Origin of the sequence: Clostridium sp. (assembly GCF_036642255.1) — a bacterium.
Taxonomy (GTDB): domain Bacteria; phylum Bacillota; class Clostridia; order Clostridiales; family Clostridiaceae; genus Clostridium_J.
In genome coordinates this window covers 1-43,587 of record NZ_JAVWDJ010000014.1, presented here as the reverse complement: position 1 = coordinate 43,587, position 43,587 = coordinate 1, and the positions used below count along the sequence as shown (strand labels likewise).

Here is a 43,587-nt window from a genome sequence, read left to right as displayed (position 1 = left end):
CTTTAGTTCCATTAAAGACTGATGAAAATCCTGAGGATGATATGAATATGGATATTCAATATATGAATAATAATAGTCAAAGGCCCAGATGAGCAATAGATCCTAAATATATGCCCTTATTTGTTAAAGTCAATGCATTTAACAATCAAACGTTAATGAATAGAAATATTCTTTCGAGAGCTTTTAGTAAAGGTTTAATTACAGTAACACTATGTTAATATGGCATGCTTAGATATTAGATATAAGAATGTAACTTTTAAAATAACCAATGGGGAACAGTCAGATGTATTTAATACATCTGACTATAACCTGTTGTATGATTTTTTAACTTCTGGAAAATTACCATCGGGAGTTTATGTAGAAGGAGATAATATAGATAGAAACTCTTTATTTGAATATTTATGTAATGAATTAGTAAATAGTAAAGATAATAATGAACTATTTATTGGTTTTATAACAGATAAATCGCAAGATGATTTTATTAATAAACTTGTTGGAAATAATAGTATAGATAATATTATAGATGAGAATTCTAAAAGTTTAGATAATAATGTGCTAGTAGTAAATAGTTGAGGAGATAGTAAAAACTGATATGGATTTACAGATAAGCGGTCTATAATAATCACAGGAGATAAATTCTTTTCTAATAGGTTTGTAACTAGATCATTATCTAGTATATATGCATTAGCTAGAGCTAATCATAGCCGTACAATCAATACTATTGATTACTTATACAAGAAATATAATACACAAAATACTAATATTTATAAAAAGTTAACATGACTTTCTAATCATAGATTATTAGAACTTTTATCAAATACTTATACTCCTAATAATTCTAGATATATTCCACCGAAGGGAAAAACAATTAATAATATATTAAATAATAATATAAGTTTAGTTATTGGAGATTATATAAAGTATGAAGATAATATTTATATAATAGAATCAAATAAAGAGCTTAATTCTATTAATGTAAGAAATATATTAACTAATAATATTGAAAGTATCGATACTAGACGAATTAATATGATATATAAATCTATACATATATACCATGATAATACTATACATTATCTTATAGATAATAATTGATATATAAAAGAAAAGTCAAAATTTAATATCCTAAGTGAAGAACTTTCGGATACTCTCTTTCAGGAGTATTTTGGGATTACAGATAATTTAGAAGAACGAGTTAGTGTATATAATAATAATATTACAGGAAAATCTAAACTTGATGGAGAGCTGCTTATTAATAAATTACAAGAAGGTAGTAAAATTAGAACAGCTTCAGGAATTTATACTAAGACTAATGGTGTATTTATAAATGGTTTTGAAGATTTAGATCCTATAGAAACTATATATGATATATATATTAATAATGATAGTGACTGAGAGATAGTTAATAGATTAAAAGATTTTAATCATCATGATAATATTTTATCGCCTTCTGATCTAAGAATTATTTTATATGATCATTTTAATATTAAAGATTTCTCTAATATCAAATTCTCTTATAAGAATAACTCTCCAGTAGTTTTTGTAACATCTATGACTACTCCGAATGATACTGGACAGTTAGAGTTACAACCACAGTTGATACTAAAATATAATATACCTTCTAATTTAGATAATTATGCTGAGATAACTTTAGCGGTTAATTTTTATAATTATTTAAATACTACCATAGATATTCCATCTGAAGTTGCTGATGTAAAAAAGTTTTGGAAAGTACTACATGATGTAGTAATATTAAATAAAAAAAATCCATATATAGGAACTTCTATAGAAAATATTATTAATACTCTATCTGAAAATACTTCAGTAGATGTTAATTTACTAGATAGTACTTTAGAATCAAATAAACAACAGTTATTAGGACAAGGTCATAATGATTTAGTAGAAGAATTGATTCGGAAAGGATTATATATAATTAGTTGTGAATTATAATGGCGTGTATTATAAAAATTAAAGGTAAGGAACAGTTTAGAGAATTCCAAAGCGAGGAAGATGCTAGAGCGTGATTAGAGGAAAATAGATCTAATATTAATATTGAAGAATTTATAGATCCATATACTAATAAAAAAGAACTCTTTTTAAATTTTAAAAATTCACACGAGGCTTCAGTAGCAATAGTCAAGACTGCTAATAAAATATCGTATGAGGCTACTAAGAATACTTTATCAGTAACAGAACTCGGAGATTTTGATGTTGAAGAATATAGTAAATACTCGGACGCGCTATCACTAGGAAAAGCTCTTTCTAAGGTTAGAGTTAAGTCCAATGATGGAATATATAAAAGACTATTTCCAGAGTTTATAACTTCTAATTGATTAAATATAGTAACTCAGAATAAACTACTACAAACTATTATAGATTTTAGTGGAGAAAGCATCTCTTCTCAACAGTTAAATGATTTACGTTCTAAGGTTTTTGACGAGCTTATTATACCAAAATCGTGAGTTGAGGATGGGAAACTTCATAAAGCTAACGAGTGGTATAATATAATTAAAAAGAATTATAATGAAGTACTAGATCAGAATATTTTAGATTCTATTGATTTAGATGTGAAAAGTATAAATCAAGAGGCTATGGACATAATGTTACGTGGCGAAATAGAGCATAAAATCTTTGAATCGTTAATTAAGCATCCAAAAGAAAATGAGGATAAGATTAAAGAATTAGTTTATACGATATTTGACGATTTTAATAAAAAGTATAATTCTAGTAAATATAAAAAGGTAGAAAATCCAGAAGAAGTTATAGAAAAGGTTAAGAATGACTTTGAACGTACTTTCAAATCTTATTATAAAACTACTTTTACTGCAAAATCCAATATTGAAAAACAATTTAAAAATGCAAATCCAAGAGCCCAGATTAGCTGACTTTCAGAGCAACGTATTACAGCAGATCTGGACGAGCCTTTAGGAGATAAACTAAAGATTAGAGGGAAAATCGATGCTATCCTTATTGTCGATGGAGTTCCTCATATTATTGATTTTAAAGTATCTAGAAAAGTTTACAGTGAATGGGATAGTGCTAAACAGTTAAAAACTGATTATACATTATCTATGTATTATAGATTATTAACAAAATTAGGGCTACCTACAAATAGTTCTACTGTACATATATATAATTTTACTTTAGATTCTAATAATAATATTAGTTCTGAAGAATTAATTTCTAGAAGCGCGAATATTAAAAATAATTTTAAGTTACAAAATAATCTCGACGAGATTTTTAAAAATGTTGTTGAAGTTAAAGATATAAGTCCAAAAATATTTGAAAATGTTAATACATATATTTCTAAACTATTTGGGAATACATCTGTTAAAGGGAGAAGAGACATTTCAGTAGAGTCGATGATTGAGATGCTTAAGGGTAATCTTCAATATGCTAATGGTAAATATAGACTTAGATATACTATATTTGATAGAGAGACTGCTTCTAATAAAATAAAAACTATGAATGCTAATTCTAAAGATGAAGCATATAGTAAAATAGAATTTATTGCTAAAGATATTATTAAACTCAACGAAGAGGCCTTTTCTATTAGATATGATACGTTAATTTCAGATATGACTGATTATTTATCTGTTGGGAAAGAAATAAATGAATTTACGTCAGTACACGAAGATCCAAAGCTTGCTAATTTCTTTGGGGCATTACTTTATAAATATAAATCTTCTAATACTAAAATTATAAATTCTCAATTAGCAAAAGAAAATGGTATTATACTCTTTAAAACAGATACTGGAATAGACATTATATCTGTAAGCGCATATGATCCTTTTGCTGATTTTGATCAGACACATAAAAATCAAGATTTATTTGATACTGGAGCCTCTAAAGGAACGATTAAGCGTACAATAGGTAATGTAAATATCACTAAAACATTATTAATCGCAAATGAATTATTACTAGATTCCACAGATACTATTGATAATATTATTACTATACAACTTGGGCAACCTATAGGCCATAGAGTAAGAACTAAAGATTTAAAATATATTATAGATTCAGTCTGCTCTATATGTAATATATCTAATAACTTAACTTCTAAATTTACCGATCCTCTTACTAATGTTTTAAATAGCTGAGTTAGATATTTTAATTGAAGTAATAACATATCTATTAAGAATGGTAAAAAGTTAAATTATAGTAAGCTTGATAAGCTTTCTTCAATAGATTCGAATAAAATAGATATATTAAAAGATATTTTATTATCTGATAATCAGAGTAAGATTAATGATTTTACAGGATTTGAAAAATTAAAAGTTTCTCAAAATCTAGAAATTTTAAAGACTCTTAGAGAGATTTTAAGAACAGAATTTTATACTATATTTAACAGTGGTACTGAGGTAATAGTTTCTCCTGAGACTGTGTTAATGGTAGAAATAGAGAAAGCTATCCAGACCTATTCAGATAATGAAGTTTCTGATACATTTAGTCTAAAACGCTATTCTTTAGCTAGTGGTACGGTACTTAACTCTATGGATACACTGCCTGATGAGAATGTAGCTATTATAAGAAATGCTATTAATAGAAGTTTTAATACTATTGGTGGAAATTTTAATAAGTTTAATTCTAAACAGAGAGCTTTAGTACAAAGATTAATGGAGAGTAAAGGATATTCTAAATTTAGACAATATACTAGTGGAGATTTAGTTTATATATATGATAATTTATATCGTAAAAAAGATGAAGAATTTCCAGATTTAATATTAAAAAACCCGTGAACTGATCAAAGTTTAAATGGAGTAGAGAAAGAATTTATTATATTTACCTTATTTAATTTAAATAAACGTAAATATAATTGGAAAGTTTTAAGTGATTTAGATTCTAGTAAACTTCAAGATGTTGATTATTATATGCCATTAGTTAGAGCGGATAGTATTCAGAAATTTAGAAATGCTGATAAGAAGGTAGACTTTCTAAAATTCAGATCTCAGTTTGAGGATTTAAAAAACAAGATGGTTTCTGCAGGTGATATTTTTGAAGAACAGATTAAAGAACGACAAAATGCTGCTAATCAGTTTGAAAAATATTATAATCAATTTAGTATACGACGTAATAAAGAGATTAGAAAAGATACTATTGATAGATTAGGAGTTTCTGCATTTTCTACAGATTTAGAAACTGTTATGGATCATTTTATTATTGCCGAGGAATCTCAGCACGAATTTGATAATAATACTATTCCTTTGATTAGATCAGTACTTTATGTATCTCAATTTAATGTACATATTACTGGTAAAGATCAAAGTGTGTTTAATGAGTTTATTACTAAGAATACTAAGAATATTATTTACAATGAGTCTATAATGGATTTTGAGGTTCAAGGATATATGAAGAAATTGGCTCCGTTAAGAGCAGCAGCGTTTTTCATAGGTCTTGGATTTAATACTATGAACGTTCCGCGTGAGTTACTTACTGGATTCTTTACGAATATTCGTTCTGCTGCATTAGCTACATATGGAAAAGAAACATTTTCTGTAACTGATTATTTAAAAGCTTTTGGCATAATGAGTGGTGATATTCCAGGATTTATTAAAAATATCACTAAGATAGAGCTATTAAATGAATTTTATAGAATGTCTAATATGACAATTACTGAAATTCCTGAGCAGGTCACAACTAATAAAGTAGGTGCTTTTGCTCTGTTTAATAGATTTATGTCTTGATCTTTAACTGCTCCTGATTATTTTAATAGAATGTCTCTATTTATTGCACAGATGATACACGATGGTACTTGGGAGGCGCATGAAATAATTACTAACCATGATGGATCTAAAGAGCTTAAATATGATATTTCTAAAGATAAAAGATTTGATATGTTTGTAAAGTATAAAGGAGATATATCTAAAGTACCTAATAGCGAGAAAGAAAAATTTAATTTTCAAGAATCTTTATATAATGTAATTCTTGATGAGATAAATATAGACGCTGAAAATCCATATATATATAAAAATGGGGATATCCCTTATTTGTCAAAGGCTTATACTAATAGACAGCGTACATCTATTAAATCTTTTGCAGATACATCTTTTGGATACTATGATAATGAAACAAAAGCTATATTCTTTAAGACTGCTGTTGGACAAATCTTTAAACAGTTTATGGCATATATGTCTGGGAAAAAAGTTCAATACTACCAAGCTGGAAGTGATCAAATTGCTCGTGGTAATTTTGAACAACTTACTGATATTAGTGGTAATAGACTATGGAGAATTATAGATGCTGAAGGTAACCCCGTTGTTAAAAAGGATACTGATCTAAATAATGACGAGAGGAAAACCGCTAAGCCTATCTTAGGTTGAAAAGGAGCCTATATTGAAGGAGTTTTTCAGTCGTATATGAATCTTATTAAAGAAGTAGGCTTTAATACTTGAGGAAGTTTAACAGGAAGTGACTCTACTACATGGATGAAACTTTTTAAAGATTATAGTACAAAAGGAAATATTAGAGCTAATAATCTTATGCAGCCTTGAATAGATATATTAATTGCAAATATGATTCTTGCTATATTTAGAATTATCTTTTTTAATGATCCAGAAGTAACTGGAATAAGTTATAAGAAGCAACTAGAGCAAGCTAGCAGTCTTAAGCAAAACTTATATAGTATTATAGATAATGCAACTCGTGACTTTGATATATATAATGTTGTGAGACAAGGTTTATTCGTCTGGGAATCCCCATCATTTAGTATTTTACAGAACACTGTAAAAACATTTTGAAAAAATGCTGGAGATGACGACTTGAATTTAGCTCAGGCTACATTAATATCAGGAGTAAATACTATCGGTGCGTTACGCCCAGCACGTCCTTTAGTAAAATGATATGAGGAGTCTATAAAAGAACAATAAAAAAAATACCCCCTACTATAATCATAGTAGGGGGTATTTGCGTAGTTACATAAATATTTAAAAATTAAATTATAACAATGTTATTATTTAGGTATTAGTACCATATTCATTCTTTTTCCTTCAAGTTTAGGCATAGCTTCAACTTTTGCAATATTTTCTAAATCTGTGGCTAATCTTAATAGAATAGTTTCCCCTTGTTCCTTAAATATAATTTCTCTACCATGAAATATAACACAGGCTCGTACTCTAGCTTTAGAAAGAAGGAAGTCTTTTGCATGCTTAAGTTTAAAAGTATAATCATGATTATCTATATGTGGGCCAAAACGTAACTCTTTAGTTATTATTTTTATTTGTCCTGCTTTTAGTTCTTTTTCTCGCTTACGTTGTTGATAAAGAAATTTTTGATAATTTTGAAAAGTACATATAGATATCTGCTCGTTATTAGTATAAACAGATAGTTCAATTAAATCTGTATTATTTTCAATAGCTCTTTTCAATGCGTTGGGTAGAGAAATTAAATCGTTTTCATTCGGAAGTCTTATAAATTTTGAGTTAATTTCTTTATTTATACGATATTCTTTCATTATTATTTTTATTTCTTTGTTTTCTTCCCACTACAACATACAGTGCAAGTGGATGTTCCTGTCTTTTCATTTATATTGAAAACTCTTTTAAATTTTCCATAGGTTATATCCTGGAATTTATGTTCAATGTTATTTACAGAACAGTTTGTACAGTATTTTATTTCTGAATTTGCCATTATATTAAATAATAATAAGTTATACTTTTACATGCATAAAATAAATCCTTTAATGTGCCATTATTTTCTAATAACATATTATATTTCTTAGTATTTAATAATTCTTCTAATTCCTTTTCTGACGCATGGAGACCCGCAGTATGCCCACTTCTTACTATATGTATAATATATGTATTATATCCTGAGTTATATACTGTTTGATTTTCAATTGCAAATCTTTGATCTGAAATTATTAAATTATTATACTTAGTATTTAAAGTAGTATGTATTCAAAGTTCGTTTCCAAAGAATTTTCGTATAATATCCGTTCCAAAGAATTGTAGTATTTGTCTAACAGATAATGTATATTCCGTAGCCACATTAAGATTATTACGTTTTAATTCTCGATTAAAAGATTTATCAGTTAAAGTGTTAGGAACATCTTGTTTATTAGCATCTAATAGTTGATATGTATTAAAGTTAAAATAGTAAAATTCTTTAAAATCTCTATTTTCAAACATACTAACTTCAATATTCATCATAGTAGATAACATTCTTTTTAAACTATCTGCATATTTCACAATTCTTCATTTATGCATTATTGGTTTGAAATTTAGTAATTTAGCAAGCCAGTATATATGCATTCAAAAAGGAGTATTTAACATATAGTTAATATATTTAGCTACTTCATCTTTTCCAGTGGCTTTATACCCTTGTATTGCAATAATATTTTTCACTGATTATTCAATTATTAATTTAAAAGTAAGCTCCAGAGAAGAGAAACTTTTTTCATATCTAGATAAAATTGATGACATTAATTCATTTTTAATTTTAGATATGACCACTTTTTTAACATATTTTCTATCATCATTAGAGATATTTTCATATAGTTTATTAATTATAACTTCAAACGAAAACGTATTTAATTTTTTTATACTTAGACCTAAAGAATTTAAAGTTTGTTGAAATCCAATAGATCTAGAAGTAGGATTAAATTTAATATGATTCCAATTGTTTGCAATGATTATACCAATAGAGCCTTTGAAGTTACTAAGATTATAATTAGATAGAAGTTTTAAACCCATACTAATTATGGAACTGTCAGTAGAAGACAACATCTTATCTAAAGTATCTATATCCTCATTTGTAGGGCTTTGTAAATTATTAGATATAAGTTTATCTAATTCCGTATCATAAGTAAGTAGCATATATTTTGTAGATAAATTATTAATAAATTCCGTATCATCTCTATTAAGAAGAACTACCTTACCATAATATATTTTTTTACTATCATTAGGTAATATTCCAGAATTAATTAATACTTGCCCCCAAGTATTAATATTTAGTATTTGATCTCCTAAATAGTTGTTAAGAAGTATTTTAAACTTTTTAGTCTGATCGAAATTATGTAAATAGTCTATTAAAAAGTCTATAAAATAATAACAATTATTTGTAGCAGAGAATAATACTAGGGCATCTTTAGAAGAATCTGTATAAACTGATGAATACCCTTTATAAGTATTAAATTTATGAGGACTGATAATTATAGAGTCTGCCTTAGATGGATCAGTACATCTTTTAATTTTAGTTAATTCACTTACTTTAAATCTTGGATATTTACAGAATTTATCAAAATACAGTGTTTTAAACGTATTTGGGCTAGCTGGATTTATTTTACTAATAATTTCATTATGTATATCATCGGAGTCACCTAAATAAATTCCTTTAGCCGTTATTGGAGATTCTATATTACGGTATCGATATTCTCATAACTTATACGTATCTTTAAAAGACTCATTATATATAGTAACTCCTAAAGGAGCTAGTCCTATATAGTCTTTAAGATTGGCATTTTCTATAGGTGGATATGCTCTACATACTGAAATATACTTTATATCTACGCTTGTGGTAGTAAGTATCATATTATATTAATTTTTTAACAATTTTTGGATTAAGAAGCAGTTTATTACATCTACCAGGATATTTCTTATTAAGTGTTTTTACTAAACTGAATATAAGATCTTCACTAAGAAGAAGTTTGTCATTATCGATAATATTAATTATACGATTTGTAACTAAGTCAGTCTTAGCTCCTTCTTTTTCAAAATATGCAATACTATAATTTATAAATCGCGTAGTAATAACTGATGCGATATCTGCTCTATATTTATTATTATCATATAGCTGTGTCTCAAGAGTTGTACTAACATATTTCCAATCTTTATGAATAAGGTCTTCTGGAGATAGAAGTTTATCTAACTTATTAGCAATAAATGTAGTAAATAATCCTCCTACGATATCATCATCGTCTAAAAAACATCCAGACGATATTTGAAGAATTCGTACAAGATTTTTAGGATTGGACCAATCTTTAATTCCAGAAATAATATTTGCAAACATAGTATAATTACGAGCATTAACTTTTGCAATCTTTGCTTTAGAACGATCGGTTAGTTCATCTCCATATAAGAGAAGAAAATTTATAGATCTAGAGTCAAGTCCCTGACTCTCAGCATATTTTGCTCAATCATATTTATCAAACTTAACATTAAAAGATATAAATCTACTAGCTTGTGCTTCATCAAGTGAATTTGTATTATATCCTTCATCGGGGTTAGTAGTTAATATTACTGTAGTATTTGTTGGTAATTTCCAAGAGATGTACTCTTGTTCGTATGTTATCTGCATACAGGCTTGCAAGACGGCAGGTGTAGCACGCGTGTAATCATCTAAAACACAGAGAGTTGGCTTATTTGGATCTAAGCCTTTAAGCCATGCTGGGATAGCATATCCCATTCTAGTCTCATCTGTCATTGAATATCCAGCTTTTATATAAGCTTCTATAAGTTCTCCAGTAATTCATGTGCAGTCTCCATCTTTACAGACATAATGTTCTTTTATAGGCCATCCGCATAATTCTGCTGGATCAGAGAGCTGGGCAAGAGAAAGAAATATAAAATTAGCATTCATCTCTTTAGCTAACTGTCGAATAATTGCAGTTTTGCCAACGCCTGCATTTCCACAGATATTAATAGCAATTGGATATTCTCCATTTTTTTGTAACTCTATATTATTAGCAACAATATAGTTTATAATTGGTTTTACTTCTCCTAATGTTAATTCCATATTTTTTACGGTATAAAAATAGTTTGTCCTGGATATTTCTGAGATTTATTCCCATTATTTGTTATAATCCAGATTAAATTTTTACAATAAGGTAATTTAAAAGTAGAGAGCCATCCATCAGTAAATAGTACGCAAGAGCTAAATTCCTTATGTTTATTATAATATTCTAAACCATCGCTCATGTCAGTGCCTCCACGTCCTTTAAATTCTATCTTTTGATTTTTTGAAAATTTAAATATTTGTGTAATCTTAGTATCACATTCTACTATAGTTATATTGACTCCAGTTTTATGAATATGCGTTATTTCTGAGAAAAACTCCTCAAAGTTTTTCATATTTATAGACCCTGATGTATCTATAATAACACAAATATCGGGTTTTCTTTTAAGCTTAATTCCTCTAGATTCGGGAATTCTTTTAGAAGGCCGCAGTCTAGTAAGCTGTATATCAGATGTAATAGTATTCCCAATAACTCTTTTAAAGTAGTTTCTCCAATTAAATATAGGAGGCATATTTTGAATCTTCTTTAAAATTTCAATAAGTTCCATAGGAATTCTTCCTGCCTGCCTAGTAATAGTTTCGGTAGTTTCCTTAAGTTTAGATTTTATTTGATTTTCATATAGTTTACATTCTGCTTCTGATGCGTCTGTAGGTCACATACTATGATCATCAATTTCTGTAAAATTATTCAGCTCTCCATTTTCTTTACATTTATCAGGATTATTTTTTGCAAAGTTTTGAATTTCATTATAGTAATACCAAGATCCAGCACAAGCTTTTAGTGATTTTCCGAGTATATCAGATAAATCAGCAAGAGTTACGCATCCCTTAGGTAATCCTGTGATATTCTGATTAATTTCACAGTCCATGGCTATATTCATATTATGTTTATTATCGCATTTAAAATTATCTGTTAAATGAAAAAAACATATGTGCATAAGCTCATGAATAAGACAAGCAATTTGTTCACTATTATTTAGAGTATCTCAAAAGCTTTTATTTACATATAGTGTAAAATTAATACCATTTGGGCCAACGGCTGCGGTTTTAACTGAATGTTTATCATCTACGATCTCTTTACATAAATTCAGTAGGAAAAAACCATAGAACGGCTCTCGAATAAGTAATTCTTTTGCACTTTTTATAAGTTCCATAAGACATCGTCATTAGTAAGTCACTGTTTAAATGTTAGTTTTACAATTCCTTTTATAGGACTATCTAACATTTTATATTCATCATCACATTCATAAAATATCCTAGGATTGTCGGAGTAATTAGACCAACAAATTCCAGGATATTCATTAGTTAAACAATATTTTCTCATTAGTGTTGTTTACAATAAATTATACCTTGATACTTACTGTCGTAACAAAGCTTACATATACTACAATCCCCTTTACATTTAACAGAGTTATTAGGTAATTGTTCATATTGTACTTTGTCTATACAGAAAAATCAACGGTGTGCTTTGATTTTTGGAGATGAAGAATTAACTATAAAATTAACTTTTTTAAAGTTTAAGTCTTCTCTACAAGTGTAACAGTAGGTTTTAATATTAAAAACTCTATATGACCATAGTGATATTTTTGATCATCTCTCTATAGATTGCTGATTAGGGAAATCACCCGCCTCATTAAGCCTTATATACTTAATTTTAACAGGGGAATTAAGTATATAGTACATTAGCATTTCCTTAATATCTTCATCATTTCAAAGATGCATATAAGACTCTATTAGTAGATTTTTATTTAGATATGCTTTGTAAATACGCTCACACTTTTTGGCATAACATATTTTGGCACATCTACATAATCCTAGTCATTCTGAAGGGCAATTAATAGCGGATGTAATATTTACTATAAGTGTTTCTTTAGGAAGCTTAGTGTTTCCATAAGAAAATATCTGCATATTACCTAAATTTCATTTCTTTTGTATCTTTAAAATATATTTATTCATATTTATCTATTCAATTTCTCGGTTAATATCGAAAAAGAAAATTATCTAATACTTTCATTTTATCTTTAGGTGCTTTAATATTAGTACTTTCAATTATATCTTGTTTTACCTTAGTTATTATATCAAATCTATTATCATTACAAACATCATTCATATATTAATAATTTATAATTCGATTTTATTTTTAAATTCTTTAAAATACTTTCTTTGCCAGGATCGTATCGCTTTCTTATTTAAATATAATTTATTTTTATAAATTCCTTTTGAAGAGATCTTGCTAGTTCTTGGGCGGTAGGATGAGCATCTTTTGCAGTTCTAAGTTTAAAGAATCCTTTCCATTGATTAATTGTTCCAGTCATTACTAATTCTGTTTTAAGAGAGTTAGGAAGTACTGACCTAGCTTGTTGAGGAGTCCATTTATTATGTAGTAGAGTAAGATAATTTTTCTCAGACCAAGCTATTGATTGTAAAAAGTTAGATGTATTTGCATCTTCAGATTTCTGCCACCCATCTATATTAGAATCATAGTTATAGAAAGAATTATTTGAAATAGTATCTATCCAACTAGGAATAATAAAAGTAAGTTCCTTTCCAAACTTATCTTTACTATAGTTACAATATCTTGTACTTTCTTGAGCAAAAGAAAATACTCTCAATTTGTTATGTATAAGCTCTTTATCTTATACTCTCCTCTTTTCAGAGGAGTATCGGACTATATCATCATCCATTTCTGGATGCTCCGCACTCGTGTCTAATTTATATTCTAATATAATTGCTTTTATATCCATAAAACCTAATCCAGTTTTCTTACGAATTGGTTTAAGGTTTTCTAAAGTAAAATCATTAAAAGATACCATTTAATAACTTCATCCTTTTAATATTTATATAATTCTATTCTCATATTAGTTTCATTAGTTAGTCTCTGAACCTTCACACTTTGTTAAAGGTGCGCTTGGCTGCTGATTAGCGTGATTTAATACTTTATTACAAAATTCATATAGTTCATTCATAGACATAATGTGTTTGCTAAGATTAGCTTGTTTATTAACTCATTGCACATTTCCTTCAATATATGGGAGATTAGAGTCTATTCTATCTAAACTTGCTACTTTTATATCTGGAATAGAGTCTCCAGTAATAGCACACGTCCTATTTTGTGATTCATATAAATCTCATAGATATTTTTGAGAAACGTTAAACTTAATATTTCTTCTTGTAGCTATTCTTTTCATTCTTCCAAATTTATCTGCATCTAATTCTTCTACAATACCGTTTTTAATCTTAGAAATTATTCCTCGATTAATCCCTGCACATTTCTGACATTTCTGTGCTTTATTAGGATTATAGAATTCGTTAGCATTCATTAATCTTGTATTACCACAGTCACATTGAACTTCATACATAACTTGTCTATTTTGTATGATAGGATTAGATACGATTGTTCAACTTTTAGACTTAGTACCATTAGGAATGATTATTCTTCTATTAACTGCGATGCAGGATTTACAACTATTGGTTCTCCCACTAACTAGATCTGAGGAAGCTACTGATTGCTCTTTTCCACATTCACATCTACACTTTACATATCTATGATCGTTATTGACAATAACTGTATTATCAATAACTTGCCACCTTCCAAATTTTTGTCCATTTTCTAAGTTAATACCTTTCATATTCTTATATATTTAATATTTACAAATATACGAATATTTCTTAAGAAATGCAACGATTGTATTAAATTTTAGCCTTCCAGCAATTCACGGAGTTTATTTTTCATAATATTACTATTATGCGACACAAAGTATTTTATGTCTTACAAATTCATGGGAAACGCCTCTATCACATATAAACTTTACAGAGATTCTCTTTTCATGAAATTCTGTAGGTTCAGTTAAAAACTCTAAGTCATCTAGTCAACCATTCTCAACAAGAACTCTATAGTTTGTGTTTATATAGGCATTATAGCCATCCTCAGAAGCTACAGAGTGGTGATTATGAACATACTTAAAGTAAATAGACAATCAACAGTTCTCTTTTTCTGATCTTCCTTGCCATTCTGCTGGTACAATAAGATACACGGTACCATGCTCTAACATAGCAGTGTGACCTCTATCTATAATCATCTTTACAAACTTATCTGCAGAATTATCTGTAATAGATTCTTCACTCTTATAACATGTACGAGACGCATATTCAATAGATTTATATATATCTTTAATAGTATAACCCGTTGGATTAAGTATCTGATAAGATGTTTTTATAAGTTTCATTATTAATATTTGATTTATATTTTTCGAAATATTTGATTTCTACTTTTAGTTTTGCTTTTATAGCATCTCCTTTATTAAATAACTATCTAAATTTACTTTTTGATTATTATATTAAATTTTAGTATATCCTTTATTTCAATCTTTTTATATCTTTCTTATAATATCAAATGTATTATTGTTTAGAAGTTAAACATATTTATTTATAATTATTTAATATCTATTATTTAAAATAATTTTAATTGTTTATATTTAAATATAGATATAATTTTTTGAGCGGCTGATATATAAAAAGAATAATTAATATTTGATGGTAATTCTGCTTTATTATCAATAGTATTCATAATAGTAACTCCAGAATCCGTTAATAACTTAATATATTTATAACGTCTTCCTTTACTATCTATTTTACATTTATATAACCATGGGCCGTCTATAGATACATAATATCTATTAATACGTTGTATTAATTTATTATCGTATTCAATAGAATATTCTTTACTAACTTTTTGATATGTTATAAATTTATTAATATCATTACAGTTATAAATTGTATCCGTAACTGGTATATTATCCGCTAAATATTTATTAATAGCTTCTGGTATAATAATAGCATCCATACCTTTACCTAACTTAACTTTATCTATAAACATACCCTTAGTTTTTAGAAAACTAGGGTTTTTAGTTTTAGAATAGCCTTCTTTAATTGCTAAATAATCATTAATAGCAAATTGATACATTGCTTCAAAACGATCTTCTTCTAAAACTAATTTAGTTAAAGATTCCCACTCTTTACATATATTTTTAAACTCAACATCTTTATCTTTAGGTCTTAATACAAATAGACCATCTGTATTAGCTTGTACAATTGTACATCCTAATTTAACAAAGCTTTCGGCTAGCATTAATAATAATAATTGTCCATTAATTCTAATTTGCATTACAGTTAATGGAGAATAACAAAAGTTATACTCATTTTGTAGATTTCCAGATAAACCGTTTAATGCTAATTTTAAAGTTTCGTTTTTAACTTTATTTCCTTTATGTTTAGCTTCAATACGTTCATCTTTAATTTGTCTATATACATCTAAGAATTCTCTTCCTAAATGTGGGGGATAAAATTTATATTCTATAATCATACTAGGATAAAGAGAGGCTACATCAACATCACTAAGTATTTGACTTTCAGTTGGTATTATTTCTTCAGGTTTGTTAACAGAGTGTATCTTTTTGTTATCGTAAAGGCTTTTTATCCTTTACTTCTTATGTTATTGTAGTTCACATAAGTTCGGCGTACCTTTTCAGTATTACTACTGTCGAGAACTCTTGGGAGAATTATATTTATTCATCTCCTACGCTCTACACTACTTTATAGCCTTTCGTAATCTATAAAGTTAGCACGGGGTTATAGTATTTTCTTTTTAGATAATACTTACAATTTAGATTATTCGTAAAATATTCTTCTATAAATCTTTTTCCACCATATAAAGTTAAACTATAGTACTTACAAGTCTTTCCTTGTATTTCTTTTAGTTTATACTTGGTAAAATATTTATAGGTTTTAAAGTTATATAGTATTTGTTTAGCAAAGTATTTAGAATTTAAACATATTTGAATATGACCTTTACCAATATAACCATCTCCATCAATTATTCCTCTTATAAGATGTTTAAATAAGTTATGTTGTACTACATATTTTGGTAATAAAAAGTAATTGTCATAAGTTTTTCTAGGTCTAATATTATATTTATTTAATATATCAAACATATGTTTAGAACTTCATCGTAAACGTACTTGCGGTTTTCTATATTTAACTCCATTTTGGTTATTATAGTATTCTAAAGGCTTATTGGGAGAAATTTCTTTCTGAAATAATTTTATAACATCTTCATCGTCAATAGATACATTAATCATAAATCTATAACTTTCAGAATATTTTTTATTGTTTTTAAATTTCTCTTCTAACTGTAAACATCCGTCTGCAATAAAATATCCTAACAGATAAAATTTAGATTCGGAATCTAAATTATCAAAAAAATTATCATTTATTAAATATTTAAAACGACGTTTAACGTTTAGACAATATTGTTTACATAGTTCTCCTAATCTTCTTTCAGGAATATTAATTATTTTACTAATTTCTTTTAAATTTAATCCGCTAGCATTAAGCTTTATTATTTGTTGTGGATTAAATTTTTCTAAATATTTTTTATTTCGCATAATTTTGTATTTTAGTTATTAAAATACAAATATACTAATAATTTTCTAAATATACAACTCCTTCCCCGTATTTTCTCGATTAGGAGGCATACATTTTACCTCCAACCCCAACAGTATATTCTAAATTATCAAATATAAAATGTTTTTCATATCCTTTACGCCCAGGAGAAACTGTTTGTTTTTTCATGTCTTCTAATACATTTTGTAGTATAGATGAATTAAATTTAACAAATGGAAGAATTATATCTTGTAATGAAATAAAATCGCAAGGAGATCGTAAGTCTTTAATTTGATTTCAAGTTTGTCTGGTTTTTTCAAGATATTTTTGAGTAATAATTTTCATACCAATATTAACACCATCTTTATTAAGTACTTTTGTATTATACTCGTCTTCAATGGCTATTCTTAAATCTATATCTTTTTTACATCTATTTAATAATTCTTCAGTAGAGTCAACATCGTTAATATTATATTTAATCATATTAGGAATCTCTGATGCAGATAAATATGCTTTAAAATCACCTTCGAATTCTTGAACTGTACGAAATTGCATTGTTACTTGCATTTCTTTTAGTCCAACACGAAGTTTTTGTGAATAAAGCATAGTTAATAAATCAAGAGTTTCAAAATATACTTTATACTTTCATTTTGTTCAAGAACTAAAATTAGTATCAGTAGACTGGATTATTTGATTACTTAAATTAAACAAAGATGTACATATATTTAAATATGACATCTTTAACATTTTTTTATGAAAATCAATTATATAATTAATAATAGGATTATCATAATGAATATTATTATATCCGCAAAATATTTTATCGGTTTGAAATTGTAAAGTAGTAGTATAATTTAGCTCTCCGATACCAGATTTATTTTGATGTTTAATAGTTCAAAATAAATCTACAAGTTCTTGAAGATTATTTTTACGTTCAGATATTTCAAAAAACAGACGCTCACCAGTCTCAGAATTTTTTACAGTACAGTGAAATACATTAGGAAAGATTTCAATATCATAAACATATACAATTTTATTTCTAATTAACATTATATTTCATCATATGTAACTTTAAATATATCAGGTTTGCATGAATAATAATCATTCAGTTCATCTCTTATGATATAATCTCCAATAGAAGCTTTTATTATACTATTAAAAGTTGGAATACCTAATGCATTATTATCTTCATAAGTATTAATATAATGCAGTAATGGCTGCCCCACAAAACTTGAAACCTCTTCAAAATTATTACCTATATATTGGATAGCTTCTATTATGATTGACTTTTTTTTATATTTCTTTATCATTATTTATAATATATATTTTATTAAAATTACTCTTATTAATTTAGATTTTATACTAATTTTAATAAAATAAACTACTAATTATTATAATTAAATATAATAAATTCTCTTGTATAACTAGATCGTTAAGCCTACATAAAATATTGTATATCTTTATATAAATTGTATATATTTTTATCATCTATAAGTTGTTTTAGTACAATATTCTTAATAAAATAAAATATTATATTATATTGATCTAATTAATTCTTATTGTTAATTAAGTATATATAATTTTCAAAATCAGTATACTTTATTAATTATTATATATAAGAATGTTTTACTATAAAATATTTAATATTAGATCTCATCTAATTCGCTAGCTAATATATCTGGATAATATTTTCTATAAAGCATTCTAATATTATCCTCACCAACATGTATCGCTCTGTTTTTATCTCTTTTAATAGCCTCTTTATATGGAATAATAAATTCTTTATATTGAAGCTTTATGTTGAGTTTATAAGCTAATGCTTCCCATTTAATTTTAGTTTTATGATTAAGATTAGTAGAGTCTATAATAACATTATAATTATTTACTAAAGCCTTCTCAATCATTAATTCTTCATAAGAATTAATTAACGCTTCTCTTGAGAGTGCCCAGTAATTTCCACACATTAATTTAATATCTTCACGACTAATTCTAATCCATGTACTTTTATCTTTTATAAATTCTTTTGCAAAAGTTGTTTTCCCACTTGCTGGGACTCCAATAAGTACTAATAATATATTATCTCTCATTTAAACTCATTTTATACATAGGCTCTATAGTTGTTAAAAAGGCATTAAGAATTTTTTTATGATCATATACTTTATGAAATACATCTGGTCTATTTACTTTATATTCCTTAATAAATTGCATAGCCCATAGACATTCTTGTATTATTTCAGAAGGGGTATCTATAGATAAAATAAACTTTCTAAATGTTAACAAGTTAGGTATATTATAGATATTTAAGTATTCTTTAATTTTATAAGCTCTAGATAGAGTAGAACAAACATAAGGAAGAAAACTTCCATTATTCATTCTTAGAAACCAATCATCTAAAGAAAACATTCTAATATTATTTTTATCTTGAGTTTGGATATCTCCAATTATTATATATTGAATATTATCTGGATATGCATAAAGAGAGCAAGGAATTTTATATATAAATTTAATATCCTGACTCTTTTTTAATTCTTGTAATTCTTTTTTAGTCATTATAAGTACATATTAAATTTACTAAGTTTACGATAAAGCGTAATCTGTTTCATATGAATCTTTTCGTAAACATTCTTAGCGCTCTCTAATTGTTTTTCTAATTCTAGTATTTTGGCTTTTTCCAATCTTATCTTAAACATAATTTAATACATATTTTCTATTTTAATAAATATATATAATATAAAGTTATTAAGTTCTATACTAAATATCGTACATAAAGTAATATATATATTATTACAAATAGTATAAATATTATAATGTAAGCAGTATAGTAATAAATTATTAATTATATCTAAAATATATTTATTTTTATTTATATATATTAAATAGATTCTATATCTAAAGTTCCTTTATCTAATTCTAAAGTCTCCTTTTGAAGGAATCTAGTAGATTTAAGTTTAAAGACATTAATGTTAGTAGTTTCTTTCCTAATAACTATGCCTTCTTCAGGAACATTATTATTACATAGTATAGAATCTCCTTCTAAATACGTATCTTTTAGTTTACTAATAAAATTTTCATGCCAGTTATTTATAGGGTCTAAATCAAAGAGAGCTTTGGCTTTACCATAATATAACTCTGTTACAGGATGTAAGTTGTTTTCAATACACCAATCATGTACTTGTTTAGCACTATATTCATGTACTTTACCATTTATATTTGTAGTAGTTATTCGATAAATTATAACATCAAATAAATGAGATTGGTACATCTCAGTTGCGGACATTTCAGTATACTTATATCTTTTAGGATCATATATACATTTATAATCCCAACCGCCTTGAATGGCTACTCCAGTTGGCATATATCCTACAATTTCTGCATAGATTGTCATTCCACTAGATAAGAAGTCCTTAACTGTTTCTAATCCTAAACTCCAAATATCATAGTTATAAAAACTTTTAATATCTTTAAGGTTTAATATTGGATCTTTAATAACTCTACGAGATGCACAAAATATAGCATATTCGGAATTAATAATATTAATTCCAAATTTATTTATAAGTTTTTCTTTCCAGTTAAGATTCTTTTTTGTTAATAAATTACAAAAAATAGCAGATGTGCCATATTGTTTAATACTAATTTGGATAAGATCATTTGGATTAATACTATAAATATTATTTTGTAATTTTGGAGTGTCAATATGAAATCTAAATTGGTCATCTAATATTTTATCATTTATAATAGATTTTTTAGATTTTCCATTAAGATTAACTCCTATATTTTTTATAGGAACATTATATTTCCAAACAAATTTAATATCATCAATAGTATCAAATGTAGTATTTACTAAACTTTTAGCTTCTTCGTAAATTTCAAGTATATTAGTAGGATTTGTACTTGGATTAACTGCAAATCTATAAAGCGCGATATAAGACATGATAAAACCTTCTGAGGCAATCCCTCTAAGTTTTACATATCGAACTCGTCCCGACTTTTCAAAAAATCCTTTTTCACTAATATTAGTATTAAGAGTTTGGTCTTTATAGAGATTATTAAATTTTAAAAATTCTGATGCTATAACACACTCAACTGGAAAATATATAAAATAGCCAGGCTGTGTATCAATTCCTGTTGAAATAATATTTCCATATAGATGTACTAATTTTAATTTATCTGCATTTGGATGTGTGCTAAAATTAGATTCTTCTAATTTTATAACTTTTGCTAAATAATTAATATTAGCATCTTTACTTATTGTAAGTTTCATATTTTTAATAAATTATAGTTAACGACTTAAAGGCATTTGCTTTAATATATTTACTACATTTTCTTGACTTATTGGCGTAAAATTATTATTATCAACTCCAACATCATAACTAGGAAGAGGACGCTTATCAATTAAAGTAATATCAGAGCTTGTGTTATTTTTACGAGTATGGCTATGGCCAAAAAGATGATAGAACCCATTCCATTGTCCAGGCCATGATGTCATACAATAATGACATAATGTAAATTTATCATATATTGAATGCTCTTCATCACTTGTTGTTGACCATATATATAACATCATAATATCGCATACTGATTCAAAATATTCATAAGGAATATTTTTCTCTTTATCATGATTTCCAATTATAAGATATTTCTTACCTTTAAGCTGTTTTAATATTTTAACCCATTGAGTTTTTTGATCAAAACAAAAATCACCTAATATAAATACAATATCATTATCATTTACAACAGAATTCCAGTTATTAATTAAAGAGTTATTCATCTCTTGTCTACTTTCAAAAGGTCTATTACAAAGACGACATATATTAAAATGATTATAATGTGGATCTGATGTAAACCAAATAGTTCTATTAATTAGATCTTCTTTATTAAGTGTTAATGTTAACATTTTTTATAGTTACTTTATTAAAATAATTAAACATTTCATCATTTGGAAAAAGTTTTAAAAGCTGTGAAAGAGTTAGTGCAGAGTCAAATTGAACCATATTAGAATATTTATCTGATACAAATCCATATAACTCATTAATAGTTTTAAATTTACTATTACCTGTAATAAATCTTCATATTTCATTAGAATTAGACTCTCCATAATATCCATCTAACATTATAGATAACGCTGGCTCTAAAAGATTAATATAAAATTGAGCTTCTTCACACGGTTTAATTGCTACAAATTTTTTATCAATAGCACATAGATTTCTAATTATACATTTAAATTGATCTAATGTTATTTTCATTATTATTATTTTTATATCCTTTATTTAGATAACTATTAATTAAATTATTAAATTGATAAATAGCTTGGTCTTTAATCGTTTTTTTTATTTTAGTTCTATCAATAATAACTAATGGTCTAGAATTTATTTTATGTTTATAACTTCCAGTTTTTCCAGTAATAGAATAAAATATAAGATTATCAATTGTATTATATTCATTTAAAAATAATTCTATATATTGAGTATTATTATTTACCTTTCTAAATAATTTTATATTATTAATTATCATTTTTTTGATATATAATTAAATCACTTGTAGTACGACTACAAGCAACATATTGTAATTGACGAAGCTCTTCTTTATTAGAACATCTCCATATATTTTCCATATCTATAAGAACTATAGAATACGAACTACTTTGACTTTTATGAGCTGAAATACAATATCCATAATCTAGAGATTTATTCTTTATTACTCTATTATCATATATTAAATCAATAGGAGTTAAGAAAGAATTATTTAAATTAAAGAAAGCTACTCAATCTTTTGATAGTTTAGACTTAACTGCCTTTTGACGTAGTTTCTCTAAAACGCAAGCTAACTCATTTAATATTTCTTGCGAATTATATTTAGAGAGAATAACATAATTTTGTTTATTATTATTAGTATCTTCAAGAGTTAAAGTATATGCGTATAAAGATAGTCCAAAACGAATTATTATACATTTATGAGAGTAAGTTACAACATAATCAGCAGAATTTTTTATCATATAAGAATTATATTCACAAGAGTCGTATCCTGTTAATAGCTCTCCAATATTATATTCATTATTATTAGAATATAAATTCTTTCTAATAAGTTGATTTAAAGCATTTATTCTATTATTAGTATAAGTTATTAATTTTACTAATTTAAAATCTTTAAAATTCTCTCCAACTTTAAATAGATATGAGTACTGTTCAATCATATTTACTATATTATTACAAATAGTAATATTACAAAAATCGTCATGAATCTCTTTAAAATAGTATAGAGGATTTGATCTTAAATAATTTAATACTTTATATAATTTACTCTCAGTTTGCCTATAGATCTTAGTTAATGTAAGCGTCTGAACTTGAAAGGTTTTAGATACTTTATCTTGTTTAATTGGCTTTAATTGACTGCTATCGCCAACGAAAACAATTTTAGATTTATGAAATTTTAAAACTAGTGTATTATAAAGCTCATCGTTAATCATACTACACTCATCAATCAATAACACTTCATGATATGATTCCTTTTGTTTAACTTTAGCAAATTCAAAGCATAGTTGTGAAGCATCAAATTCCATAATATTTAAATTAGGACGGAGGTTTAATAATGAATGTATTGTAGTGCAAATTCTATTAGAATCTCCTTTATCTACTAATACATTTTTAGCTTTATTTGTAGGAGCAACAAATATACAATCAATACCTTCTTCTTTTAGTATATCATATAATATACTTAGAATAAGAGTTTTGCCAGTACCAGCACTAGCTCTTAAGCAAATACACTGAGTATTTCCCTCTATAAAATTAGTTAAGCTTGATAATACTTCTTTTTGAGTATCATCAAGCTTAACTTCATATTTCTTTTCTAATTTAGATATGTTGTAGAACATTAGTTAATCTTTTTCTTTCTACTATTATTAGGTTTAGGCTTATCTGTTGAGCCAAAGCCATTAGTACCACGACTTGTTATTGGAAGTTCTTGCTCCTCTACAAGTTCAATTTCAGGAATTGGGAGTATAACTAATTGACCAATTTTATCTCCTACTTCATACTCTTTAAGTTCTATAGGAACCTTTTTTAATTTTGAAAACCACCAAAAGCTTTTAAATATAGTTTTAAAAGTTTTTGTAGTTCTTTTAAATCTAAAACGTAATGATCCTGTATAATCTTCATCTATAAGTCCCACAGAGTTACATAGTAATAAATCTTTATTAGAATTAGAAGATCTAGGTAATAATAATCCACAGTGTTTCTTAGGAAGTTTTATAGATATTCCTGTATCATATTCAATATAATCTTCTGTAACTTCTTTTGTAATAGCTGTCAAATCAAATCCAGCATCAGTTGGATGAGCCTTTACAGGAGCTACGGACTGTAAAGTTAATTTTTTAAAACTTACTTTAATCATTTAACTATAATTTATAATGTATATACTTTATCCACATGCGGAATATCCGCAACCTTTACATCCTTTGCAGCCTCCTTCATATATTAATTGTTCTCCACAATCAGGACATTTTTCTCCAGATATAGTACCATCTTCAATAAACATCTTAATGGCTCTTATAACTCCGCCTTTCCATGTATTTAGAGTATCTGACTCAAAATGCATACCATCAATAATCTTAACAATCTTATCAAGAGCAATTCCTCCTCTTAATAATGCAGAAATTAATTTAGCATAATTTCAATATTCTTGATTAAATATTCTTGATAATCCACCAAGTCTATTAGTATATCCATAAGTATCTGTATATTCAAAATCATATCTCTTCCCAAAGATATCATTAACTTTAATAATAGCTCCTTCTTTAATACTTGTTGGAATTGGGAACTCATCCATATCTACTTTACCAGTAAATATTTCATAAGGTTTATTATCTACGAGGCCAATAACTGCAATTCATCCTTCAGATCCATTTTTGAATCTGATAACTTTAGCTGGAATATTAATAGGTCTAGACACAACAGGAGTAGATTCTACTTTTGAGTCTTTAGTGACTAAAATTCCAGATCTACTGCCATCTCTGAATCATTTTTGTTATATTACTTTCGTAATAGGGTAGTCATTTCTGCTAACCTCTTATACTTTCGTATAAGATCAGACTATACCATAATCCATATAGGACTCTTCTATTATAGTCGTTGAACATCTCGAATTATTCATTTATATTTATAACATTCTACTGGGTATTCTCCAATATATTTTAGTAATTTTATTAAATTTTTATTATTAAAATAATAACTAAAGGAGACTTTATCGGAATAATATTTAATATTAAATTTAGAAAAAACTGATCTAAAATATAATTATTTTTATATTTACAAGTAATAGCTCCTCTATGATTAAGGTATTTACTTTGTTTAGAAAAACAACCATCATCTATATATCAATTTTTTAATATTATAGGAGTAAGATAAATGTTTGGTAGTATTTTTCATTTAAGTTATACTTAAACTTTATAGATAAACTAGATAACAATTCCATACGTAAATATTTATTTATTAAAATGTTATAATGTTCAGGTTTTATTGTTTTCCCTGAATAAATAATTTGATTTTGCTGCTGATTGTCCATGATAAATAATATTATTATAATTGTTTCGATACAAAGATGATATCTATTATTTAATTATCCAAATAATTTTCAAACATTCACGCTTATTATCTCTAATTACGTTGTAGTTTATTTGGTTTTAGGAGTTTCCAGCAATTTAAGAAGTTTTCACTATAGCATTACTACTATAGGCGACATGCATCTATCGTGAGTCCTTTGAGACCTTGCTGTCATGCATATAAATATAACTGTTCTACTTCCTCTATAGATATATTTTTACATAAATTTATAGTAGAGCTAATAGCTGTATCAATATGCTTCTGCATAACAGCTTGTAATTTAATTCTGTTATGTCAATTTATTTGTTGGGATTCTATGAAATATTCTTGTGTAGTATTGATTCCAAGAGCTTTAGCCTCATTAACTGTATCTACACATATTTCATAAGATTTCTCTTGATCTTTATGTAAAGACTTAGTATTACGAACATAGGATAGTCTAAAATGAGGCTCTACACCACTAGACACCCCGTTAAATAATAAAGCTATTGATCCAGTTGGAGCAATACTTAGTAAAGAGCAATTTCTTAATCCTTTTTTTTTAAGTATTTCAATTTCATCATTTGTAAAATGATTACATATTATACAAGAATCATAAACTTTAGTATTAAATTTAGGAAATGATCCTAATTTTTCTGCTAATAAAGCACTATTTTTAACAGTTTCTCTAAAAAGAGTATTAAAAACAGTATCTACAAATGTTAAAGATTTTGTACTGCCATATGTAATTCCTAATTTTATTAAGCAATCCGCTAACCCCATTACTCCAATACCTATATTTCTATAGTTTAAAACTGCTTCTATCTGGGATTGCAGTGGATGATTATATGCATTTTCGTCAATAATAGCATCCATAGCTTGTACTATATATGGTATATCTTCAATTAATTGTTTGATATTAAATTGAGCTTTTAAAGTATACGGATCAATTACATAGTTAGATAAATTAATTGACGATAAATTACATGAAAAATTTGCTGGCAAAGGTTGTTCTCCGCCGTAATTTGTTAATACTTAATTACTTAAGTATAAGAGATCATTTCTGTCTCTTTCTATATATTACTATATAGTCCAGACTATATCATCACCTTTTGTAAGGGATATTCGTTCAAAACTTTATAAGAAAAAGATGGTAAAATATATGGTTTAATATTTATTAAAAATTTAGGAATATCTTTAGTTCTAAGAGTTAAATAATAGTATTGATTTTGTTTATTTATATTTCACTCAAGATCTAAATTTTCTTTTAGTACTTTTTTTAATAAAAATTGATCTCCATATGAAAGTCGTTTTATATTTAAAGTTATACATTGACTTTTATATTTACCTTTAAAACAATTATTACCATCACTCATAAATAGTATTGCAAGACTTTCCCAATCTAATAATTTAAGAGTATGTGGGTCTAAACCTTTATATTTATCTATATAAATTCGGTCGTGGATAATTGTTAACATAGGATGTACTTTAGATTCTATACGTATTTGAGCTTTTTTATTACTCTCATCGGTATTATAATCTTTTCTATCATATTTTTTTACACTAACTATATTATTTAGAATATCTATACAATAATCAATATAATCTTCATTATCTTTTTTCATATTCATAATGAATTTATAATTTGTAGTATTGTCTCTATATAATCCTCCTTCACCCATAGAAATATATGAAAGTAATTTAGTTAGTTCTTTAATATTATATATTTTTCTCATTTTTTATTTTATAGTCGTTACACACCCAATAACTGGTTAGCACGGTATTGTCCTATTAGGATATTCACCGTTTTTAGAATATTTTTCATAATAAATTACTTTATTATGCCGCCCGATCAACCAACGGATTACTTGTATATATTTGATATTCAGGAATATACTCCATTAGATTATAATTCTGAAATTTGTTCATAAACATAACTCCTGGCTCTGCATTTTCTCAAGCCTGATGTATTACACGTTTATATAAATGTATAGGAACTATTTTATAACCTTTAGAATTACCTCCTTTAAAGGTATTTTCAACTGTATATGATATTTCTTTACCCGTGGTATAGTATTCTTCAACAGCCTTCATAAATTTATCTCCTATTTCAACTGATAAATTAGCATTATTAATCTTATTATGATCAGATTTTATAGTTATAAAATCTTCTGCTTGAGGATGTTCTATATCAATAGACATCATTAGAGCTCCTTTTCGAGAGTTAGATACATAAAATCCCTGACAATTAAATAAATGTTCCTCTTTTAACTCTATATCAAAAGTTTCAGATTTTCCCAAATACTCAATACTTTTAATAGTGTCTAAAATTAAAGCATCAAAATGATTACACTCCTTATAGTATGTGTATAGTCCAATATTACTAGACTTAGAGATCTTATTTAAATGCCCAGTTCTTTTATTAATTTTTAAAGAGTTTATTGTATAGGGAGTAGATTTTCTACTATTTTCACAGAAGTCTTTACAAAATTTATTAATTTTTAAACTTGGGATTTTTAAAGATTTTTTATATATTGAGGTATTTAATGAATATCGCGTATGTCTATTTCCTGTACGCAGCTCAAACGTTTTTGAAGAAAAAAACCCAAGACCATTTAGTAGAATAATTAGTTGATCTATAACTGTTTCTGAGATGGAACAAATTTTGAACGAATTATTATTTACAGATCCATTTGCGTCTATATATCCAGCAATAAGTGATGCCTGTTGATTTTTAGATGCTGTAAATACAAATTCTGGAAGCTTTGTATATAATGTTTTATACTTATAAACATTTTTATCATATAATCATAAAACTATACTTTTAGAAAGATGTACTCTGTAATATGTTGAATGGTCACTTATTCTTACTTTAAATCCCAAACTTTCTAAAAAAGACTTTATAATTGTCTTCCCGCCCAAATCGTTTTTTCCGAATGTAATTGTACCACTATTTTGTCTAGAACTTATATATCCATTTGCGGTTAACGATCCCACTAAATAATAAAAGGGATCTAGACAGGTACTAAGTGTTTCATTAGAATTAGTATGTATATTAATTATATCGCCAACATTTAATGTGTTTAAAGGAACATGATTAAAACCATTAGTGCTAAACTTATGACTAGACGTTGTAGTAATAGAATATCCCAATGAACTTGTAATTTTATATATATCTTGTATTCCTTTATTTCAAATATAAATTATCGGTGAATAACCTATTTTAGTTCTAACGTTTTGTCCTAATTTTAAGTTCTCAATATTAATCCATCCATCGGACGTTAAAACTTTCTGCCCCTTACTAATACATCCTCCTTGAGATATAGATGCTGTAATAGTATTAAAAATTTCCATAAATGGAATTATCCCCTCAGATTCAAAGTTTTCTCCAATCTTTGAACCTTTAGGTCTAATATTTGTTAAAGATAAACCTTGACCTCCTTGCGCTTTAAATGTCATAGCGAGATCTACAGAAGTCTGCATAATATCTTCAAGAGAGTCATTAACTCTACCACTACAATAACAATTTGAGAAACTTCCTTTATTGGTTCCTCTATTCGCAAGAGTACGACCTCCAAATAAAAACTTTTTATCAATAATAAGTTGTTTAATCTTATCGTTGCCCCCAGATACTCTATTAAATCAAGTATCTAAAGATTCATTATTATATCTATATTTATTTTTTCAAATAGTAATAGCCAATTCATTATTATTTAACCACTCTTCTACTATCATTACTATATGTTTGATAATTAAAATTATTCAAATCCTCTATATTTTCTTTTACTTATTCTCACATCACCTTCATCGACTGCAAATATAATATATTGTCCCATTTTAGTATTAATAGGTGGAGTATATTTTAATTCAAAGTCGATATCTGCTGAAGTATATATAGTTTTTCCATATACACTTTCTTTACATTTTTTTAATAGCTTTTTAGCTAAAACTATGGCTTTAGTTTTATTGCTAGCCGTACCTATAAGAGTATCATCTTTTTGAGTTCTAATTTCTAGAATTCTAGTAAGTTTGCAGCGACCTTTACGACGTTTGCTAGTAAGTATAGCTGGTTTCATACGACCTTCAGGAACTCCCTTATTAATCGTAATAACAATACCCGCATCTTTAAAATCAAACATATGTTTATGTTCTAAAAAATCTGCTGCGAAAATACTTATATCTCTTGTAAGTAATGGACATCCTGCTTTTTTTCAATCTTTAGTGACATCTTGAATTATAGTTATTCCTGATTGAAAAGCTATCATTTTAGCCTCGTCCATAGAACGAGCTTGTATTTCTAATTTACGCATTTAAATAAATATATTATCATCAGAATAATCATTCATTTCACAATATGCTACTGTTTTTAGTAATCTACAGAATTCTTTACGACCACGCTCTAGAAAGTTTTTATTAATCTGAAATGCGCAGGCGTTATTATTTGCTGTAGTTTCTACTACAATAACATTACATTTAACCGTCCACTCTTCTGAATTATATCCATATTCTTTTTCACAGTATCTTAAAAGTATTCATAAATACATACCAAATTGTCTAGAGTAATGAAAAGTTTCCATAGATCCTTTAGGAGACATAAAGTTATTAATAAAATGCCCTGTAGTTTTTAAGTCGTTAAGAACTATAATTTTATTAAATAGATCTATAGTCCAGTTATCGGCTTTCATCTTAAGTTTTAATGTACAATACTGCTCATTATATATAGCTTTTATATCTATAAAAAAAGCTTCTTCATTATACGAGGCTATTTTATCTCCAAATAAATCTATAGGGAACACTAAATTCATAATATGATGATTGTTTTTTAGATTTTTAATACAGTTTAATATAGTATTTCTACTACGAGTATCTACTAAAATTACATTCTCATCTAATATACTTTTGCAGCTCTGATAATATTTAAAACCTGCTTTAATAATAGATTTAATTTTAGATATATTTATACTATTTTCATAGTAATGGACTCTTTGACACGCTTCTGTTATAGAGTTATTAATTGTATAACCAAGACATCTAAGCTCTCTAATTATGTCAATAACTAATCCAAGTTTAGCACTTGGCTTTTTTAAATCAGGACCAAGAGTAAAGATATCGTGCTGAAGAAATAATTCATGTATAGCAGAGCCTAATGAAAATGATATACTAGTTTCTCCAGTGAATCCTGCTTTGTACTTACTAGGACTTCCGTTTTGATCTATATTAATTAATTTTAGTCTTGAGTTTGATATATAATCAGAGTATTTATGTGAGAAGTAATCTTGATCAGATAACTTCTTTCTCTGGATACTATCTAAATTAGGAGTTAGTTTAATATTATTTAGATTGATAGTCACTATTTTATAGGAATATTTAAATCATAGATTCTACGATGCCCGACAGAATAATATCGATTATTAGGAGCATCCATAAGATAACAAAAAATACCAGCATTATTAATTTCCTGATAATTTTTATATTTATCATCTATCATAACATTTATACCTTTTTCTTTTAGAACATCTACCTTACTGGCGTTCCACGTAACAGCAATTATAGGAGCACAAGGCAAACTATTTTTTTGTAAACTTTCCTCAATTCATTCTACAGGAATATTTCTAGCGGTAACATAATAATCTACTTCAAAAGATGGTTTATGTAGTACAGGCATATTAATCCAAAAATTCTTATCCTGCTCAAGCTCTTTTAGATGGTCATCCATCTGATAATTAGCTGCTCAATATGGACTCATCTTTACTCCAAATTTAGATTCATAAGCAAGAGTAAAGTTAAAGATTACATTATCTAGGTCACACCCAATAATAGGCTTATTAACAGGAGCAGTTATTCTATCATCTCCTTGAGGATATATATGATAGTATTCTGAGAGTATTAAGGCATTCATGGCAACTTCTCCAATCTGTAAAAGTCCATCTACAGTATAGTCGTTTCCTATCTCAAATTGAGCCAGATGCTTTTTAAGATTAGAAAGTACTTCAGACCATTTAATACCTTTTTTTCATTGATTTTCCTGATACTTAATTAGCTTATTAGTAAGCACTTTATTAACCTCCTCTATACCATATTGGGGAGTCAAGTCATATCTAACTTTTAAGTTTTCTTTTTTGTTTTCCATCTTTTATCGAAGTATTCTCTGATTTATCATATTTAGATAATGCCTCTAGAAGTATTTCACATAATTGTCCAGCTAATCCGAGATTTGTCTTTGGATCTACAATCTTAGGATCAAAAAATGGTTTATATTCTAAAGACCCATTATCTTCTAAATCAAAACAAATAATAATTTTTTGTCCATTTTCATGTGTAAATTCTACTTTACAAGTTTCCATATTTTTTAATTAATTCATAAAAAAATTCTTTAGAGAGCATAACAATCTCTCCTTCAGATCTAAATGTCTTTTTTGTAGGTTTTTGGCAATTTCAAAAGATTACAAAAGGCTTATCCTTTAAAGGGCACGACTTCTCTATCTCGAAATAGTTTGGGTATTTTATAGTTCTTTTTATTTGTGGATAGAAAAAAAGTTTATTTTCTATATCTACAAGATCTATTTTCATATCATCCATTGCTTTAGATTCAGATCTAGAAGTTTTTATTCCGAGAAATCCTAATTCTCGTAGCTCTTTAGCAATAACCTGTTCATATTCTATTCCGCGAGCTCTAGAGCGTTTTAGATTCCTAACCTTCTCTCCCTTTGCTTCTAATAAATTCTCTTGTGTCTTCAATTAATTTTAAAGTCTTATCATATTTATATTTGGCATAAAAGTCAGATATATCTTTAGCTTTATATTTTCAAGGTATTCATATTGGAATAACTTCAGGAAATTTCTTTTTAATTGAAACCATAGCTCTAAGTCCTGGACGATCATTATCATAAAATAAAAATATATGTTTAAATCTTTCTTTGAGTCTATTATACTGATGTTCAGATAAAAAACAATTTTCAGAGATTGGGGCAATAGCAGGTATTCCAAATTTATATAAAGTCATTACATCTTTTAAAGATTTAGTTAAAATTAAATATTCTCCAGTTTTTGGAAGCATATGATATCCTTGTAGTCTAAGAGACTTTCAATTCGATATAAATCTATACTTTGTTTTAGTAGGAAAATAAATTCTTCAACGCTCTATACCTTCTCTAATATCTCCATAATATCCAAATACAAGTTGTTTATCTTTATAAAGATAGAATATATTATTATTAAGGAACACATTCTTACAAGAAAAAACTTTAAACTTTTTTAAAGTTTGTAAATTAATACCAAATTTATCTCATCAGTCTAATTCGTATTGCTCAAAATTTTTTATTTCTATCTGAATAATAGCATCAGTAGTATCTTCAAATTTTGTATTAGAGTATTTAATTAGAGGCTCATTAACTATAAGATTCTTATTATGAATTATCCCAAAATCATTTGCTATAATTTGAAGCGCTCTAGAATATGTACAACTAAATTTATACATTACTACCGACATAAAATCTCCTATAAAAAATCCAGCAAAATCTTTAAATATTAAACGCCCACTCTTAGGATTACGAAAAAAAGCACATGTCGGTTTATTATCATTTCTTAATGGAGATTTTAGGAGCCCCTTACGAACAGGAGCTCCTAAATAATGTTCCATTAATGTTTCTTCGCTAACTCTATTAAGAATTAGTTCTTTAGTAATTGTTATAGGTTCTAATATATACTCCATCGCCTATAATATTAAGCTAATATACTAGAATGGTAAATCATCATCATTTGTGCTTGAATCTTCTTTAACTGTGAAATCTTCACGTAGATCATCAAGTTCCGTAGTTTTAGACTTCATATCAGTAGGAGTGGCCGATGCCGCTGTATCTATTGCATTTTTCTCTTTTGATGTAAGTGTAAGAGCATCGCCAATAACTTTTGTTCCCATATAGATTGCTCCATCTTTACTGATACGTGCAATAAATCCAGGGAAACCTGTATAGTTTCCAGTAGTTGGAACAAGCTTTATTTGAGTCTGCGTGCCTACTTTTTTATCAAGATACTTCTTAAGAAGCACAATAAATGCTTCAAAATTTGGCGATGTAAATTTATCACCTTCAGTTTCAATCTTACGCGATAATTCTGGATCAAGAGCGTCAATTATCTGCTTAATTTTGCACATAAATTGCTCTGCCTCAGAAGGATTAATTCCATACTGACTTTGTGTTCTTTCTTCAGATCGTGGTTCAAAAATACGCTCATTATGTATTCCACTACCATCTACAGCTTCAAACTTAAGTTCAATAGCATTATATTCTGTAGCTTTATCTATACTTTTAAAAATTACATCGTGGATACCAGCGCGAAGAAAATTACTAGATACTACCTTAGCGTCTTTAACGCTATTCATACTAAACATTCCCATGTATATTATTAAATTAAAGTTAATTTATTAGTTTTTTATTCTAAGTTCGACGTTGTTGGAATAAGATCAATTTTATTAATTGAACTCATTTTAAACATTCCAGGTTTATATTCTTCTATTCTAAATAAATTCCCATACTTAGTTAAAATTGTTTTTTGAGCCCCTTTAAAGGACACAGTATTATTTCTTAACACTTTATTACCAGCATTTTGATCTGCAAATATTTCCGCTTTCCCTATTATAGGAATAGTTAATTCATTATTTTTTTGAAGATAATTAACTGTTATTCTATCATTGTAACAAATTGACATAAGTTCTACGGCTTTTGGAGATATAATTAATTTATTATCTCCCACTTCTATAATTGGTATATCTATATTATCATATTTAGATGAAATACTAATTACTTTAATGTTAGAAACAGCTTGTGAATCTATATCAAAATCAAAAAATACTTTTAACATATATTTTTATTTCTTAAGACTTGGAAAAATTCTCTCCCAATGATATATAACATTACCATCTTCTTGCATCTCTCCAAGAACTATTTCTTTATTACGTAAATGCCCAGGACGTGCTCCAGCTTCTATAGATGTATCATTTGTATTAAATGATAAAATAGTATTAAAATTTTCATCTCTAGTCATAAATCCAATACCATCAGATTTAGAGGCAAGGATTCTTCCAGATTTTCCTAATAAATCTATTTGTTTAGTATTTAGTTCTGTAGCAGCTATTGCCGCATCTTTAGAATGACAAACAAGTATAATATTTGGTGTGCATTTTGCAACCATATCAATACACATTTCCATTCCTTTTCTAATATATTGATAACCCGCACCCATTGGAGCGTCAATAATATCGTCTCCAGTAAATTTATTTCCTGCAGTAGTATTTAGATATAATTTTAACGCTAATGGTTTAACCATTTCTTCTAAAATAGTAATTGTATCTAAAGCTATAAATTTATACGGATTTCCAGCATCCATAATTGCTTTACATAATTCTTTTAGTTCTTTTACAGTTGATATTTTTACTTTTAAAGCATCAATGTAATCATATCCACCAGATTCTAAATCAATACAAAGACAGTTTGGTAGATTAGCTAGTGCAGTACTCTTTCCTATTTTTGGTTTAGAAAAGATAATTAATCGTTTTGGATCTTGCGTTTCTGCAGGTATCTTACTTTTTGGTAATTCAATAGACATATTTAAAATTTATATTTAATTTTTTTACAGTCTAGTTCTACTGTATCTTTTACAGTTGTATCTTTTTCATTTGTATCTTCAAACTTTTCATCTTTTCAAGATTGATATATCTTATAATCTATAACTTCTGGTTTTGGTAATTCTATAAATTTACCAATACTTCCTTGAAATCCTGTACAAAATACTTTATTAGCATTTCCAAATCTATGTTTTAATAAGATAATACCTCTTATAGCTCCGCCTAAACCTAATTCTCCAGTATCTTTATTATCAACGATTCTATAGTTTCTATAGTTTTTAAGTTGATATTTTAAAGGAAAATATATAGCAATAGCTATGTTACACAATTTTATTATCTCTAAAGCTCTTTATCTTTAGATTCTATATGTTACCATATAGTTTAGACTATCTCTTCTATAACCGTTTAGTGTTGATACATAATAGGTTATAGCTCCGCACTCGTGGCACTTCATTTTCTTCAGCATCGCCTGTTAAGAAAGTATGTACTAGTCGTTGATCCTTTATGATATTTCTATCACACTTGGATTAGGGTTGTCCTCATTAAGGAGATTCCCAGATTCACGAAGTTTTAAAACAACTGTTTTATTTTATACTTACAATTTTCATGTATAAATAGCTCTATTAAAGAGTAAAAAATTTTAGAATATTTTGATGGAATATATATTATATGATTTTTATGAATATTAACTTTGATTTGATATTTATATAAAAAGAAATTTTGTATTTTATTTAAGTCTTCTATAGAGAAGTAATTTATAGCAAGAACTAAAGTGTTTTTTTCTCCCCCAGCCGTCATCCATAAACTATATGACTAGATCTAGAGGAGTGAGTTGTGATAAAATATCAGAATTAATATATTTTATTTTTTTACCATTTTCAATATGATAAAATTTATCTAAGCTCTCTAAAAATAATTTATTCTGATAACTTTTTACAGTAACTCCACTATATGTTTTATTAATCATAGTATTATACTATGAAGAGTATCACGGTCTAAAACAAAATTCTTTTAATTTTTTATATTTTCATAAACAATATTCTTCCTGAGTTAACGAATATCTAAACGTAAAATGTGCATTTTACTATCTTTAGGAATCGCTAAATGTGAATCTCCAAGAATTATACCTAAAAATATCTGTAGTGGTTCATCGATAAATTTAAAATTCTTCTTTAAATTACTTTGTAGTCCTAAAGAGACTCTATATTCTCAAATCTTTTTATGATCTACATCTAGTATATTTCAAATTTGGCAGTTATTATATCCTTGTTGATATAACTTATTAAAATTATCATTTTAGACTATCAAATCTATTAGTAGATATTAAAGATATTCTATATTCTTTACATTGTTTATATAAAACAGAATATGTTACTCCAAGCTCTTATATTATTTTAGAAACTGGATACCTTCTGTTTTTTTAATTCTAAAATTCTTTCTTTTTTAATTTCAACTTTTTTATATTTTTAATTTTGTTAATTTAATAAACTAAAGTTAAAAATAATATTTTAATTATACAAATAATATTGGTAAGTTTTCATAAAAGATATAGTTTATCGTTTGCTGGATTACCTGAGTCTTTAGCGTCATCTAATGTAGTTTCTGAGAGTTGCATTTTCTGTCTATCTATATTACCAGCATTTCTATTTTCCTGCATTATAAAATCAGTAGAAAGACCACAAACTTCTCTAAATCTTACAGTATATGCTGAACATAGGTCTATTTCCTGTTTTTTATCTCTACCTTTTGATGGAGTTAATAAACCAGCATGATCAATAACAGCATTAATAATAGCATTTGGATCATTAGGAATATATATAGTTTTTCTGTCATCTGGAGTTTTAGAAAAAGTTCCCTTTTCTTTAAATATTTCCATCATCGCTGCATAAAATCCATCTGCAGATAATTGTTTATCAAAAATAATTATCTTATTAGAAATAGAATTAAGTCATTCCTTAGCTTTTAATACTTTTTGATAAGAATCTTCGGATATAGGCGATCTAATAGACATTAAATCCATAAATGGGAGTTCTAAATTAAATTCTTCATATAAATATAATGATAAAATTTTTGATAATAAAATACTCTCGTTCATTTCTAAACTAAAATATACATATGTTATATTAATATCTGGATAATCTTTAAGTATACGATATATATCACTATATATTACATAACTTGATTTACCGCTTCCAGATATTCCATAAACTAATTTATATACTCCTTTTTGAAATCCACCAGTATATCAATCTAATTTAGGAAGCCCTGTCTTTAAACCGATATTTCTACCGTGTCTACCCTCATTAATTTTAGTATATAAAGTGTCTACATTTAACATTATACTGTACCATATATATCGTAAGTACTAGAGTTTCCCTTAACACCATTAACCTTTAATTCTTTAAATTCTTGCCATTTATAAGAGGCGACAAATTCAATAATAGGAATATGAATTAAATCATTAGACTTACTTCATTCTAGTATCTCTATTATTTCTGAATGCTTTGTAATACTATGATTTATAGATGAAGCATATCAAAAATAAAATTCTTGTAAATCTTTAAATTTCTTGGAGATATTTTTGAGACTTACATATTTACCATTAATATATAGAGTTGAAGGATAATGTTCCATTAAGTCTCGTCCTAACTCTCCAGTTAGTTTAAAATATTGTTTAATAAAGTTTTGATTAAACTCTATTTCATTAGGATCATAGCTATCTGGACTATAATTTTTTTTAATAATCCCCTTAGTTTTCAGAGAATTAAATAAATCTCTTAATCGTTCTTTGCCTCCTCCGTCGTATCATCTTTTAAAATATACACGATGTTCTTCAGGATCTCCATTTTCAGTTTGGGCAATGAATGTTAAGTATATGAGTAACAGCTCATCAGCTGTAAGCTCATATTTAGTCATAATATTTAGAGTAATATCTAACTCCATATAATACGATTAAAGGTAAGCATAACGTATTACGTTAGATCTATTTATTTAAAATCTATTTTCTATATCTACTATGCCTTTTTTAGGCCGTATAGATAGTGACTTTCCATTTAGAATTGTAGTAAGCTGCTCCTCAGAAATAGTTATATAACTTTGATCTTTAGTTGCATTATTATATCATTGTTCGTCAATACTATTTTTAATAACTAATGTAAAAAACTCTGCAACTTTATCATTCTCAAATCTAACAACTCTTCCTAAGGACTGTATACCTAATATTTTAGATGAATTACAGCTTAAAGCTATTCCTACAGACAATCCTTTTATATCAACTCCAGTACGTAAAGAAGATGGAGAGATAATATTTCCAGTAGATATAGTATTAAAATATTCTATAACTTGTTTATTATCATTTTTCTTTCTATGACTATGACATACTAAAGCTCTACTTTTAAAAAGCTCTGCCTCCTTTACTGTTGCTGTAAATAGAATACATTTTTTATCTGCTCTATAATCTAATATCTTATTAGCTATTTCTAACTTTTTAGGATGTGACATTACAAATGATTTTCTTAGACGTAAATAGCGCATAAATTGCGCTAAATACCCCCTAACAGCTCCGTCTTGTTTCCCATTAGCTTTAGCTCATATAGGAGCTTTAGATGGAAACTTAAGTAATTCCATTATTAACTTAAAATCATGGTTAAAATATGAAAATAACTGTTGAAATTTAGTATTATACTCTCAATATATTGTAAGATCTACATTTAATAAGACTTTATAATTTCTATAGTTAGATACTCATCTGTTTTCTAAAGCTTCCTCTAACGTTATAGTATCGCAAACGGTTAAGTAAGAAGTAAGTAACTTATGTCTTCCATCTAAACGCTCTAGCGTTGCAGTAAGACCTAAAACATATTTATATGTAATTACTTTAAAAAGTTCAATATTTTGTGGACTACAAAATTGATGAATTTCATCAAGAATTAATAAATCAACGTTATATATATTTTTTATAACTGTATTTATAATTTCAACTTTGGAGATGGTAAAAAGTTGATTTTTAGCTAACTCTCGATTCCATTGATCTTTTAGCACTTCTGTTGGGACCACAACTAACACCCTAAGCATAGAATTTCGTTTATATAGAGCTTGAATAAGCATTATTGCAATTCTAGTTTTTCCAAATCCAGTACAGCCTTCTACAATAGAATGTCCACCAGAATCTATCCATCTTTTTATACTTAATTTCTGTCGTTCAGTTCTATCCATTAGTATATAAAAAATAGTAATAGATTATGCTCTATTACTATTAAATATTGGTAATATAATGCTTCTTTCCTCAGCGACTCTTTTAATATTAGACATTAGTATATTTCATTTATCTATATGATAATTAAGATCATTATCTAGTAATAATAGAACTTTATCACGTAATGTTTTAAGAGCTATGGTAGAAAGTGTAGAAATCTTAGGTAAAGCACTTAGTTGTACTAATGAACGAAACTCAGAAAAAGATAATCCCGTTGGGCAAATTCTAAGTCTAATATCTGATCCTAAGCAAAGTCTCTCTTTAATAACTTCCATTCTATTTCTAGTATTTCCATTTTTATCTATTTCAGTGAGTTCGACTTTTTCTTCGTCTGTAAGTCAGATTCCTTGGGCTAAAATAAATTTATCGGTAATCATTTTTTTGTTAAGAACATCCAACTTATCAAAGCACGCATCCATAAGACGAGTTACTATTATTTGTTCAAAAACAGGATCTAGCCCATTAAATAATATAGAGATAGGCTCATTAAGAATATTTGTTTCACATACCTCTCTTTGTTTATTTATATAGTCTAAGATATCTCTTTTTGTTTTTATATCAGTGTCACACTCATGTAAAAGATGTCTTACAAATAATTCAGTATTGCAGTCAGCTCATGTTTTACGAATATTCTCACGAATAATGTATTTCCCTGGATATCAGATGCTTACATTAAATAACATTTCATGGCAATGAGTATATCATTTTTTAATATCTTCCTCGTTGGCAGTCATAAGTTTAATATTAGTCCCGTTTTTATCCTTTCATGTGAGTGATTCAAGGGACTCTATTGCGTTTTGTAATTTTTCACCAAATTCTGTATACATACTATTAAAATTCAAATTTATCTTGTTTACATATATCTTTTTGTTTAATGAAACTTATAAAATAATTATTAGAATAATTATAAGTTTCAAAATCTTTTGAATCTTTATTAAATCATTGAGTAATACCACCTTCTACATATTGAAATTGAAGATATCCAATATCTTCAATTTCAAATATAGAAAATGAATCTCAATTTGGTAATTGTACTATTGTAACATATTTTAAGTCATCTATAGCTATACGATTTAAATCTTCGACAACTATCTCTATGTATTGATTTATTTTAATAGCTACTATTTTACAGTATATTGTTATTATCTGTGCTAACATAATGTTTACAAATTTCTCCAATACTAAGTAACTTAAACTGTATAGTATTTATAATTTCAGTCTTACTTCTATGAAAATGGCCATAATACCAGTGGGTAATCTCATCTTTATAATCTTCATAAATATTATCTAAAGTATTACGCTCGTCATTAATATCTTTTATTAACTCCATATCATAAGCAGCAAAATCAGTAACTATATCACCTTTATCTGTAGGAAAACAAAACGAAGGGGCAGAATGAGTACATATAATATCTATATGTTCTTCTACTTTTGGGCGATATTTAACATATTCATCTGGCCAATAACTCTTAATACAGTTTTTATCAGCTATATTAAAATCACAATTATGCCATTTCATATAATTAACTATTTTAACAGAATCATTTTGTTTTCTATAAGATCTATCTATAGAAATTCCGCCACTAATACATAAAATATTTTTATCGCATACATTTACTATAGTATAATTTGGAACACATTTTACATAATCAGTATTAATTATTTGATTTTCAAAATATTTAGGATCATCATGATTTCCCGCAATCCAAATAAATATATTATTATGTTTTTTTAATATTTTATGTAATTCTGGAATAACATTATTAGTATAATGTTCTAACTTTTCAAATCCTATACCAATATCACCACAAAAAATAAATACGGAATTTCTAATATTATATTGACGTATTTGGTATGTTATTAAGTTCCACGACCCGTGTATATCGCCAACGAAAAATATATTTTTTATTGTATTATTTATTGTAATTATCATTTATGATTAATTTAGTCCACATCACCTTTATATGCGTTCATAATAGACTTTTCTTTACGTAGCCATGATCCATCTGTTTGTGCTATATCTCTAATCGTACGACTTATAGACTCTTCTTCTACCTGCTCGTCAACTAATTTACCAGTAGTATCATCATGACCATTTAATCAATTAAATGTTGCTCAATCTCCTTCATCAGCAGCTTGATCTACTATTTCATAAATCATTTTAGTCGTATCAATTTCAAGATCAACGGTAATAGTAAATGGAGATATCATATCTGAAATTACTTTATTGAATTGATCAATTATAGGATAAATATATTCAGCATCATTATCATTTAAATAATGTCTAATCCATGAATGATGTTTATATTCTTCCTCGGCTCTTTGTTTAAAATATTCTTCAAGTACAACAAATCCTCTAACTCCAAAATAATTAGAAAAATTCATATACGCATTATGATTTTGTAATTCATGCTTAAGTTGCCTAAGAAGAAGTTCTTGAATTTTTTTACTAAGCGTACATTCTTTTCTACTAAAATCATTTACTTTCTTAGGGTCTGCAGCCTCTTGTTTAATTATCATAATTAAAAAATTAAAATATAAAGCATTTCTGCTATCTAGTAAATATGAATCCTATAGCTAGTTTTACTAAAGTTAAAATTAAATTGATCTTCCAATAACCAATATAGATAGGAAGAAATAGTAAACTCATGATTATTAATTATAAATCTAAGATCAAAATCATCGTCTGTTGTAAGATATCTTACAATATCTTCCTCATTAAAGTAGATAATATTAATTCCTCCAAAGATTACTCCCAGCTCTTCAAACTCAATAGTCATTTCATTATATTTAGCTATGTCTATAATATTTAAATAACGATTAATCTTTTTACTAAATCCATCTATACATCCTAACTCATGCTTAATATTAGGATACCAATGGTTTCCTAAAAGTAATACTTTAAACTTTAACATCATCTTCTGGATTAATTACAGACGCCGCAATATTTGCATAGCAGTCTGCAAGTTCATTAAATTCATTATTATTATGACCTTTTACTCAAAAAAACTGTACATTATGAAAATGTAATAAACTATCTATTTTGACTCATAGATCCATATTTTTTTTTGAATTATCTTGTTCAATAATTCATTTATTTATATAATTATTATTAATACTATTAACAATATAGTTGGAATCTGAATATATTTCTAAATCTGTTGGTAATTTAAAATACTTTAAAGCGTATAATACCCCCATTAATTCTACTCTATTATTAGTAGTATGTATATAGCCTTTATATAAAGTTTTAATTACTTTATTATCTTTAGTAATTATTGAAGCATAGCCACCTTGATCTATTGCGGGTTTGTAACTCCCATCAGTATATATTTTAATCATTAATAATTTCAGCGTCCTCAAACTCAACAGTTCGTATAGTGCCAGTAAAAGTTACCTTTTGTACCTCTAAAAACTTATTGAAATCTTTTATGAATGCGTCCTTATTTTCAGTAGCTACCTCGACGGTTCCGTTAAAAATAAAATCAATCATTAGTTAATAAAATATTTAGAATTAAAAAGATGTGGGCAGCTTCGTTTAAGAAGTTTATACTCTGTAGAAGTCATTATATGCATAACCTCATCTGCATATTTATTTCTAGCTCCTGAGAAATTATGGATAATATGAAATGGATTCTCTAGAGCATTCTTTTCCGCAATTTTACGCCCCGTAGCTTTACAGAAGTTATCTATAGGTTGACAAGTTGCCAATCCAAATTTAATAGTGGCATCTTTATCATCAAATACAACTGCAATAGTATAACGTCTTTCCTGCTGTATATTATTAACAACAGTCTTATCTAAAATAGGATTAACTGTTATAGTACCCTTAATCACAGGAGTACTATAGTAATACTTAACTACTTTACTCATATCTTTATTTTTTTTAGTTTCTAAGATATACTTAAATGTTTTATAAATCTTAATATTAAATTTATTATTTTTATAAATAATTTTTAAGTGAC

General features: G+C 26.8%; 59 protein-coding genes and 1 pseudogene. 7 read left to right on the top strand and 53 right to left on the bottom strand.

Going from position 1 to position 43,587, the window contains the following annotated elements:
• Positions 1-219: 219 nt before the first annotated feature.
• The 7 genes from RR409_RS09785 to RR409_RS09755 all read left to right on the top strand — a co-directional run bounded on the left by RR409_RS09785 (position 220) and on the right by RR409_RS09755 (position 6,320).
• A complete protein-coding gene (locus tag RR409_RS09785) occupies positions 220-573 on the top strand; it encodes a hypothetical protein (protein ID WP_332557564.1) in 354 nt (117 codons plus the stop codon).
• Positions 574-1,551: 978 nt separating this feature from the next.
• Positions 1,552-1,950: a hypothetical protein gene (locus RR409_RS09780; protein ID WP_332557563.1), complete on the top strand. Its 399-nt coding sequence runs from the start codon at positions 1,552-1,554 to the stop codon at positions 1,948-1,950.
• 641 nt (positions 1,951-2,591) lie between these two features.
• Positions 2,592-2,885 (top strand): hypothetical protein, encoded by a 294-nt coding sequence (locus RR409_RS09775; protein WP_332557562.1) that lies wholly within the window; start codon positions 2,592-2,594, stop codon positions 2,883-2,885.
• Positions 2,886-3,071: 186 nt separating this feature from the next.
• Positions 3,072-4,100: a hypothetical protein gene (locus tag RR409_RS09770; protein WP_332557561.1), complete on the top strand. Its 1,029-nt coding sequence runs from the start codon at positions 3,072-3,074 to the stop codon at positions 4,098-4,100.
• Between the two features lie 288 nt (positions 4,101-4,388).
• Positions 4,389-4,739, top strand: coding sequence for a hypothetical protein (locus RR409_RS09765; protein WP_332557560.1), 351 nt, complete (start codon positions 4,389-4,391; stop codon positions 4,737-4,739).
• A 132-nt stretch (positions 4,740-4,871) separates the two neighbouring features.
• Positions 4,872-5,684: a hypothetical protein gene (locus tag RR409_RS09760; RefSeq protein ID WP_332557559.1), complete on the top strand. Its 813-nt coding sequence runs from the start codon at positions 4,872-4,874 to the stop codon at positions 5,682-5,684.
• Positions 5,685-5,714: 30 nt separating this feature from the next.
• On the top strand, positions 5,715-6,320 hold the full coding sequence (locus RR409_RS09755) for a hypothetical protein (RefSeq protein ID WP_332557558.1): 606 nt from the start codon (positions 5,715-5,717) through the stop codon (positions 6,318-6,320).
• A 629-nt stretch (positions 6,321-6,949) separates the two neighbouring features.
• On the opposite strand, the gene infC is transcribed toward RR409_RS09755, so the two are convergent.
• The 53 genes and pseudogenes from infC to RR409_RS09490 form a co-directional block, all read right to left on the bottom strand.
• On the bottom strand, positions 6,950-7,450 hold the full coding sequence (infC, locus tag RR409_RS09750; RefSeq protein ID WP_332557557.1) for a translation initiation factor IF-3: 501 nt from the start codon (positions 7,448-7,450) through the stop codon (positions 6,950-6,952).
• Between the two features lie 445 nt (positions 7,451-7,895).
• A complete protein-coding gene (locus tag RR409_RS09745; protein WP_332557556.1) occupies positions 7,896-8,186 on the bottom strand; it encodes a hypothetical protein in 291 nt (96 codons plus the stop codon).
• A 159-nt stretch (positions 8,187-8,345) separates the two neighbouring features.
• The gene (locus RR409_RS09740) at positions 8,346-8,813 is read right to left on the bottom strand and encodes a hypothetical protein (RefSeq protein WP_332557555.1); all 468 of its coding nucleotides are present in this window, start codon (positions 8,811-8,813) and stop codon (positions 8,346-8,348) included.
• Positions 8,814-9,528: 715 nt separating this feature from the next.
• A complete protein-coding gene (locus RR409_RS09735) occupies positions 9,529-10,005 on the bottom strand; it encodes a hypothetical protein (protein WP_332557554.1) in 477 nt (158 codons plus the stop codon).
• Positions 10,006-10,128: 123 nt separating this feature from the next.
• Positions 10,129-10,419 (bottom strand): hypothetical protein, encoded by a 291-nt coding sequence (locus RR409_RS09730; RefSeq protein ID WP_332557553.1) that lies wholly within the window; start codon positions 10,417-10,419, stop codon positions 10,129-10,131.
• Between the two features lie 45 nt (positions 10,420-10,464).
• Positions 10,465-10,731 (bottom strand): AAA family ATPase, encoded by a 267-nt coding sequence (locus RR409_RS09725; RefSeq protein ID WP_332557552.1) that lies wholly within the window; start codon positions 10,729-10,731, stop codon positions 10,465-10,467.
• Positions 10,732-10,736: 5 nt separating this feature from the next.
• Positions 10,737-11,279, bottom strand: a complete 543-nt coding sequence (locus RR409_RS09720; RefSeq protein WP_332557551.1) for a VWA-like domain-containing protein — start codon at positions 11,277-11,279, stop codon at positions 10,737-10,739.
• Positions 11,280-11,384: 105 nt separating this feature from the next.
• On the bottom strand, positions 11,385-11,600 hold the full coding sequence (locus RR409_RS09715) for a hypothetical protein (protein WP_332557550.1): 216 nt from the start codon (positions 11,598-11,600) through the stop codon (positions 11,385-11,387).
• 1,320 nt (positions 11,601-12,920) lie between these two features.
• The gene (locus tag RR409_RS09710; RefSeq protein WP_332557549.1) at positions 12,921-13,343 is read right to left on the bottom strand and encodes an FAD-dependent thymidylate synthase; all 423 of its coding nucleotides are present in this window, start codon (positions 13,341-13,343) and stop codon (positions 12,921-12,923) included.
• A gap of 24 nt (positions 13,344-13,367) precedes the next feature.
• Positions 13,368-13,544 (bottom strand): hypothetical protein, encoded by a 177-nt coding sequence (locus RR409_RS09705; RefSeq protein ID WP_332557548.1) that lies wholly within the window; start codon positions 13,542-13,544, stop codon positions 13,368-13,370.
• A gap of 315 nt (positions 13,545-13,859) precedes the next feature.
• On the bottom strand, positions 13,860-14,090 hold the full coding sequence (locus RR409_RS09700) for a hypothetical protein (RefSeq protein ID WP_332557547.1): 231 nt from the start codon (positions 14,088-14,090) through the stop codon (positions 13,860-13,862).
• A gap of 39 nt (positions 14,091-14,129) precedes the next feature.
• On the bottom strand, positions 14,130-14,360 hold the full coding sequence (locus RR409_RS09695) for a hypothetical protein (protein ID WP_332557546.1): 231 nt from the start codon (positions 14,358-14,360) through the stop codon (positions 14,130-14,132).
• A 348-nt stretch (positions 14,361-14,708) separates the two neighbouring features.
• Positions 14,709-14,957 carry an FAD-dependent thymidylate synthase gene (locus RR409_RS09690; protein WP_332557545.1) on the bottom strand — a complete coding sequence of 83 codons (249 nt, stop codon included), beginning with the start codon at positions 14,955-14,957 and terminating at the stop codon, positions 14,709-14,711.
• A 224-nt stretch (positions 14,958-15,181) separates the two neighbouring features.
• Complete coding sequence (locus RR409_RS09685) at positions 15,182-16,093, bottom strand: hypothetical protein (RefSeq protein WP_332557544.1); 912 nt, start codon at positions 16,091-16,093, stop codon at positions 15,182-15,184.
• 247 nt (positions 16,094-16,340) lie between these two features.
• Positions 16,341-16,721 (bottom strand): hypothetical protein, encoded by a 381-nt coding sequence (locus RR409_RS09680; RefSeq protein WP_332557543.1) that lies wholly within the window; start codon positions 16,719-16,721, stop codon positions 16,341-16,343.
• Positions 16,722-16,733: 12 nt separating this feature from the next.
• Positions 16,734-17,174 carry a hypothetical protein gene (locus tag RR409_RS09675; RefSeq protein ID WP_332557542.1) on the bottom strand — a complete coding sequence of 147 codons (441 nt, stop codon included), beginning with the start codon at positions 17,172-17,174 and terminating at the stop codon, positions 16,734-16,736.
• A 295-nt stretch (positions 17,175-17,469) separates the two neighbouring features.
• Positions 17,470-17,739 (bottom strand): hypothetical protein, encoded by a 270-nt coding sequence (locus RR409_RS09670; protein ID WP_332557541.1) that lies wholly within the window; start codon positions 17,737-17,739, stop codon positions 17,470-17,472.
• 482 nt (positions 17,740-18,221) lie between these two features.
• Positions 18,222-18,398 (bottom strand): hypothetical protein, encoded by a 177-nt coding sequence (locus RR409_RS09665; RefSeq protein WP_332557540.1) that lies wholly within the window; start codon positions 18,396-18,398, stop codon positions 18,222-18,224.
• 420 nt (positions 18,399-18,818) lie between these two features.
• On the bottom strand, positions 18,819-19,259 hold the full coding sequence (locus tag RR409_RS09660; RefSeq protein ID WP_332557539.1) for an AAA family ATPase: 441 nt from the start codon (positions 19,257-19,259) through the stop codon (positions 18,819-18,821).
• Positions 19,249-19,722, bottom strand: a complete 474-nt coding sequence (locus RR409_RS09655) for a hypothetical protein (protein ID WP_332557538.1) — start codon at positions 19,720-19,722, stop codon at positions 19,249-19,251. Before RR409_RS09655 ends, RR409_RS09660 begins: the two co-directional genes overlap by 11 nt.
• 322 nt (positions 19,723-20,044) lie before the next feature.
• The gene (locus RR409_RS09650) at positions 20,045-21,433 is read right to left on the bottom strand and encodes a hypothetical protein (protein WP_332557537.1); all 1,389 of its coding nucleotides are present in this window, start codon (positions 21,431-21,433) and stop codon (positions 20,045-20,047) included.
• 18 nt (positions 21,434-21,451) lie between these two features.
• Complete coding sequence (locus RR409_RS09645) at positions 21,452-22,066, bottom strand: metallophosphoesterase (protein ID WP_332557536.1); 615 nt, start codon at positions 22,064-22,066, stop codon at positions 21,452-21,454.
• A gap of 172 nt (positions 22,067-22,238) precedes the next feature.
• On the bottom strand, positions 22,239-22,415 hold the full coding sequence (locus tag RR409_RS09640; RefSeq protein ID WP_332557535.1) for a hypothetical protein: 177 nt from the start codon (positions 22,413-22,415) through the stop codon (positions 22,239-22,241).
• A gap of 518 nt (positions 22,416-22,933) precedes the next feature.
• Positions 22,934-24,040: an AAA family ATPase gene (locus RR409_RS09635; protein WP_332557534.1), complete on the bottom strand. Its 1,107-nt coding sequence runs from the start codon at positions 24,038-24,040 to the stop codon at positions 22,934-22,936.
• Positions 24,040-24,558 (bottom strand): hypothetical protein, encoded by a 519-nt coding sequence (locus tag RR409_RS09630; protein ID WP_332557533.1) that lies wholly within the window; start codon positions 24,556-24,558, stop codon positions 24,040-24,042. The genes RR409_RS09635 and RR409_RS09630 overlap by 1 nt, the downstream gene beginning before the upstream one ends.
• A 27-nt stretch (positions 24,559-24,585) precedes the next feature.
• Positions 24,586-24,762, bottom strand: a complete 177-nt coding sequence (locus tag RR409_RS09625) for a hypothetical protein (RefSeq protein WP_332557532.1) — start codon at positions 24,760-24,762, stop codon at positions 24,586-24,588.
• A 75-nt stretch (positions 24,763-24,837) separates the two neighbouring features.
• On the bottom strand, positions 24,838-24,993 hold the full coding sequence (locus RR409_RS09620; protein ID WP_332557531.1) for a hypothetical protein: 156 nt from the start codon (positions 24,991-24,993) through the stop codon (positions 24,838-24,840).
• A gap of 1,067 nt (positions 24,994-26,060) precedes the next feature.
• Positions 26,061-26,762: pseudogene (locus RR409_RS09615) on the bottom strand (ribonucleoside-diphosphate reductase, adenosylcobalamin-dependent); the annotation flags it as partial.
• A gap of 227 nt (positions 26,763-26,989) precedes the next feature.
• Positions 26,990-27,481, bottom strand: coding sequence for a hypothetical protein (locus RR409_RS09610; protein WP_332557530.1), 492 nt, complete (start codon positions 27,479-27,481; stop codon positions 26,990-26,992).
• A gap of 220 nt (positions 27,482-27,701) precedes the next feature.
• Positions 27,702-28,046 (bottom strand): hypothetical protein, encoded by a 345-nt coding sequence (locus RR409_RS09605; RefSeq protein WP_332557529.1) that lies wholly within the window; start codon positions 28,044-28,046, stop codon positions 27,702-27,704.
• 891 nt (positions 28,047-28,937) lie between these two features.
• Positions 28,938-29,228 carry a hypothetical protein gene (locus RR409_RS09600; protein ID WP_332557528.1) on the bottom strand — a complete coding sequence of 97 codons (291 nt, stop codon included), beginning with the start codon at positions 29,226-29,228 and terminating at the stop codon, positions 28,938-28,940.
• A gap of 275 nt (positions 29,229-29,503) precedes the next feature.
• Entirely contained in the window at positions 29,504-29,821 is a 318-nt protein-coding gene (locus RR409_RS09595) for a hypothetical protein (RefSeq protein WP_332557527.1), read from the bottom strand.
• 456 nt (positions 29,822-30,277) lie between these two features.
• Positions 30,278-31,096 carry a hypothetical protein gene (locus RR409_RS09590; protein WP_332557526.1) on the bottom strand — a complete coding sequence of 273 codons (819 nt, stop codon included), beginning with the start codon at positions 31,094-31,096 and terminating at the stop codon, positions 30,278-30,280.
• Between the two features lie 242 nt (positions 31,097-31,338).
• Positions 31,339-31,461, bottom strand: a complete 123-nt coding sequence (locus RR409_RS09585) for a hypothetical protein (protein ID WP_332557525.1) — start codon at positions 31,459-31,461, stop codon at positions 31,339-31,341.
• Between the two features lie 15 nt (positions 31,462-31,476).
• Positions 31,477-31,749, bottom strand: coding sequence for a hypothetical protein (locus tag RR409_RS09580; RefSeq protein WP_332557626.1), 273 nt, complete (start codon positions 31,747-31,749; stop codon positions 31,477-31,479).
• A gap of 94 nt (positions 31,750-31,843) precedes the next feature.
• Positions 31,844-32,089, bottom strand: coding sequence for a hypothetical protein (locus RR409_RS09575; protein ID WP_332557524.1), 246 nt, complete (start codon positions 32,087-32,089; stop codon positions 31,844-31,846).
• Positions 32,090-32,180: 91 nt separating this feature from the next.
• Positions 32,181-32,483 carry a hypothetical protein gene (locus tag RR409_RS09570; RefSeq protein WP_332557523.1) on the bottom strand — a complete coding sequence of 101 codons (303 nt, stop codon included), beginning with the start codon at positions 32,481-32,483 and terminating at the stop codon, positions 32,181-32,183.
• 76 nt (positions 32,484-32,559) lie between these two features.
• Positions 32,560-32,802, bottom strand: a complete 243-nt coding sequence (locus RR409_RS09565) for a toprim domain-containing protein (protein WP_332557522.1) — start codon at positions 32,800-32,802, stop codon at positions 32,560-32,562.
• Positions 32,803-33,033: 231 nt separating this feature from the next.
• Positions 33,034-33,456 (bottom strand): hypothetical protein, encoded by a 423-nt coding sequence (locus RR409_RS09560; RefSeq protein ID WP_332557521.1) that lies wholly within the window; start codon positions 33,454-33,456, stop codon positions 33,034-33,036.
• A gap of 24 nt (positions 33,457-33,480) precedes the next feature.
• Positions 33,481-34,125 carry a hypothetical protein gene (locus RR409_RS09555; protein WP_332557520.1) on the bottom strand — a complete coding sequence of 215 codons (645 nt, stop codon included), beginning with the start codon at positions 34,123-34,125 and terminating at the stop codon, positions 33,481-33,483.
• 50 nt (positions 34,126-34,175) lie between these two features.
• On the bottom strand, positions 34,176-34,604 hold the full coding sequence (locus RR409_RS09550) for a hypothetical protein (protein WP_332557519.1): 429 nt from the start codon (positions 34,602-34,604) through the stop codon (positions 34,176-34,178).
• 6 nt (positions 34,605-34,610) lie between these two features.
• Positions 34,611-35,348, bottom strand: a complete 738-nt coding sequence (locus RR409_RS09545) for an AAA family ATPase (RefSeq protein WP_332557518.1) — start codon at positions 35,346-35,348, stop codon at positions 34,611-34,613.
• Positions 35,349-35,443: 95 nt separating this feature from the next.
• The gene (locus RR409_RS09540) at positions 35,444-35,695 is read right to left on the bottom strand and encodes a hypothetical protein (RefSeq protein WP_332557517.1); all 252 of its coding nucleotides are present in this window, start codon (positions 35,693-35,695) and stop codon (positions 35,444-35,446) included.
• 1,209 nt (positions 35,696-36,904) lie between these two features.
• Complete coding sequence (locus tag RR409_RS09535) at positions 36,905-37,246, bottom strand: hypothetical protein (protein WP_332557516.1); 342 nt, start codon at positions 37,244-37,246, stop codon at positions 36,905-36,907.
• Positions 37,247-38,487: 1,241 nt separating this feature from the next.
• On the bottom strand, positions 38,488-38,901 hold the full coding sequence (locus RR409_RS09530; RefSeq protein WP_332557515.1) for a helicase-related protein: 414 nt from the start codon (positions 38,899-38,901) through the stop codon (positions 38,488-38,490).
• A 210-nt stretch (positions 38,902-39,111) separates the two neighbouring features.
• On the bottom strand, positions 39,112-39,582 hold the full coding sequence (locus RR409_RS09525; RefSeq protein ID WP_332557514.1) for a DEAD/DEAH box helicase family protein: 471 nt from the start codon (positions 39,580-39,582) through the stop codon (positions 39,112-39,114).
• Between the two features lie 105 nt (positions 39,583-39,687).
• Positions 39,688-39,897 (bottom strand): hypothetical protein, encoded by a 210-nt coding sequence (locus RR409_RS09520; protein ID WP_332557513.1) that lies wholly within the window; start codon positions 39,895-39,897, stop codon positions 39,688-39,690.
• Between the two features lie 851 nt (positions 39,898-40,748).
• Entirely contained in the window at positions 40,749-41,555 is an 807-nt protein-coding gene (locus RR409_RS09515) for a metallophosphoesterase (protein ID WP_332557512.1), read from the bottom strand.
• A 182-nt stretch (positions 41,556-41,737) separates the two neighbouring features.
• Positions 41,738-42,142 carry a ferritin-like domain-containing protein gene (locus tag RR409_RS09510; protein WP_332557511.1) on the bottom strand — a complete coding sequence of 135 codons (405 nt, stop codon included), beginning with the start codon at positions 42,140-42,142 and terminating at the stop codon, positions 41,738-41,740.
• A gap of 35 nt (positions 42,143-42,177) precedes the next feature.
• Positions 42,178-42,537, bottom strand: a complete 360-nt coding sequence (locus RR409_RS09505; protein WP_332557510.1) for a hypothetical protein — start codon at positions 42,535-42,537, stop codon at positions 42,178-42,180.
• Positions 42,538-42,712: 175 nt separating this feature from the next.
• Positions 42,713-42,964: an RNase H family protein gene (locus RR409_RS09500; protein ID WP_332557509.1), complete on the bottom strand. Its 252-nt coding sequence runs from the start codon at positions 42,962-42,964 to the stop codon at positions 42,713-42,715.
• Entirely contained in the window at positions 42,957-43,115 is a 159-nt protein-coding gene (locus RR409_RS09495) for a hypothetical protein (protein ID WP_332557508.1), read from the bottom strand. Before RR409_RS09495 ends, RR409_RS09500 begins: the two co-directional genes overlap by 8 nt.
• Positions 43,115-43,587: hypothetical protein (locus tag RR409_RS09490; protein ID WP_332557507.1), on the bottom strand; the 473-nt coding region annotated here is incomplete at its 5' end. The genes RR409_RS09490 and RR409_RS09495, both read right to left, overlap by 1 nt.

Bases quoted from the DNA above. Each gene is read 5' to 3' on its own strand.
- RR409_RS09785 (WP_332557564.1), top strand. From the start codon at position 220: ATGGCATGCTTAGATATTAGATATAAGAATGTAACTTTTAAAATAACC.
- RR409_RS09780 (WP_332557563.1), top strand. From the start codon at position 1,552: ATGACTACTCCGAATGATACTGGACAGTTAGAGTTACAACCACAGTTG.
- RR409_RS09775 (WP_332557562.1), top strand. From the start codon at position 2,592: ATGGACATAATGTTACGTGGCGAAATAGAGCATAAAATCTTTGAATCG.
- RR409_RS09770 (WP_332557561.1), top strand. From the start codon at position 3,072: ATGTATTATAGATTATTAACAAAATTAGGGCTACCTACAAATAGTTCT.
- RR409_RS09765 (WP_332557560.1), top strand. From the start codon at position 4,389: ATGGTAGAAATAGAGAAAGCTATCCAGACCTATTCAGATAATGAAGTT.
- RR409_RS09760 (WP_332557559.1), top strand. From the start codon at position 4,872: ATGCCATTAGTTAGAGCGGATAGTATTCAGAAATTTAGAAATGCTGAT.
- RR409_RS09755 (WP_332557558.1), top strand. From the start codon at position 5,715: ATGTCTCTATTTATTGCACAGATGATACACGATGGTACTTGGGAGGCG.
- infC (WP_332557557.1), bottom strand. From the start codon at position 7,450: ATGAAAGAATATCGTATAAATAAAGAAATTAACTCAAAATTTATAAGA.
- RR409_RS09740 (WP_332557555.1), bottom strand. From the start codon at position 8,813: ATGCTACTTACTTATGATACGGAATTAGATAAACTTATATCTAATAAT.
- RR409_RS09735 (WP_332557554.1), bottom strand. From the start codon at position 10,005: ATGTTTGCAAATATTATTTCTGGAATTAAAGATTGGTCCAATCCTAAA.
- RR409_RS09730 (WP_332557553.1), bottom strand. From the start codon at position 10,419: ATGACAGATGAGACTAGAATGGGATATGCTATCCCAGCATGGCTTAAA.
- RR409_RS09725 (WP_332557552.1), bottom strand. From the start codon at position 10,731: ATGGAATTAACATTAGGAGAAGTAAAACCAATTATAAACTATATTGTT.
- RR409_RS09720 (WP_332557551.1), bottom strand. From the start codon at position 11,279: ATGGAACTTATTGAAATTTTAAAGAAGATTCAAAATATGCCTCCTATA.
- RR409_RS09715 (WP_332557550.1), bottom strand. From the start codon at position 11,600: ATGGACTGTGAAATTAATCAGAATATCACAGGATTACCTAAGGGATGC.
- RR409_RS09705 (WP_332557548.1), bottom strand. From the start codon at position 13,544: ATGGTATCTTTTAATGATTTTACTTTAGAAAACCTTAAACCAATTCGT.
- RR409_RS09700 (WP_332557547.1), bottom strand. From the start codon at position 14,090: ATGTATGAAGTTCAATGTGACTGTGGTAATACAAGATTAATGAATGCT.
- RR409_RS09695 (WP_332557546.1), bottom strand. From the start codon at position 14,360: ATGAAAGGTATTAACTTAGAAAATGGACAAAAATTTGGAAGGTGGCAA.
- RR409_RS09690 (WP_332557545.1), bottom strand. From the start codon at position 14,957: ATGAAACTTATAAAAACATCTTATCAGATACTTAATCCAACGGGTTAT.
- RR409_RS09685 (WP_332557544.1), bottom strand. From the start codon at position 16,093: ATGATTATAGAATATAAATTTTATCCCCCACATTTAGGAAGAGAATTC.
- RR409_RS09680 (WP_332557543.1), bottom strand. From the start codon at position 16,721: ATGTTTGATATATTAAATAAATATAATATTAGACCTAGAAAAACTTAT.
- RR409_RS09675 (WP_332557542.1), bottom strand. From the start codon at position 17,174: ATGCGAAATAAAAAATATTTAGAAAAATTTAATCCACAACAAATAATA.
- RR409_RS09670 (WP_332557541.1), bottom strand. From the start codon at position 17,739: ATGCAAGTAACAATGCAATTTCGTACAGTTCAAGAATTCGAAGGTGAT.
- RR409_RS09660 (WP_332557539.1), bottom strand. From the start codon at position 19,259: ATGAGAGATAATATATTATTAGTACTTATTGGAGTCCCAGCAAGTGGG.
- RR409_RS09655 (WP_332557538.1), bottom strand. From the start codon at position 19,722: ATGACTAAAAAAGAATTACAAGAATTAAAAAAGAGTCAGGATATTAAA.
- RR409_RS09650 (WP_332557537.1), bottom strand. From the start codon at position 21,433: ATGAAACTTACAATAAGTAAAGATGCTAATATTAATTATTTAGCAAAA.
- RR409_RS09645 (WP_332557536.1), bottom strand. From the start codon at position 22,066: ATGTTAACATTAACACTTAATAAAGAAGATCTAATTAATAGAACTATT.
- RR409_RS09640 (WP_332557535.1), bottom strand. From the start codon at position 22,415: ATGAAAATAACATTAGATCAATTTAAATGTATAATTAGAAATCTATGT.
- RR409_RS09635 (WP_332557534.1), bottom strand. From the start codon at position 24,040: ATGTTCTACAACATATCTAAATTAGAAAAGAAATATGAAGTTAAGCTT.
- RR409_RS09630 (WP_332557533.1), bottom strand. From the start codon at position 24,558: ATGATTAAAGTAAGTTTTAAAAAATTAACTTTACAGTCCGTAGCTCCT.
- RR409_RS09625 (WP_332557532.1), bottom strand. From the start codon at position 24,762: ATGCATTTTGAGTCAGATACTCTAAATACATGGAAAGGCGGAGTTATA.
- RR409_RS09620 (WP_332557531.1), bottom strand. From the start codon at position 24,993: ATGGATGAGTTCCCAATTCCAACAAGTATTAAAGAAGGAGCTATTATT.
- RR409_RS09610 (WP_332557530.1), bottom strand. From the start codon at position 27,481: ATGAGAAAAATATATAATATTAAAGAACTAACTAAATTACTTTCATAT.
- RR409_RS09600 (WP_332557528.1), bottom strand. From the start codon at position 29,228: ATGCAGACTTCTGTAGATCTCGCTATGACATTTAAAGCGCAAGGAGGT.
- RR409_RS09595 (WP_332557527.1), bottom strand. From the start codon at position 29,821: ATGAAACCAGCTATACTTACTAGCAAACGTCGTAAAGGTCGCTGCAAA.
- RR409_RS09585 (WP_332557525.1), bottom strand. From the start codon at position 31,461: ATGGATGACCATCTAAAAGAGCTTGAGCAGGATAAGAATTTTTGGATT.
- RR409_RS09575 (WP_332557524.1), bottom strand. From the start codon at position 32,089: ATGGAAACTTGTAAAGTAGAATTTACACATGAAAATGGACAAAAAATT.
- RR409_RS09565 (WP_332557522.1), bottom strand. From the start codon at position 32,802: ATGCTTCCAAAAACTGGAGAATATTTAATTTTAACTAAATCTTTAAAA.
- RR409_RS09560 (WP_332557521.1), bottom strand. From the start codon at position 33,456: ATGGAGTATATATTAGAACCTATAACAATTACTAAAGAACTAATTCTT.
- RR409_RS09555 (WP_332557520.1), bottom strand. From the start codon at position 34,125: ATGAATAGCGTTAAAGACGCTAAGGTAGTATCTAGTAATTTTCTTCGC.
- RR409_RS09550 (WP_332557519.1), bottom strand. From the start codon at position 34,604: ATGTTAAAAGTATTTTTTGATTTTGATATAGATTCACAAGCTGTTTCT.
- RR409_RS09545 (WP_332557518.1), bottom strand. From the start codon at position 35,348: ATGTCTATTGAATTACCAAAAAGTAAGATACCTGCAGAAACGCAAGAT.
- RR409_RS09535 (WP_332557516.1), bottom strand. From the start codon at position 37,246: ATGATGGAAATATTTAAAGAAAAGGGAACTTTTTCTAAAACTCCAGAT.
- RR409_RS09530 (WP_332557515.1), bottom strand. From the start codon at position 38,901: ATGCGCTATTTACGTCTAAGAAAATCATTTGTAATGTCACATCCTAAA.
- RR409_RS09525 (WP_332557514.1), bottom strand. From the start codon at position 39,582: ATGGATAGAACTGAACGACAGAAATTAAGTATAAAAAGATGGATAGAT.
- RR409_RS09520 (WP_332557513.1), bottom strand. From the start codon at position 39,897: ATGGAAGTTATTAAAGAGAGACTTTGCTTAGGATCAGATATTAGACTT.
- RR409_RS09515 (WP_332557512.1), bottom strand. From the start codon at position 41,555: ATGATAATTACAATAAATAATACAATAAAAAATATATTTTTCGTTGGC.
- RR409_RS09510 (WP_332557511.1), bottom strand. From the start codon at position 42,142: ATGATAATTAAACAAGAGGCTGCAGACCCTAAGAAAGTAAATGATTTT.
- RR409_RS09505 (WP_332557510.1), bottom strand. From the start codon at position 42,537: ATGTTAAAGTTTAAAGTATTACTTTTAGGAAACCATTGGTATCCTAAT.
- RR409_RS09500 (WP_332557509.1), bottom strand. From the start codon at position 42,964: ATGATTAAAATATATACTGATGGGAGTTACAAACCCGCAATAGATCAA.
- RR409_RS09495 (WP_332557508.1), bottom strand. From the start codon at position 43,115: ATGATTGATTTTATTTTTAACGGAACCGTCGAGGTAGCTACTGAAAAT.